The organism is Micromonospora sp. NPDC051300 (genome assembly GCF_044455315.1).
Taxonomy (GTDB): Bacteria; Actinomycetota; Actinomycetes; order Mycobacteriales; family Micromonosporaceae; genus Micromonospora; species Micromonospora robiginosa.
Map to the genome: position 1 here is coordinate 513,593 of NZ_JBITEP010000001.1, position 54,693 is coordinate 568,285.

Below are 54,693 nucleotides of genomic sequence, written 5' to 3' on the forward strand. Positions count from 1 at the left end.
CCGCGATCTTGCACTTTCTGCCCCGACACAAGGGGCATTCAGGGCGAATCACGGACCGAAAGTGCAAGATCGCGGGAGCGGCGCAGCGGGGGGCGGGGGCGCGAGGGGAGGTCAGGCTTCCCAGTTCAGGGTGCGTTGGACGGCCTTGTGCCACTGGTGCAGCTCGTGGTCGCGGTGGGTGGGGTCCATGTCGGGCTCCCACTGGGCGTCGGAGCGCCACTTGTCCCGCAGGGTGGCCAGGTCGGGCCAGAAGCCGACGGCCAGGCCGGCCGCGTACGCCGCGCCGAGGCAGGTGGTCTCGGTGATCCGGGACCGCACCACAGGCACGTCGAGCACGTCGGCCAGGAACTGCATCAGCAGCGCGTTGCCGGTCATCCCGCCGTCCACCCGCAGCCGGCGCAGCGCCACGTCGGAGTCGGCGTTCATCGCGTCGACCACCTCGCGGGTCTGGAAGGCGGACGCCTCCAGCACCGCCCGGGCCAGGTGCCCCTTGGTGATGTAGCCGGTCAGGCCGGCGATCACGCCCCGGGCGTCGCTGCGCCAGTGCGGGGCGAACAGGCCGGAGAAGGCCGGCACCACATAGCAGCCGCCGTTGTCGTCGACGGTCCGGGCCAGCTCCTCCACCTGCGCGGCGGTGGAGATCAGGCCCAGGTTGTCCCGCAGCCACTGCACCAGCGATCCGGTGACCGCGATCGCGCCCTCCAGCGCGTACGTGGCCGGCTGCCCCTCGATCCGGTATGACACGGTGGTGAGCAGGCCGTGCCGCGACGGCACCGGGCTGGCGCCGGTGTTGAGCAGCAGGAAGCTGCCGGTGCCGTAGGTGCACTTGGCCTCGCCGGGCTGGAAGCAGGTCTGCCCGAACAGCGCGGCCTGCTGGTCGCCGAGCGCGCTGGCCACCGGCACCCCGGCGAGGACGCCCTCGGCGGTGCCGTAGACCTCGGCCGAGCAGCGGATCTCGGGCAGCATCGCGGCCGGGACGCGCAGCGCGTCGAGCAGGTCCGGCGCCCAGTCGAGGGTCTCCAGGTCCATCAGCATGGTGCGGCTGGCGTTCGTCACGTCGGTGACGTGCCGCCCGGTCAGCTTCCAGATGAGCCAACTGTCCATGGTGCCGAACAGCACCTCGCCGCGCTCGGCGCGCTCGCGCAGCCCGTCGACGTGGTCGAGCAGCCAGCGCAGCTTCGGCCCGGCGAAGTAGGTGGCGAGCGTCAGGCCGGTGCGGGCCCGCAGCCGGTCGACGTCGTACGCCTCGGCCAGCTCGCCCAGCAGCGGACCGGTGCGGGTGTCCTGCCAGACGATCGCGTTGGCCACCGGCCGGCCGGTCGCCCGGTCCCAGACCACTGTGGTCTCGCGCTGGTTGGTGATGCCCACCGCGGCGAGCCGTTCCGGGCCGATGTCGGCGCTCGCCAGCGCCTCCCGCACCACGTGCTCGACGTTCGTCCAGATCTCCTCGGCGTCGTGCTCGACCCAGCCGGGTCGCGGGAAGATCTGCCGGTGTTCGCGGTGGGCCACCGCGACGATCTCGCCGGCGCGGTCGAAGACGAGGCACCGCGAGGAGGTGGTGCCCTGGTCGATGGCGGCGACGAACTCTCCGGTCACGCAGGCACCGTACCCGCCGGGCGCGTCTCCCGTCTCCCGCCGACCGGCCCGTACGATCATCAGACGTGCGTGACATTGCCGTGTTCAGCGGGACCGCCCACCCGGAGCTCGCCGCCGAGATCTGCGCCCACCTCGCCGTTCCGCTGCACCCCGTGCGGGTGTCCCGGTTCGCCAACGACTGCCTTGAGGTGCAGTTGCAGGCGAACTGTCGGGAGCGGGACGTCTTCCTCATCCAGCCGCTGGTGCCGCCGGTGCAGGAGCACCTGGTCGAGCTGCTGCTCATGATCGACGCCGCCCGGGGCGCGTCGGCCGCCCGGATCACCGTGGTGCTGCCGCACTACGCGTACGCCCGGTCGGACAAGAAGGACGCGCCCCGGATCTCCATCGGCGGCCGGCTCGTCGCCGACCTGCTCACCTCGGCCGGCGCGCACCGGGTGCTGGCCATGACGCTGCACTCGCCGCAGGTGCACGGCTTCTTCAGCGTCCCGGTCGACCACCTGCACGCGCTGCGGGAGCTGGCCGCCCACTTCCGGGGCCACGACCTGAGCAACGCGGTGGTCGTCTCGCCGGACCTGGGCAACGCCAAGGAGGCTGCGGCGTTCGCCCGGATGCTCGGCACCCCGGTGGCGGCCGGCGCGAAGTAGCGGTTCAGCGACGACCGGGTGCAGATCAGCACGATCATCGGCGACGTGGCGGACCGGGACGTGATCGTGCTGGACGACGAGATCGCCAAGGGCAGCACGGTGGTCGAGCTGATCTCGCACCTGCGTGAGCGGCAGGTCCGCTCGATCCGGCTGGCCTGCACGCACGGACTTTTCTCCAGCGGCGCGTTGGAGCGGCTGGGCGCGCAGGACGGCGTGCTGGAGATCGTCTGCACCAACACGGTGCCGATCCCGGCCGAGAAGCGGGTGCCGAAGCTGGAGGTGCTCTCGGTGGCGCCGGCGCTGGCCGAGGCGATGCGGCGGATCCACAACGGCGAGTCGGTGAGCGCGCTCTTCGGCTGAGGCGAGCGGCGGCCCGGCGGCCGGTCAGCCGTCCAGCGGGCGGGTGGCGGTCTGCCGGATGGTCAGCGCCGAGGTGATCCGGACGACCGTGCCGGCCTCGCCGGTCTCGACCTCCATGGTGTCGCTCAGCTCGCGGGCCAGCCACAGGCCCCAGCCGCCGGCGGTCTCCGGGGCCGGCCGGTCGCGGTCGCGCAGCCGCCGTTCGCTGATCCCGTGCCCGTGGTCGGCGACCTCGCAGACCAGGTCGCCGCCGCGCACCCAGAGCCGCAGCCAACCCTGCCCGCCGCCGTGCCGGACCGCGTTGGTGATCAGCTCGTTGATCGCCAGCACGAAGTCGTCCAGCCGCTGCCCGGCGAGCCCCGCCGCGTGCGCGCAGGAGGTGACCGAGTGCCGTAACTCGGTCACCTGGGCCTGGTCGAAGGCCTCGGCGATCAGAAGGGAAGGTTCGATGGGCACAACCGTACGCGGTGCGGGGAGTTCTGCGTTGGTCATGACCCCGTCCCGGCGCTGGCTCCTGGCGACTTTCGCGGCTTTTCCACCGTACGTCAGGATTTCTCGGGCCGCACCCGGCGGTCCGGGCGTGACCGGCTGTGGCAGGGTGACGCCCATGCCGTCGTCCTCCGGGCTGGAAGGTCCCCTCTGGCGGTCCATCGCGGTGTTCCGGTTCGCGTCGCTGGCGTACGTCGTGGTGCTCGTGCTGCGCGACGGCGGCGAGTACGCGCACCCGGTGGCCGCCGGCGGCGTACTCCTGGGCATGTTGGCCTGGAGCGGCGTGACGGCGGCCGGCTACCGGCGCCCGGCCGGCCGGCGCTGGCCGCTGCTCCTGGCCGACCTCGCCGTGGTGCTGGGGATCATCCTGGCCACACCGTGGGTGGTAGGCCGCCCGGCGCTCGCCGCCGGCGTGCCGGTCCTGACCTCGGCCTGGCTGGCCGGTCCGGTGCTGGCCTGGGCGGTCTCCGGCGGCCGGCGGCGGGGCACGGTGGCCGCGCTGGTGCTCGGCGGCGCCGACCTGGCCACCCGGGACCCGATCAACCCGTCGGCGTTCACCGGGGCGATCCTGCTGCTGCTCGCCGGCCTGGTGGTCGGGCACGTGGCCCGGCTGGCCGCCGAGGCGGAGGCCCGGTTGCAGCGGGCGGTGGAGTTGGAGGCCGCGACCCGGGAGCGGGAGCGGCTGGCCCGCGACATCCACGACTCGGTGCTCCAGGTGCTGGCGCTGGTCCGGCGGCGCGGCGCCGACCTGGACGGTGAGGCGGCCGAGCTGGCCCGGCTGGCGGGGGAGCAGGAGGCCGCCCTGCGGTCGCTGATCGGCCGGGTCGACGCCGGGCCGGAGCGGGCCGGCGAGGACCGTGACCTGCGTGACCTGCTCGACCGCTACGGCTCGGCGGAGGTCCAGGTGGCCGCGCCGGCCACCCCGGTGCCGCTGCCCGCGCGGGCCGCCGGTGAGCTGGCCGCGGCGGTCGGCGCGGCGCTGGACAACGTGACCCGGCACGCCGGCGGCCGGGCCTGGGTGTTGATCGAGGACGAGGAGGAGACGGTGACCGTCTCGGTACGCGACGAGGGGCCGGGCATCCCGGACGGGCGGCTGGCGGAGGCCGCGGCGCAGGGTCGGCTCGGGGTGTCCCAGTCCATCCGGGGTCGGGTGGCCGACCTGGGCGGCGAGGTGCGGATCGTCTCCGCCCCCGGCGCCGGGACCGAGATCGAGCTGACCGTGCCGAGGAGCCGGCGGCGGTGAGCATCCGGGTGATGGTGGTCGACGACCACCCGATGTGGCGCGAGGGGGTGGCCCGCGACCTCGCCGAGGCGGGCCTCGACGTGGTGGCGACGAGCGGCGAGGGGCGGCAGGCGGTCCGGGTGGCCGCGGCGGCCCGCCCCGACCTGGTCGTGCTCGACCTGCAACTGCCGGACGTCTCCGGGGTGGAGGTGGTCCGGGGGCTGCGCGCCGTGCTGCCCGAGGTGCGGGTGCTGATGCTCTCGGCCAGCGGCGAGCCGCAGAGCGTGCTGGACGCGGTCAAGGCCGGCGCCACCGGCTACCTGGTCAAGTCGGCCGCCCCGGCCGAGTTCCTCGACGCGGTGCGCCGCACCGCGGCGGGCGAGCCGGTGTTCACCCCGGGCCTGGCCGGGCTGGTGCTGGGCGAGTATCGCCGGCTGGCGGCCGCGCCGCCGGCCCCGCACGACGACGCGCCCCGGCTCACCGAGCGGGAGACCGAGGTGCTGCGGCTGGTCGCCAAGGGGCTGTCCTACAAGCAGATCGCCGAGCGGCTCCGGCTGTCCCACCGGACCGTGCAGAACCACGTGCAGAACACCCTGGGCAAGCTCCAGTTGCACAACCGGGTCGAGTTGACCCGGTACGCCATCGAGCGGGGCCTGGACGAGTGAGTCAGCGGGCCTCGGGCGGCAGCGTCTCGTGCACGGCCAGCTCCTCGGCGGTGGCGCCGCCACCGGCCGCGCCGGCGTCGTAGGCGACGTTGTCGGTCTCCTGGTCGGTGTGCGCGCCCTCGTCCGGTTCGACAAGCCGGCCCACCTCGTGGTCGGCGACGGTGCCGAGCTGGCCGTGGTCGTAGACGGAGACCGGGGAGTGCGGGTCGGAGACCGGGCCCGGGTCGATCACGTCCGCGTCGAGCTGGGCCTGCGCGGCGGCCTCCTCGCTGTCCGCCTCGGCGGCGATGGCCGGGTCGATCGTGCCGGCGAGCGGGTCGTCGGCGGGACGCTCGTACTGCTCGCGGTCGAGCTTGTAGTCCAGCGACTCGCCGTCGAGCTGCTCCTCGGCCGTGGTGCCGAACCGGTCGACGGCGACCGGGGTGCGGTCGCCGGGGATCTGGGCCGGCTCCGGGCCGTCCGCCTCGCGCCCGGTCAGCACGTCGTCGTTGGCGGTCGAGTCGTCGTCGGCGGTGTCGGGCAGGCCCTCCGCCTCGGGGTCGGACACGGGGGTGGGGTACTCGTCGTCGCGCATGCGGGTGAACTACCCACTGCCCTTGCCGCATTAACCGCGACCGGCGGGGCGGATCGGGAGCAACGGGGCGAAATCCCGCCTCAGTTGCGGAAGGCGGCCTCGTCCTCGGCGTACAGCACGCACCAGACCACCTTGCCGTCGGGCAGCGACGTGCTGCCCCAGCGCCGGGCCACCGTGTCGATGAGCAGCAGCCCACGCCCGCCGACCGAGTCCACCGGGGCCCGCCCGGCGTACGCGGGACGCCCGGCGGCGTGGTCCCGGACCGCGGCGTGCAGGGCGTCGCCACGCGGCGCGAGGCGGAGCGTCATCGGGGTCACCGCGTGCGCGACCACGTTGTTGACCATCTCGGTGACCGCGATGCAGGCGGGCTCGACCAACTCCGGCAGGCCCCAGCGGGCGCACCCGGCGGCGATCAGCGACCGGGCCTCGCGCGCGGACTCCGCCACCGGGGGCAGCTCGGCCTCGATCAGCTCGGGCGCCGGAGCCGCCGGCCGGGGCGCCGGCGAGCCGGCCGGGTCGAGCAGCAACTCGGCTGCCGGCCACTCGGCCACCTCGCGGCGGAGCGCGTCGAGCGCGTCGCGCACCGCCGGGTCGGGGAGCCGCGCCCCGGACAGGTCGAGCCGGGTCGGGCCCGGCCGTTGCCAGAGCCGGGCGAGCAGCGTGCCGCGTACGGTCTCCACGCCGACCCGGTCGAGCACGCCTGTCACCCGGACCGTCCCGGAGGATTCGTCGGTCTCGACCAGGCAACGCGCGTCCGTCGGCATGATCGTCCCATTGTGCACGTCGGCTCCCGCGCGCGCATCAGTCCGGTCGACGGGACTCATGATCGCGTCGCCCGGGAGCGCCTGTTGATGGCCGCGACGGTGCCCACCGCGGTGCCCGCGGCGGCCAGACCGAACGCGGCCGTCATCCGCAGCAACTGGCCCCGCCGGCCGGCCCAGCCGTCGGTCCGCTCGGCCGCCGCGTCGGGCGTGAAGACGGTGCCGGCGGCGTCCAGGCGGACCCCGGGGCCGAACTGGGTGCGCGCGGTGTACCAGCCGAGGGCCCGCTCGGCGAGCGCCGGGGCGAGCCGCCACTGGAGTCCCATCAGCCGCGCCGCGCCGCCCGCGTACGCCTCGCGTCGCGGCCGGCGCAGCAGCCGGACCATCGTCTCGGCCACCATCTCCGGCGGGTAGACCGGGGGTGGCGGGGTCAGCTCCCGTCCGGTGTGGTTGGCCGCGTGCCGGAAGAACGGGGTGTCGATGCTGGCCGGCAGCACGGTGCAGAGCGAGATGGTGCTCCGGCCGGTCACCCGCAGTTCCTGCCGCACCGTGTCGGTCAGCCCGCGGATGGCGTGCTTGGTGGCGTTGTACGCCGACTGGTAGGGCATGGCCACCTCGGCCAGCGCGGACGCGTTGTTGATCAGCACGCCGCCGCCGGCCGCGGTGAGCCACGGCAGCGCCGCCCGGGTCCCGTGCACGGTGCCGAGCAGGTTCACCTCGACCACCCGGCGGAACTCGGCCACCGGGATCTCGTCGAACAGCCCCACCGTGCCCACGGCCGCGTTGTTGATCCACGCGTCGATCCGGCCGAACTCCTCGGCGGCCCGGGCCGCCAGCAGTTCCACCGCGTCCGGATCGGTCACGTCGGTGGGTACCACGAGGGCCTGCCCGCCCAACTCCCGGCAGTGCTCGGCGACGCGTCGCAGCGCCGCCTCGCTCCGGGCGGCCAGCACCACCGCGACCCCGCGGTCGGCCAGCGCGTAGGCGGTGGCCGCACCGATGCCGCTGGAGGCGCCGGTGATGACGACTGTGGCGTCGGTGAGACTGCGGGTGAGGGGCATTCCCCGCCGGTACCCCGGTGCCGGCCGGTCATGCCGGTGAAGCCGCGCTGATCGGGTTCGGTCGGGCGCGATGTCCCGTCCACGCGACGCCGGACACCGTGCCGATCTGCCAGGTTTGGGGTCGCCGACCCCGGGTTAATGGGACGCTCTACCGGGAGACCCCGCTACCGAGAACGCATGGAGGTGCACCATGCGCGTCGGCCTTGTTTGCGCGCACGCCGGCTCGTCCACCGAGGGTCCCATCGTCGGGACTCAGGAGCACATTTTGCGCGTGGCGGCTGAGCTCGCCGCCCGGGGCCACGAGGTCCGCGTGTACGAACGTCGTGACGCGGCCGCCCAACCGGCCCTGTTGGAACTGGACGGCTACCGCGTGGAGCGGGTGCCGGTCGGCCCGGCCGACCCGCTGCCCACCGCCGAGCTGGTGCCGTACGTGGCCGACTTCGGCCGCTGGCTTGCCGACGAGTGGGCCGGCGACTGGGCGCCCGAGGTGGTGCACGGGCACTACTGGGTGGGCGGGCTGGCCGCCGCCAACGCGGTCCGCGCCACCGACATCCCGGTGGTGCAGACGTTCCACTCGCTCGGCGTCGAGCAGCTACGTCACCTCGGCCGCGCCTACGCCGGGCCGGGCCAGCGCATCCCGCTGGAACGGGCGCTGACCCGGGCCGTGGACGTCGCGATCGCCCAGTGCAACGACGAGGTCGACGAGCTGACCCGGATGGGCCTGCAACGGACCTCGGTGGCGATGGTGCCGACCGGCGTGGACACCCGTTACTTCCACCCCGACGGCGAGGCGGCCCCCCGCGACCAGCGGCCCCGGATCCTCTCCGTCGGCGGGCTCGCGCCCGGACACGGCCAGGACGACCTGATCCGGGCGATGCGCCTGGTCGGCGACGCGGAACTGGTGATCGCGGGTGGCCCGCCCGCCGAGCGACTGGCCGCGCACGCCGAGGCGCGCCGGCTGCGCGAGCTGGCCGAACGGGCCGGGGTCGCGGAACGCATCCACCTCGTCGGCGCGGTCCCGCACGACCAGATGGCCACCTGGTACCGCTCCGCCGACGTGGTGGCCTGCACCCCGCACTACTCCTCCGCCGGCCGGGTGTCACTGGAGGCGATGGCCTGCGGCGTGCCGGTGATCGGCTACGCCATGGGCGGCATCGCCGACGCGGTGGTCGACGAGGTGACCGGCAAGCTGGTGCCGCCCGGCGACGTGCGGACCCTCGGGGTCACCCTGCGCCGGATGCTCACCGACAACGCCGGCCGGTTCGCGTACGGGCACGCCGCGGTGGACCGGGTGCGGTGCAGCTACACCTGGGAACGGACCGCCGCCGCGCTGGAGCGGCTCTACGAGCGGGTGATCGGCCGTCGCCGGCCGGTGATGCCGGTGGAGCCGACACCCCCGGTCGAGGTGGTCGTCTCCGAACGGGGGCCGGTCGAGGCGGCCTGAGCCGGCACCATCGGCGCGCCGATCATGGCCGGGCCGCGGTCCCGGGCGGTCGAGTGGTGGTGCTGCGGTTCGGCGTACCGGGTCAGGCCCACCACAGCCGCGAGGGTGACCAGGAAGCCGAGCCCGGCCAGCCACTCCCGGCCCGGCCAGATCTTGTCGTTGAGCAGCAGCAGGCCGACCACCGCCGCGGGCACCGCGCCGGCCGCGTCCATCGCCGCCACCGCCGCCGTGGTCGAACCCCGCTGCATGGCCAGGCCGAGCAGCAACTGCCCGACCACCGAGTGCACGATCAACAGGTAGAGCAGCGGGTCCTGGACGAACGCCTCGGCCGAGCCGGCCGAGGCGAGCGGGCGGGCCGCCACCGCGGCGGCGGAGAACGCCATCCCGGCCAGCGATCCCAGCACCACCGAGCCGAGCGCGCCCCGCAACCGGGCGGCGAAGAACCCCGACCCGGCGATCAGACCGAGCGCCGCCACCAGACCGACCAGCCCGGCGGTGCCGAGCGGCCGGGACTGCGCCGGCTCGGCCGACAGCACCAGCGCGGTGATGCCGCCGAACAGCAGCACCAACAGCACCACCTCGGCGGCCGGCAGCCGCCACTTCAGCACCAGCACGCCCAGCACGGCGGTCACCCCGAGCCCGGCCGCCACGGACGCCTGGACCAGGAACAGCGGCAGGTCCCGGCGGGCCAGGAAGGCGAGCACGAAGCCGACCACCTGGCAGCCCAACCCGATCAGGTACGTCCGGTGTCCGGCCAGCCGCAGCAGCAGCCCCGGGTCGAAGGTGTGGTGCACGGTGGTCCGCGCGGCGGCCACCGACTGGAGGAGGTTGGCGAAGCCGTACGCGACGATCATCGCCGCGAGGAAGCACCAACCGGAGGAGACCACCTGGCGAGGATAGAGGCTCGGACCGGGTCAGCGCTCGGCCGGACGGCCGAGGCGACCGAGGATGTCGTCGTGCAGCGGGCCGTTGCTGGCCACGGCGCTGATGTCGGCCGAGTCGGCGCCGCCCGGCGCCGGCCGCCCGGCCAGGTCGGTGAACCGGCCGCCGGCCTCGGTGACGATCGGCACGAGCGCGGCGACGTCCCACAGCGACAGCTCCGGCTCCACCATCACGTCCAGCGCCCCCTCGGCCAACAGCATGTAGCCGTAGAAGTCCCCGTAGGCCCGGCTGCGCCAGGTGTCCCGCATGAGCTGGAGCATCGCGTCCAGCCGGCCGGCCTGTTCCCAACCGGTCAAAGACGAGTAGCAGACGCTCGCGTCGGCCAGCGCCGTGACGCCGGAGACCCGGATCGGCGCGCCGTCCGCCGGGCCGGTGCCCGCGAACGCCCCCGCGCCGAGCGCGCCCCACCAGCGGCGGCCCAGCGCCGGCGCGGAGACCAGACCGAGCACCGGGCGGTCGTGCTCCAGCAACGCGACGAGCGTCGCCCACACCGGTACGCCCCGGACGAAGTTCTTCGTCCCGTCGATCGGGTCGACCACCCACCGGCGGCCGTCCGGCCCGGCCGGGGGCTGCTCGCCGTACTCCTCGCCGAGCAGGCCGTCGGCGGGCCGGTGGGCGGCCAGCAACGCACGGATCTCCCGCTCCACCGCGGTGTCCGCGTCGGAGACCGGGGTCAGGTCCGGCTTCGACTCCACCCGCAGGTCGAGCGCGCGGAAACGGGCCGACGAGACCGCGTCCGCGGCGTCGGCGAGCAGGTGGGCGAGGGCGAGGTCGTCGGCGTACCCGGTCATGGTCGACACGCTAGCGCCGGCCCGGCGGCCGGCGGCGGCGGGTGCCCGGCGGTTCCGTCGGTCAGGAACCCGCGAGCGGATCGCCGGGGTTGCGCTCCGGCTCGCGCGCGTCGCCCTCGCCGGTGCGCGAGGCCAGCAACCGGCGGTACGAGGCGAGCCGGCGCGGGTCGGCCCGGCCGGCCGCCACCCAGGCGTCCAGCGCGCAGGTCGCCTCGTCGGCGGTGTGCGGGCAGTTGGCCGGGCAGTCGACCGTCGCCTCGACGAGATCGGGGAAGCCGTGCAACAGGCTCTCCGCCGAGACGTGCGCCAGCCCGAAGCTGCGCACGCCGGGGGTGTCCACGATCCAACCCGGGTCGCCGTCGGCCCCCGTGCCGGGCGTCGGGGGGAGGCGCAGCGCCACCGCGCTCGTCGACGTGTGCCGGCCCCGGCCGATCGCGCTGACCGTGCCGACCGCCCGCTCCGCCTCCGGGACCAGGCGGTTGACGAGCGTCGACTTGCCCACGCCCGAGTGGCCCACCATGACCGAGACGCGGCCGGCGAGCAGCGCGCGCAGCTCGGCCAGCTCGGAACCCGGCCGGATCAGCACGTACGGCAGCTCCAGCTCGGTGTAGTAGCCGAGCACCGCCTCCGGGCCGGCCAGGTCGGCCTTGGTGAGGCAGAGCAGCGGCTCGATGTCGGCGTCGTACGCGGCCACCAGGCAGCGGTCGATGAACCCGGTGCGCGGCGGCGGGTCGGCCAGCGCGCTGACGATCACCAGTTGGTCGGCGTTCGCCACCACCACGCGTTCCAGCCGGCCCTCGGCGGTGCTCTCGTCGTCGTCGGCGGTGCGCCGCAGCACCGAGGTGCGCTCGGCGATCCGCACGATGCGGGCCAGCGCGCCGGGCGCGCCGGAGACGTCGCCGACCAGCCCCACCCGGTCGCCCACCACCACCGACTTGCGACCCAGCTCGCGGGCGCGCATGGCGGTGACCACCGGGTCGTCCAGCCCGGCCCCGGGCCGCACGCAGGTGTAGCGCCCCCGGTCGACGGCGATCACGAAGCCGTCCACCGCGTCGGCGTGGCGGGGGCGGGTGCGGGTGCGGGGGCGCGACGACCGGCCGGGGCGCACCCGGACGTCGTCCTCGTCGTACTCCCGCCGCTTGGTCGCCAGGACGCCCCCCGCTCTCAGTTCTTGCCGGTCACCATGCCCGACCATAGTGCCGGGAACTCCGGCATGGTCTTCGAGGTGCACGCCACGTCGTCGACCTCGATGCCGGGGACGGCCAGCCCGGCCACCGCCGCGGCGTGCGCCATCCGGTGGTCGGCGTACGTCCGGAAGGTCCCGCCGCGCAGCGGGCGGGGACGGATCTCCAGGCCGTCGCGGGTCTCGGTGATGTCGGCGCCCAGCGCGGCGAACTCCGTGGCCAGCGCGGCGACCCGGTCGGTCTCGTGCCCCCGGATGTGGCCGACCCCGGTCAGGGTGGACGGCGTGTCGGCCAGCAGGGTGAGCGCGGTCAGGACCGGGGTCAGCTCGCCGACGTCGGAGAGGTCGGCGTCGAGACCGCGCACCGTGCCGGTGCCCCGCACCCGCAGCCCGTCGGTGCCCAGCGTCACCTCGCCGCCCATCCGGTGCAGCAGGTCGCGCAGCCGCTCGACCGGCTGGAGGCTGCTGCGCGGCCAGCCCTGGAGGGTGACCTCACCGCCGGTGACCAGGGCGGCGGCGAAGAACGGCGCGGCGCCGGAGAGGTCCGGCTCGATCGCCCAGCCGCGCCCGGTGAGCGGGCCGGGCTCGACCACCCAGACGTCGGGCGTGGTGTCGTCCACCGCCGCTCCGGCGGCCCGCAGCATCTGCACGGTCATCCGCACGTGCGGCGCGGAGGGCACCGGCGGACCCTGGTGCCGGACCACCACACCGCGGTCGAACCGGGGCGCGGCCAGCAGCAGCCCGGAGACCAACTGGCTGGACGCGGAGGCGTCGATCACGACCTCGCCGCCGGTCACCCGGCCGGCGCCCTGGACGACAAGCGGCAGGCTGCCGGTCGGCGGGGCGTCGACGCGGACGCCGAGCGACCGCAACGCGTCGATCAGCGGGCCGAGCGGCCGGGTGCGGGCGTGCGGGTCGCCGTCGAACGTCACCCGCCCGGCGGCCAGCCCGGCGACCGGGGGAAGGAAGCGCATCACGGTGCCGGCCAGGCCGACGTCGACGTGCGCCGGGCCGACCAGCGGATGCGGCCGGACCAGCCAGCGGTCGTCGTCGGACACCGACATGTGCGAGCCCAGCTCACGCAGGCCGCCGGCCATCAGCTCGGTGTCCCGGGCGCGCAGTGGCCGGTCGAGCGTCGACGGCCCGCTGGCCAGCGCGGCGAGCACCAGGGCCCGGGCGGTCATCGACTTGGAGCCGGGCAGGCGCAGCGTCGCGGCGACCGGGTCGCTCGCGGTCGGCGCGGTCCACGGCTGCGGCGGACGCGTAGCTGTCGGATTCCCCACGCTCACATTCTGCCAACCCGGTGGGGCCGGTGGGACCGGTCGTCGGGCCTGCTCCCGGTGGGCGGGACAGCCGGAACGGCCGGGTGGGGCTAGCGTGGGCGTCATGTGCGGGAGGTACGCGACGACCCGGAGCGCGGGCGACCTGAGCGCGCTGTTCGAGTCGGTCGACTCGACAGGCGAGGTCGAGCCCGACTTCAACGTCGCGCCGACCGATCCCGCCCCGCTGGTCCGGCTCGCGCCCGAGGGGCACCGGCTGCTGTCCCTCGGCCGCTGGGGGTTGCTCCCGCCCTGGTCCCGCAGCGCTGGTGGGGCCGCCCGGATGATCAACGCGCGGGCCGAGACGGTCGCCACCAGCCGGGCGTACGCGCCGTCGTTCGCCCGCCGCCGCTGCCTGGTCCCGGCCGACGGGTGGTACGAGTGGGTCCGTCGCCCCGACGGCGGCCGGCAGCCCTACTTCATGACCCCGCGCGACGGCTCGGTGCTGGCGCTCGCGGGCATCTGGTCGGTCTGGGAGTCGGCCGGGTCGGCCCGGCTCACCTTCAGCGTGCTGACCACCGCGGCGGTCGGCGAGCTGGCCGAGGTGCACGACCGGATGCCGGTGCTGGTGTCCCCGGAGCGCTGGGCGTGCTGGTTGGGCCCGACCGAGGAGCCGGCCGCGTTGCTCGTCCCGCCCGACCCCGGGCAGCTCGCCGGGTTGGAGATCCGGCCGGTCTCGACGGCGGTCGGCGACGTTCGCAACGACGGTCCGGAGCTGATCGCGCGGGTGGTCCCGGCGGGCCTGGCGGCCGACTCCGAACCGACGCTGTTCTGATCACACTCAGCACATTGTCGGGTGCTGATTTGCCGGGGTTGCGCCTGAAACGTCGCCCGGCCGTTTAGTCATGTTTACCGAAGACACTTGTCCCCGCGTGCGCGAGTGCGATAGAACACAGCGCCGGTGGTGGGCGTCTGTTCGCACGGGGCGGATGACACTCATCGATCTCTAGCACGATCTTTGCCGGTCCCACGGGGGAGGTGGGTGTATTGACACGGGCACGCATGCCGCGCCCGCACGAGGTGGCCGCCGCGCGGCGTGATCCGCGACTGCTGCGGGCCTTGCGCGAACGGCGCCAGGACGAGGCGTGGCGCACCAGGGGAACCTGCCAGAGCGTCGATCCGGAGACGTTCTTCCCGGCGCCCAACGAGCCGGCCGACGCGGCGGTGGCGCTCTGCCGCACCTGCGACGTCCAGGGTTCCTGCCTGGCCTGGGCGTTGGAGGTGGGCGACTGCCACGGCGTCTGGGGCGGCACCACGCCGCGAGAACGCCGGGCCATGCTGGTCGCCTGGCGCAGCGAGGTGCAGCCGGATCCGGACGCGCTCGACGAGCCGGGTCCGCCGGTCCGCGACCGCCTGCTCACCCTGGTGCCGTTGAGCTGACGCCGGCGTCGCCCGTGGTCCGCCTGCCGGGCCGTGGGCGACGACGTCTCCGCGTCGGCGCGGCGGCCTTCGCCGGGTCTGCCGTCGCCGGGCGATGCGCCGTGCGCAGAATGGGCCGGTGCGGCACGACGACGAGATCGACACCCCGCGGGGCCCGGCCCGCATCCGGCTCGACCCGCCTCCGGCGGCCGGCGGCACCGTGCTGGTGCTGGGCCACGGCGCGGGCGGCGACGTCGACGCGCCGGATCTCGTGGCGGTCCGTGACGCGGTGCACGGCGCCGGGGCGGGGGTGGTCCTGGTGACCCAGCCCTACCGGGTCGCCGGCCGCCGCGCGCCCGCACCGGCCGGGCACCTGGACGAGGCGTGGACCACGGTGCTTGCCGAGCTGCGCCGGCGTCTGCCGGAGGTCGGCCGCTGGGTGGTGGGCGGCCGCTCCAGCGGCGCGCGGGTGGCCTGCCGGACCGCAGGCGTGGTCGGGGCGGTGGGCGTGGTGGCGCTGGCGTTCCCGCTGCACCCGCCCGGTCGACCGGAACGTTCCCGGGCCGACGAGTTGGGCACCGGCCTGCCCACGCTTGTGGTCAACGGCGACCGGGACCCGTTCGGGGTGCCCGGTGCCGGGCCCGGGGTCGAGGTGGTGATCCGGCCGGGGGAGCGGCACGACCTGCGGCGGGACCCGGCCGGCACGGCAGAGGTGGTGCGACTGTGGCTCGCGACCCGGGGTTGGCTGCCGTGACCTCGGGGCGGTCGCGCCCCCGATGGCGGCCTGCGCGCGTGACCGTCCCTGGTGGGCGGTCGTTGCACCGGTTGGTGCCGTCCGCCCGGTTCGGGCGGGCCCGGGACCACCTCCCAGGCCCTTCCTGGTCCCAGCGTCGGTCGCGGCCGAGGCTGGGGCCGGGACGGGTGGCTCCACCGCGACGTCTTGGAGATCTTGGTGCGAAATGGCCCCTACGGGGGCCGCCATTTTCCAAGATCTCCTCGGTTCCTGATGGGTGGAACGCTGTTCCTGCACAATGGGAGCCTTTCCGGTTGCCTCGACGCCTCGGCCGATCAAGCGACGTTCCTGCTCGATGCGGTGCCGCGTGGATGGCCGGGGAGCGAGGGCGGATCGGCGACGACCGGCATCCCGACCGAGGTGACGACAGCGGTGAGCTGGAAGCCGTGGCGGGCGTGGCGGAATGCGGCGGCCCGTGGTCCGCGTTAACCCCTCTGGACGACATTGCCAGCGCGAGGGGGGTGACCGGTGCCGATCGAGACACGGAGCCGGGAGCGGGACGAACGGGACGAACGGCAGCTCCGACGGCTGCTCGACGCGCCGGAGTGGCCCGCGGTGGCGTCGGCCGTGAGCACCGGCACACACTCGGGAAGTGAATCTGCCGGCAGGCGGGTACGCGTATCCTCGGCGGGAAAGCATCCGACGCGAGGGGATGTGCGGTTGACCACCGAGAAGACGGACGAGCGCAGGGCCCGCTTCGAGCGGGACGCGATGCCCTTCGTCGACCAGCTCTACGCCGCCGGGCTGCGGATGACCCGTAACCCGGCGGATGCCGAGGACCTGGTCCAGGAGACCTACCTGAAGGCGTACGCGGCCTTCCACCAGTTCGAGCAGGGCACCAACCTGAAGGCCTGGCTCTACCGGATCCTCACCAACACCTACATCAACTCCTACCGGAAGCGGCAGCGGCAGCCGATCCAGGCGCCGACCGACGAGATCACCGACTGGCAGCTCGCCGAGGCCGAGTCGCACACGTCCAGCGGCCTGCGCTCGGCCGAGACCGAGGCGCTCGACCGGCTGCCGGACAGCGACGTCAAGGAGGCCCTCCAGCAGTTGCCGGAGGAGTTCCGGCTGGCGGTCTACCTGACCGACGTCGAGGGCTTCTCCTACAAGGAGGTCGCCGACATCATGGGCACGCCGATCGGCACCGTGATGTCCCGCCTGCACCGCGGTCGGCGCAACCTGCGCAAGCTCCTGGAGCGCTACGCGGCGGAGCGCGGCTTCAGCGCCGCGCCGTCGAAGGGTTCGACCGCCACCGCCGGCCGGGAGGTGTGACCGTGAGCTGTGGACAACCGCACGAGACGGACTGCCGTGAGGTGCTCGCCGAGGTCTACCTCTACCTCGACCTGGAGTGCGCCGAGGAGCGCCGGCTGCTGATCCGGCACCACCTGGACGAGTGCGGGCCGTGCCTGCGCGAGTACGGCGTCGAGCAGGAGGTCAAGGCGCTCGTGGCCCGCTGCTGCGGCAACGAGGCCGCGCCCGAGAAGCTGCGCGAGCGGCTGCGGCTGCGGCTGACCGAGCTGGTGGTCTTCGAGACCAGCGAGTCGCGCGAGCTGGCCGACTGAGGCAGGCGACCGATCACACACCGGTGGCCCGGGTCCGTGCGGACCCGGGCCACCGGTGTGTCCGGCCCCGGGGCCGGCGTGCTGATCGCTGATCAGGAGTTGGGGCGCTTGCCGTGGTTGGCGCCGCTCTTCTTCCGGGCCTTCTTCTTCCGGGCCTTCTTCGCCATGCTCTGCCTCCTTGTGCTGGTCACGGTCCGGCCGCGGGCGAGCGCGGCGGAGGTCGCGTGCGGCCGGCGGATCGCCGGGCGCCGACCCGCACGATGCTAGTGCCGCCGGTTCCGCGCCGGGCGCGGTGGGGCGCGATCGCCGGCCGGTGGTCAGCGGTCCGGCGTGACCGGCGTCATGGTTGGATACGTTCGCAGGACCGTCGGACTTGAGGGAGGGCCGGAGATGGCCGAGGAGATCCGCGCCGAGATGGTGGCGAACGTCTGGAAGGTCGTCGCGTCGGCCGGGGACACCGTCTCCGAGGGCGACACGCTGGTGATCCTGGAGTCCATGAAGATGGAGATCCCGGTGGTCGCCGAGTCCGACGGCGTGGTGCAGCAGTTGGCGGTGAACGAGGGTGACGTGGTGCAGGACGGTGACCTGATCGCGGTGATCGGTTGACCGGCCCGCTCGTCCGCCGCGCCGAGCCGGCGGACTACCCGGCGGTGGCGCGCCTGACGGTGGCCGCGTACGAGGCGGACGGCCAGCTCAAGGCCGAGAACGGGTACGCGGCGGTGCTCGCCGACGTGGCCGGCCGGGCGGGCACCGGCGAGGTGCTGGTCGCGGTGGACGAGGCGGTCGGTGACGTGCTCGGCTCGGTGACGTTCGTGCTGGCCGGCACGCCGTACGCGGAACTCGCCGGGCCGGGTGAGGCCGAGTTCCGGATGCTGGCGGTCGATCCGGCCGCGCAGGGCCGGGGCGCGAGCGCGGCGCTGGCCCGGGCGTGCGTGGCGCGCGCCGCCGAGCTGGGGTGCGCGGCGGTGGTGATCTGCGTACGGGCCGGCATGTCGGCGAGCGCGCGACGCCTCTACGACCGGCTCGGGTTCGTCCGCGCGCCGGAGAAGGACTGGACGCCGGCGCCCGGAGTCGATCTGCTCGGCCTGCGGCTGGACCTGACCGCCGCCCGCTGAGCGGTGCGGATCAGTCGCCCTCGCCGATCTTCGCGAGCAACTCGTCGGCGACCTCCAGCGCGATCTTCTTGCGCTCCTCGTCGGTGATGCCCGGCGCGCGCACCGCGAACCAGCTGCTGTGCACCGCGAACAGGGTCAGCGCGGCGCGCAGTTGCGCGGCGGGCGACTCGTCGCCACGGCTCAGCTCGCCGGCCAGCCGCATCATCCGGTCGCGCATCTGCTGGCCGACGACGAGGCTCTTGAGCACGGTCTGGTTCTGCTCGAAGAAGCGCATCACCTTGGGCAGCTCGCCGGCGAACATGCTGTCCGCGTAGCGGCCGATGAGGGTGCGTCGGGTGGCCAGCGTGGCCGGTTGCTCGGCGGCCCAGGCGATCAGCTCGTCCATCTGCCTCAGCCGGTCGTCGGCGAAGCTGGCGACGATCTCGTCCTTGCTCTTGAAGTGGTAGTAGAGCGCGGCCTTGGTGACGTTGAGTCGTTCGGCGATCTCCCGCAGCGAGGTCTTCTCGTAGCCCTGCTCGGTGAAGAGCTCCAGCGCGACGGCCTGGATCCGGTGCCGCGTGCCGCCTGTGCTCTCGCTCACCCTACCGACACCTTCCAATCCGCTTGACGTTGTCCTCGCCACGAGCTTACCGTGCGGCTGGTAAGTCAACTAGCCGGGCGGCAAGTAAGTCGATCACCGATCTGCGGGGGAGCCTACCCATGAGTCAACCAGCCCCGGTCATCGCGAGACCCAACGTCCGCGTCGTCCTGTTCGGCCTGATGATCGCGATGATGCTCGCGATGCTCGACAACATGATCGTCAGCACCGCGCTGCCGCGCATCGTCTTCGAGTTCGGCGGCGCCGACCACTTCACCTGGGTGGTCATCGCCTACGTGCTGGGCACCACGGTCTCCACCCCGATCTGGGGCAAGCTCGGCGACCTCTACGGCCGCAAGGCGGTCTTCCTCACCGCCGTGGTCATCTTCCTCGTCGGCTCCGCGCTCTGCGGCATGTCCGGCTCCGGCGTCTTCGGCGGCGCCGACAACGGCATGATCGAGCTGATCGCGTTCCGGGCCGTCCAGGGCCTCGGCGCGGGCGGCCTGATGGTCGGCGTCATGGCGATCATCGGGGACCTGGTCCCGCCCCGCGAGCGGGGTCGCTACCAGGGCATGATCGCCGGCATCATGGCCATCGCCATGGTGGCCGGACCGCTGGCCGGCGGCTTCATCACCGACCACCTCTCCTGGCGCTGGGCGTTCTACGTCAACCTGCCGCTCGGCGGCGTGGCGCTGCTGGTCCTCGCCACCACCATGCACCTGCCCAAGTACCGCACCGAGCACAAGATCGACTGGCTGGGAGCCGGTCTGCTCTCCGTCGGCATCACCGCGATCGTGCTGGTCACCACGTGGGGCGGCAACGAGTACGCGTGGGCCTCGCCGCAGATCCTCGGCCTGGTCGCGCTGGCGGCGGTCACCCTTGTCGCGTTCGCGCTCGTGGAGCGGCGGGTGCCCGAGCCGATCCTGCCGCTGGGCCTGTTCGCCAACCGCAACTTCGCGCTCATCTCGGTGATCGGCTTCCTGCTCGGCTTCGCCATGTTCGGCGCGATGAACTTCCTGCCGCTCTACCAGCAGACCGTGCAGGGCGCCTCGGCAACCAACAGCGGCCTGCTGCTGCTCCCGCTGATGTTCGGCATGCTCGTGGTCTCGCTGGTGGTCGGCCGGACGATCACCAAGACCGGCCGCTACCGCGCCTTCCCGATCGTCGGTGGCGTGGTGATGGCGCTCGGCATGGGCCTGCTCAGCCTGCTCGACCTGGACACCAGCAAGGCACAGTCCTCGCTCTACATGGTGGTGCTCGGCGTCGGCATGGGCTTCCTCATGCAGACCTCGATGCTGATCGCGCAGAACAGCGTCGAGCAGAAGGACCTGGGCGCGGCGAGCGGCGCGGCGACCTTCTTCCGGTCCATCGGTGGCTCGTTCGGCGTCTCGCTGTTCGGCGCCATCTTCGCCAACCGGCTGGCCGACTCGGCGGCCGGCCCGGCGCTCGCCGGCAAGGGCGGCGGCGAGGGCGGGGCGCTGGACCTGGAGGCCCTCCGGAAGCTCACCGGTCCGGCCCGGGAGCTGGTGCTCGGCGCGCTGTCCGACGCCATCTCGCACGTGTTCCTCTGGGCCGTCTTCTTCACCGTGGCGGTCCCGGTGCTCGCCTGGTTCATCAAGGAGGTGCCGCTGCGCGCGACGAACGACGTCCCGCCGGCCGGCACCACGCCGGAGGACGAGGCCGAGATCGCCCTCGGCAAGGCCCCGGTCTGAGGTTGAGGAGGGGCCCCCGCTTAACGCCTGGCGTTGTAAAGGGGCCCTTCTTGACGCCGCCGCGGGGTGCCGACGCCGCCGCGAGACGCCGAGCGGCGGGTGCCGCCGACGCCGCGCTCAGGCGCGGCGGAACAGGCCGGTGAGGCGTCGCCACAGGCGGCGCAGCGGGCCGGTGCCGGCGTCCGCCACCAGCGCCTCGGCGGTGGCGCGGGCGGCCGGGTCGAGCGCCGGGGTGGCCCGGGCCAGGTGCGCCAGCGACACCGCCTCGGGGGTGCGCCGGGCCGGGCCGGACGCCACCCCGGCGAGCCGCCCGGCCACCACCGAGGCGGTGTCGGCGCGTACCGCCGGGTCCACCCAGGCGGCGGTGACCAGGGCGAACAGGGCCGCCTCGGCGACCGGGCCGGGCTCGCCGGCGGCCAGGTCCCGCAGCACCCGGCGGCGGGTCGACTCCGTCCACGGCTCGTCGGTGCGGTGGTGCAGCAGGCCGAGGCAGGCCCAGACCTGCGCGCACCGCGCCCAGAGCGCGGGGTCCTGGTCACCGAGCACCCGGCCCAGCGCGGTCGACGGCGCGTCCGGCGGGTACGCCAGCAGGCCGAGCAGGTCGGCCAGGTCCAGCGTGGCCAGTCCGACCGCGGCGTCGTAGGCGGCCGGCGGGTGCGGCCAGGCCGGGTGGGCCAGCTGCTGGAGCCGCCGCACCGCGCTCGCGGACGGGCGGACGGCGTCGGCGGGCGGCGCGGGAACCGGGTCCGGGCCGGCCGGGGTGACCTGCCCGAGCCACGGGCGACCCCGGCAGCACTCGGCGAGGTCCCCGTGCTCGTGCGAGTCGTCCGGGTGGTCGCGGACGAAGTCGGCGAGCGCCACCAGGTGGTCCACGTCGCCGTCGCGCTGGAAGCGCAGCCGGTGCCCGGTGTGCACGGCGCAGTCGAACGTGGCGTCCCGGGCCAGTGCCCGGTCGACCCACGCCAGCGCCTCGTCGAGCCGGCCGTGGTCGGCGAGCGTGCCGGCGATGTCCGCGTAGACCGCGAGGTCGTCCGGGTCGAGCGCGACCGCGCGTTCCAGCGCGGCGAGCGCGTCGGTGGTGCGGCCGGCGCTGCGGTACGCGTACCCGAGCCACACCTCACCGAGTTTGGTGGGCTCCGCGCGTACCCCCCGGGTGGCCCAGCCGACGGCGAGGGCGACCTCGCCGAGGCGCCGGGCCAGCGCGGACGCCGCGCCCAGCAGCAGCGGGTGGGCCGGGTGCACGGTGATCGCGTTGCGGGCCAGGGTGAGGTAGGGCAGCAACGGCTCGCGCAGCCGGCGCGGGACGGGGTCGGGCGTGGCCGCGCAGACCTGCATGAGGATCCGGGCGGTGCGCTCCGGGTCGAGGCGTTCGGGCAGGTCGGTGGCGGTCACCCAGGGCACGGCGGCCCACGGCGCGCCGGGGGCGTAGCCGGTGGCGGCGGCCAGCAGGTCGAGCCCTTCGGCGGGGCGGCCGGCGGCGGCGAGCAGGTGCGCCCGCGCCACCACCGCGCCGACGAAGGCGTGCTGGCCGAGCGGGAAGAGGTCCAGGTCGCCGCCGCTCGCCGCGGCGAGCCGGGCGAGCGTCTCGTGCGCCTCGGGCAACGTGGGGGAGCGCACCAGCGCGGCGGCGACGTGGTCGGCGGCGTGCCGGAGGTCGCCCTCGCCCAGTGCCAGCCGGGCCAGCGCGAGTTCCTCCTCCGCGGAGAGCGCGGCGTCGTCGTCGGGCACGTCGTCCTTCCGTCACGGCGGGTCTGTCGGTCAGCCGGGCCAGCGTAGGGGATCTTGCCAACCAATGGTGATCCACTGCGCATTAGTGCTCGTTGCTTTGCTCGCCCCGGCCGAAACGTGCAAGACTGAGCATCGAACGCGCGGGAACCGCGCAGAAGGAGGTGCTGGGTGACGCGTCCAGGGTCCGGAATGGCCGCCGACATCGACGAGCAGCCGGCCGGCTACGAGCGCCTGCTCTCCACCGAGCACGCCACCGCGATCGCCCAGGTGGCGGCGGCCGTCGCACGGCGGCGACCCCGCCACGTGGTCTTCACCGCCCGGGGCACCTCCGACCACGCCGCGCTCTACGCCGCGTACCTCACCGAGATCCGCCTCGGCCTTCCGGCCGGGCTCGCCTCGCCCAGCGCGGTCACCCTCTTCGGCGCCCGCCCCGACCTCTCCGACGCGCTCGTCGTCGGCGTCAGCCAGAGCGGCGGCTCGCCCGACCTCGCCGAGGTGCTCCGGGCGGCCCGCGCCTCCGGCGCCCTCACCCTCGCGGTCACCAACAACCCCGACTCGCCGCTGGTGGAGACCGCCGAGCTGAGCGTGGACATCGCCGCCGGCCACGAGCGCGCGGTAGCCGCCACCAAGACCTACTCCGCCGAGCTGCTCGCGCTGCTCATGCTCGTCGAGGGGGTACGCGCCGGCGACGGCACGCTGCCCGCCGAGGAGCGGGACGCGCTGGCCCGGCTGCCCGAGTTGGCCGCCCGCACGCTCGCCGACGACACCCCGGCCCGGCTCGCCCCGCGCTACCGGTTCGCCGGCCAGCTCGTCACCACCGGGCGCGGCTACGCGTACCCGACCGCCCGGGAGGCGGCGCTGAAGCTGATGGAGACGTCCTACCTCCCGGCGCTGGCCTTCTCCGGCGCCGACCTGCTGCACGGCCCGCTCGCCATGACCGACCCGGACGTGCCGGTGCTCGCCGTGGTCGGCTCCGGCCCCGGCGGCACGTCGATGCGCGAGGTGCTGCCCCGGCTCGGTGAGCGCCGCGCCGACGTGGTGGTGGTCGGCTCCGCCGACGTCGGCGAGACCCGGATGGCCGTGCCGGACGTCGACGAGCGCTACGCGCCGCTGCTCGACATCCTGCCGCTGCAACGGCTCGCCCTGTCCCTGGCGCTGGCCCGGGGCGAGGACCCGGACGCACCACGCGGTTTGAAGAAGGTCACGGCGACGATGTGAGCCCGGCGTGGCACGCTGTGGGGCGTGTCCACCCTCCGTGACCTCGCCGAGGAGCACACCGCGCTCCGACCGGCGGACATCGACCACCTGCACCGGATCGCCGGCGACTGGCAACTGCTGTCCGACCTGTCCTTCGCCGACCTGCTGCTCTGGGTGCCGGTGGACGGCGACGGCACCTTCCTCTGCGTGGCCCAGGTGCGCCCGACCACCGCCCCGACCGCCTACCTGGACGACCAGGTCGGCCGGATCGTCGGCGGCCCCGAGGTGGCGCACCTGGAGGTCGCCCACCGGCAGGGGCGGATCTGGCGGGAGGGCGACCCGGTCTGGTACGGCGACGTGCCGGCCCGGCACGAGGCCATCCCGGTGCGGCTGCGCACCGGCGACGGCGAGAACGGCGAGGTGATCGCCGTGGTCGGCCGGGACACCAACCTCTCCACCGCGCGCACCCCGAGCCAGCTCGAACTGAACTACCTGACCACCGCTGACGACCTCGCCCAGATGATCGCCGACGGCACGTTCCCGCCGCCCCGGCACCCGGGCGAGACCACCTCCGCGCCCCGGGTCGGCGACGGTCTGGTGCGGCTGGACGCCAACGGCAAGGTCACCTACGCCAGCCCGAACGCGCAGTCCGCGTACCGCCGGCTGGGCTACGCCTCCCACCTCGTCGGGGAGGACCTGGCCAAGCTGCACCGCCGGCTGGCCGGCGACCCCCTCGACGGCACCGAGGCGGGCAACGCGGTGCTCGCCGCGCTGCGCGGCGAGGCCCCGCCCCGCCGGGAGATCGACGCCCGGGGGGCCACCATGCTGACCCGGGCGCTGCCGCTGATGCCCGCCGGAGTGCCGATCGGCGCGCTGGTGCTGGTCCGCGACATCACCGAGGTACGCCGCCGCGACCGCGCCCTGATCACCAAGGACGCCACCATCCGGGAGATCCACCACCGGGTGAAGAACAACCTGCAGACCGTCGCCGCGCTGCTGCGCCTGCAGGCCCGCCGGGTGGCCATGCCGGAGGCCCGGGTCGCGCTGGAGGAGTCGGTGCGCCGGGTCGCCTCCATCGCGCTGGTCCACGAGACGCTCTCCATGTCCAGCGACGAGGCGGTCGAGTTCGACGGCATCGTGGACCGGGTGGCAAGCGCCGCGACCGAGGTGGCCGCCACCGAGGTGACCGTCGGCATGCGTCGTAAGGGCAGTTTCGGCGTGCTGCCCGCCGAGATCGCTACCTCGCTGGTGATGGTGCTCAACGAGTTGCTGCTCAACGCCGTGGAGCACGGCTTCCCACCGGCCGACGAGGAGGCCGCCCCGGCCGCGCCGGGCGCGCCCCGCCCGGAGGTGGTCGTCTCGGTGCACCGGCTGCGCAAGGAACTGCACGTCTCGGTCACCGACAACGGCCGGGGACTGCCCGGGCAGTTCGACGCCGAACGCGGCGGCAACCTCGGTCTCCAGATCGTCCGGGCGCTCGTCACCGGCGAGCTGCGCGGCACCATCGCGCTCCGCGACGGCGCGGCGGGCGGCACCGAGGCGATCCTCGTCGTCCCGCTGGCCCGGGGCACCACCGACCGCCTCACCGGGCGAGCAGGGCCACCGTGAGACCCGGGCGGGGCCAGACCTGGCGGACCGTGAAACCGTCGCGCAGCGCCTCGCCCTTGGCGCCGGGCACCGCCGCCGACGGATCCGCGCGTCGACCGGTGACCACCAGCCAGACCCGGTCCACGCCGGCCAGGCAGCGGGCCGGGTCGGCGCACTCGACCGCCCAGAGGCTCGCGTCCGCCCGCTGGTCGCGGACCACCAGCACGTCGCGCGGCTGCCGCGCCCCGAGGTGGTACGCCAGGCCCAGGTCGGGGAAGAGCCACCCGTCCCGGGGGGAGTAGACGATCGCGTCCCCCGGTCGCCGGCCGTCGGCGACGATCCGGGCCGCGCCCGCGTAGTCGACCGGGGCGCTGCGCGGCCACTCGTGGGTGCGGCGCAGCGCCGCCTGGTCGGGCAGGCCGAGCAGCCCGGCCAGGGCGATCACGGCCACCGCCGCCCCGAGCGCTCCGGTCGCCGCTGCCGTTCGGGCGGGCCCGGGTCCGGTTCTCGCCGGTTCGGTCCCGGTTCCGGGCGGCGCCGTTCGGGGCGGCCCCGCTCCGGCCAGGGCGGCCCCGGCGAGCAGGCAGGCGAACGGCACGGTGAAGACCAGGTAGCGGGTCACCCAGAGCGGCACCACCGTGCCGGCAGCGAAGAGCAGCAGCACCGGCAGCAGCACCGCCGCCCCGGGCAGCAGCGCCCGCCGGCCGAGCCGCACCGCGCCGAGCGCGGCGAGTCCCAGCAGGAACCCGCCCACCACGCCGCTCTGCGCCAGCCCGCCGGGCAGTGCCGCCAGGTCCGGCAGCCGGGCCGGGTCGACCCAGTCGAGCTGCCGGCCGCGTTGCCCCCGGGCGACGAGCGCCGGCGGGGTGACCAGGACGACGGCCGGCACCAGCGCCAGCAGCCACCGCCCGAGCACCCGCCGACCCGGTGCCCCGCGGCCGCCCCGATCCCCGCCGGCCACCTCTCTCGGCTCCGTGCCGGGGCCGCCGGCCAGGTGCGCGTCGTCCTCGCCGCCCGCGACCTGCCGTGACACCCGTGCCGTTCCACTCGCGGTCGATGTCGCCGGTGGGTGGAACGCCTTGGGTGTCTCCGGGGCGCTGTGACACCCATGGCGTTCCACTCGCGGTCGATGTGCGGCGGTCAGCAGCACCGCCACGGCGTGCGCGGCGAGCAGGGTGAGCGCGATCAGGTGGAGCAGGCCGAGCGCGGCGACGGCGACCGCGTACCCGGCCCAGCGGCGCCACGTCGGCCGGCGCAGCGCGTCGAGAAGCAGCAGCGTGGCGAGCACGGCGAGCAGCGTGGCGAGCGCGTACGGGCGCGCCTCCTGACCGTAGCGGGAGGTGGCCGGCAGCACGGCGAACAGCAGTCCGGCCAGCAGCCCGGTCCGGTCGCCGGCGAGCCGCGCGCCGAGCCGGGCGGTCAGCGCGGCGGCGGCGGCCATGGCGAGCGCGGACGGCAGCCGCAGCGCGGTCGGCGAGGTGCCGGCCAGCGCGGTCCACGCGTGCATGAGCAGGTAGTACGGCCCGGTGGCGGCGTCGATCGTGCGGGTCAGGCGGACCAGGTCGGGGACGGGGCGGGTGGCGGCGCTCCAGGTGGCCAACTCGTCCCGCCAGAGCTGCGCGTGGCCGATCCCGACCAGCGTGACCGCGAGCGTGAGCAGGCCGGGAACCGCCCACACCGGCCAGCCGAGGCGGACTCGGGACGGCGCGGGCTCGGCGTAACCGCTCACACCCCGCAGCGTCACACGCCCACCCGCCCCCACCACCCCGCTCCGCCGATTCCACCCCCGCACGGTTGCCCCGACGGAGTCGACCGAGGAGTTCGCGTCCCGGGGAGCGCCCTCCGCCGACGCGAACTCCTTGATCACCTCGAAGGAGGGAGGGGTGGGGGAGTGACGCTGGTCACGGGGGGTGGGGGGTGGACGGGTGTCGATCTGCGCGGGGGTGGCCCGTGATGTGGGATCGGCGGGCCTGGCGGTGGTCGGGCCTGCCGCGGTGTGGCAGCATGGGGCACATGACCGCCGCTGTCGTCCGCCGCTTCGTGGCCCGTCGCCACGTCGACTACGGCCGCGTGCGCAGCGCGATCTGTCCGGCCCACTGACGACGCCCGACCCATCCGTCTCGGGCGCGTATCCGCGCCGGCCGTCACCGACACTGCCGTCCACGGCCCCCTGAAGGGCCGGCCGTCGCGTCCGCGCTCCCAGGCACCGCAGCAGACAAACGGAGGACGCCGCGATGGCGGTCAGCAGCACCCCCACCCGCCCGGACCAGCCGGCTCCCGCCGCCCGGGCGCCCCGTCGACCGCGCGGTGAGGGCCAGTGGGCACTCGGGCACCGCGAGCCGCTCAACCCCAACGAGCGGATCAAGAAGGACGACGACCCGCTGAACGTGCGGGACCGGATCGAGAACATCTACGCCCACCGGGGCTTCGCCTCGATCGACCCGCAGGACCTGCGCGGCCGGTTCCGCTGGTGGGGCCTCTACACCCAGCGCAAGGCCGGCATCGACGGCGGGCGCACCGCCGTGCTGGAGCCGCACGAGCTGGAGGACGAGTTCTTCATGCTCCGGGTCCGGGTGGACGGCGGCCAGCTCAGCCTGGCGCAGCTCCGGGTGGTCGCGGAGATCTCCCGGGAGTTCGCCCGGGACACCGCCGACATCACCGACCGGCAGAACATCCAGTACCACTGGATCCGGGTCGAGGACATGCCGGAGATCTGGCGCCGGCTGGAGGCGGTCGGCCTGCAGACCACCGAGGCGTGCGGCGACTGCCCCCGCATCGTGCTCGGCAGCCCGGTCGCCGGGGTGGCCCGTGACGAGCTGCTCGACCCGACCCCGGCGATCGACGAGATCGTCCGCCGGTACGTCGGCGACAAGCAGTTCTCCAACCTGCCCCGCAAGTTCAAGACCTCGATCTCGTGGCTGGTCGACACCCCGTACGAGGCGAACGACATCGCGCTGCTCGGCGTGGACCACCCGGAGCACGGGCCGGGCTTCGACGTCTGGGTGGGCGGCGGGCTCTCCACCAACCCGATGCTGGCCAAGCGGCTCGGCGTCTGGGTGCCGCTGCACGAGGTGCCGGACGTGTGGGCCGGCGTGGTCGGCATCTTCCGCGACTACGGCTACCGCCGCCTGCGCAACCGGGCCCGGCTGAAGTTCCTGGTCGCCGACTGGGGCGTGGAGCGCTTCCGCGAGGTGCTGGAGAAGGAATACCTGGGCCGCGCGCTGCTTGACGGTCCGGCCGCGGAGCTGCCGGCGAAGCCGGTGGACCACATCGGCGTGCACCCGCAGCGCGACGGCGCCAACTACGTGGGCGCGGCCCCGGTGGTGGGCCGGGTCTCCGGGACCCAGCTCGCCGCGCTGGCCGAGGTGGTCGAGGCGCACGGCAGCGACCGGGTGCGGCTCACCCCGTACCAGAAGCTGCTCGTGCTGGACGTGGCGCCGGAGCGGACCGAGTCGCTGGTGACCGCGTTGCGCGGGGTCGGCCTGGAGGCCCGGCCGTCGGCCTGGCGGCGCGGCACCATGGCCTGCACCGGCATCGAGTTCTGCAAGCTGGCCATCGTGGAGACGAAGCGGCGCGGCGAGGAGCTGGTGGCCCGGCTGGAGGAGCGGTTGCGCGACTTCGACGCGGACATCTCCATCCACCTCAACGGCTGCCCGAACGCCTGCGCCCGCACCCAGGTCGCGGACATCGGGCTCAAGGGCCAGCTCGTGGTCGGCCCGGACGGCCGGCAGGTGGAGGGTTTCCAGGTGCACCTCGGCGGCGGCCTCGGCATGGCCGCCGGGCAGACCGCCGGTTTCGGCCGCAAGCTGCGCGGCCTGAAGACCACCGCCGACGAGCTTCCGGAGTACGTGGAACGGCTGGCCCGCCGCTACCTGGCCGGCCGGACCGACGGCGAGAGCTTCGCCAACTGGGTGATCAGAGTCGACGAGGAGGAACTCCGGTGAGTGATGCCCGATCTGCGCCTCTCTACTGCCCGTACTGCGGCGAGGAGGACCTGCGACCGCACGAGGCCGGCCACGGCGCCTGGGAGTGCCACGCCTGCGCGCGGGTCTTCTCGGTGAAGTTCACCGGCCTGCTGAGCCGGGCGGTGAACAGGTGACCGGGCTGCTCTCCGCCGCCGGCCTGGGCCTGGTCGGCGCGGGCGCGCCGGCCCCGGCGGACGAGGCCCGGCGGGACCTGGAGGAGTTGCGCGCGCTGGCCGAGGAGGCCGGGCGGGAGCTGGCCGACGCGCCCGCGCTGGAGATCGCCCGCTGGGCGGCGCAGACGTTCGGCGACCGGTTCTGCGTGACCAGCTCGATGGCCGACGGCGTGGTGGCGCACCTGGTCTCCCGGGTCGCCCCCGGCGTCGACGTGGTGTTCCTGGACACCGGGCTGCACTTCCCGGAGACGCTGCGGGTCCGCGACGAGGTGGCCCGGCGGATGCCGGTTCGGGTCCGCTCGATCCGGCCCCGGATGACCGTCGGCCAGCAGGACGGCCAGTACGGCCCCCGCCTGTTCAACAGGTCCCCGGACGAGTGCTGCCAGCTACGCAAGGTGGAGCCGTTGGAGCGGGCCCTGGCCGGGTACGACGCCTGGGCGGCCGGGCTGCGCCGGGACGAGTCGCCGACCCGGGCCAACACGCCTGTGGTCGGGTTCGACCCGCGACGCGGCAAGGTCAAGGTGAACCCGATCGCGGCCTGGACGCAGCGCGAGGTGGACGCGTACGTGGCCCGCCACGACATCCCGGTCAACGAGTTGTTCGCCCGGGGCTACGGCTCGATCGGCTGCTGGCCGTGCACCCGCCGGACCAAGGCGGGGGAGGACCCCCGGGCCGGCCGGTGGGCGATGTTCGAGAAGACCGAGTGCGGCCTGCACACCTGACGGGCGGACCGCCCGTGGTGCTGGTGGCGCACGGCAGTCGCGACCCGCGCGCGGCGGAGGCGACCCGGGCGCTGGCGCGGGCGGTGGCGACCGTCTGCCCGGGCCGGCCGGTGCTGCCGAGCTGGCTCGACCACACCGATCCCGGGCCGGCCGACGTGCTGCGGCAGCTTGCCGGCGCGGGGCACTCCCGGGTGGTCCTGGTGCCGCTGCTGCTGACCGCCGCGTACCACCGGAAGGTGGACGTCCCGGCGGCGGTGGCGGCGGCCGGCGCGGGCCTGGACGTGCGGGTCACGGAGGTGCTGGGGCCGACCGGCGGGGTCGTCGACGGCCGGCTGCTGGCCGCGCTGCGACGCCGGCTGGTCGAGGCGGCCGGAGCGGACGCGGACGCGGTGGTGCTGGCCGCGGCCGGCACCCGCGATCCCGGGGCGCGGGCCTCGGTGGGGCGGGTGGCCGCGGCGCTCGGCGCCGGCCTGGGTGTGCCCTGCCGCGTCTCGTACGCCTCGGCGGCGCCCCCGGAGGTCGGCGGCGCGGTGGCGCGGCTGCGCGCGGCGGGTGCCCGCCGGGTCGCGGTGGCGGCCTACTTCCTGGCCCCGGGCCGGTTCCACGACGGGGTCCGCGCGGCGGCCCGCTCGGCCGGGGCGGTGGCGGTCGCGGACCCGCTCACCGACCTGCCGGAACTGGCCGACCTGGTGCGGCGGCGGGTGACGGCGGCGGGCTGACCGACCCGGACAGCAGAGCGCCCCGGCCGGAGACCCGGCCGGGGCGTTCGCGTGTGATGTGGGTCAGGCGGAGTGAGCGCGCAGCACCCGGAGACCGCCGCGGCGCTTGACCGCGCGGCGCTCCTCCTCGCTCATCCCGCCCCAGACGCCGGCGTCCTGACCGGACTCCAGCGCCCACTGCAGGCACTGGTCGGTCACGGGGCAGCGCCGGCAGACGGCCTTCGCCTGCTCCACCTGCAGGAGAGCCGGACCGGACGTCCCGATCGGGAAGAACAGCTCCGGGTCCTCGTCGCGGCAGACCGAATCGTGGCGCCAGTCCATGGCGGCAACACTCCTCATTCTTAGTGGATGGCCAGATAACGCTTCGTTGCTATTCCTATATGCATCCGCATTGCCGATCGGTGACAGTCAGCATCCGTCAATTCGGCGTTGCGTGAGCAGGCTGCGGGCCCCTGGACCTGCTGGAACAGCTCAACCTGACGAGCATATCCAGGCAATGTCCCGGTAACACGAGTTCGCTTGTGAATACTTTCACGAACTACAGCGATGTCAAGGGTGACGCTCGGAAAAACTCCGAACAGTGAGCGGGCTCACCACCCATTTGTCCCGGTTTACGAAGGCTCTCGTTACCCGGCGTGCCACAGTCGAGGATCAATATAGTACGGTCTGCGTGACGTTGCTGACATTTCCGGCACCCTTCCTCGGCGTGGCGGCCACCTCACCCCTGCGCGGTGGGGGCCCGCGTCAACCGACGGGGATACCCGAGACCTAGCAGATTACTCTCAGTGCGGCCGGCACGGAGGTGAATCTGACTTTTTCCCGCTCGCCCAGATAGTCGCCGTCGAGCTGGAACGGCAGCGGACGCGTCGCGACCAGCGTGAACTCCGACAGGTCGTGCAATCGGAGCACCTGCTTGCCGTGCGGATCGGGCTGCCGGGAGAAGAACTGGGTCACCGTGCGTGCGGTGCTCGCCACCTTGAGCTGTCGGATCGCCAGCACGTCGAGCCCGAGGTCGAACGACGCCTCCGGATTCGGGTTGATCTCCCGGTCGCCCAGGTAGGTCCACGGCGCGGTGTTCTGGATGATGGCGGTCGCCAACTCGGTCGCCGGCGCCTCGCCCGGACGCTCCAGCGTGATCGGCGGGTGCCGGCGGTCCGAGCCGACGAAGTACTGGCTGGCCGTGGACCGGAAGTAGAGCGCCGGGGTGGAGACCCGCCCCCGCTTGCGGGCCTGCTCCACCCGCCGGATCACCGCCGCGTCGAGCCCGAAGCCGGCGCAGAACGTGAAGTAGCGGTCGTCCGCCCGGCCCAGCCCGATCGTGCGGGACCGGCCCAGCCGCAGCCCTTCCAGGATCATGCTGGTGCCGTCCGGCCACTCCCGGGGTAGGCCGAGGGCGCGCGCGAAGACGTTCGTCGAGCCACCCGGCACGGTGGCCAGCGCCGGCAGCCGCTCGGCCGAGGTCCCCCCGGTGCGGAACGTCGGCGGCTCCGCCGCCATCAGCCCGTTGACCACCTCGTTGACCGTGCCGTCGCCGCCCAGCGTGACCACCAGGTCGACGCCCTCCTGGGCGGCCTCCCGGGCCAGGTCCATGGCGTGGCCCCGTCGGCGGGTGTAGCGCACCGACAGGTCGACTTCACTGCGCAGAGCCCGGACCAGCACGTCCCGGCTGCGCTCGCTTGTGGTGGTGGCTTTCGGATTGACCACCAGGACGGCCCGCATGGGCGGCACATTACCGCGCCTACCCACCGGTATCGTGGCGCCCGTGACGATCGACTCCGGCCCGGTCCCCGGCCCGCTCCGCGCGGCGGTGCTCGTGCTGCGCGCCGAGGCGGTGGCGCTCGCTCTGGTCGCGGTGTGGCTGATCTGGTCCGACCTCACCGCCCGCACCACCGACCTCACCTCGGCGTTGCTGGTGACCGCCTTCGCCGTCGCCGGGGCGGTCGCGCTCTGGGCGCTCGGCGGCGCGTTGTCCCGACGACGGGCCGGCGCCCGCGCGCCGGCCATCGTGCTCCAGCTCATGCTGCTGCCCATCGGGTGGTACATGCTCCAGGGCGGGATGGGCTGGCTCGGGCTGCCGTTGATGGCGCTCGGGCTCGGCGTCGTCGGGCTGCTGGTCAGCGGACCGACCAACCGGGCGCTCGGCTTCGGCGAGCCGGCCGGCCGCTAGCCCTCCGACCGTTCCGTCGGCACCGCGCCCGGCCCGGCTGGTCAGAAGCCGCCGGAGCGGCGGGTGAGCAGCGAGATGGTGGCCCGGCCGTCGGCCGCCCGGGCGCCGGCCGCCGTGGTCAACGCGGTCAGCACCTTCCAGGCGAAGGACGACTCGGACGGCAGCGTTGCCCCCCGCACGGTCGGCACTGTCACCTCGACGGTGAGCGCGTCCTCGGTGACCGCGAAGCGGCACTCCAGCTCGGCGTCGCGGGTGGCGATGGCGAGCAGCATGGCGCACGCCTCGTCGACGGCGATCCGCAGATCCTCGATCTCGTCGAGGGCGAACTGGAGCCGGGCCGCGAGCCCGGCCGTGGCGGTGCGGAGCACGCCGAGGTAACCACCGTCGGCGGGCACGGTGAGGTGCACGACGTCGTCGTCCGTCGTCGGCTGCCCGGTCAGTTGAGTCACGCCTCATCCCCCCGGTGCGGGACTCTACCCGGTCAGGCGGCCGGACGTGTGGGTGCGGGCGTCGCCTGCGCGGCGAGGTCACGCAACGCGGCCCCGGCCAGCCGATACGGCGTCCACTCGTCCATCGGCGTGGCGCCGATCGCGGCGTAGAAGCGGGCCGCCGGGTTCCAGTTGATCATCCACCAGTCGAGCCGCTGGTAGCCGCGCTCGACGCAGATCGCGGCAAGCGTGGCGAGCAGCCGCCGGCCGGCGCCGGTGCCCCGGGCGTCCGGCCGGACGTAGAGATCCTCCAGGTAGATGCCGTGCACGCCGGCCCAGGTGGAGAAGTTGAGGAACCAGAGGGCGAAGCCCACCGGCTCGTCCGAGGCGTCCACCGCGACGTGCCCGAACAGGGCCGGGGCGGGGCCGAACAGGGCCGCGTGGAGCTGTTCGGCGGTGAGGTGGCACTGCTCCGGGGCCCGCTCGTAGTCGGCGAGTTCGTGCACCATGGCGACGACGGCCGGCACGTCCTCGGGACGTACCGGCCGGATCGTCGGTGCCGTGGCGGGCGACGTCACGCCTGCTTGGTCTCCCAGAAGATCTTGGAGATCTCGTCGATCTTCGAGAGCAGCTCGTCGGCCTTGGCCGGGTCGGTGCCGCCCTTGGCGCCGGCCGCGCCGGCCAGCTTGGTGGCCTCGTTGAAGAGCTGGTGCAGGTGCGGGTACTTCTCGAAGTGCTGCGGCTTGAAGTAGTCGGTCCAGAGCACCCACAGGTGGTGCTTGACCAGGTCGGCCCGCTGCTCCTTGATCAGGATGGCGCGGGTGCGGAACTCCGGGTCGGTGTTCGCCTGGTACTTCTCGCAGATCATTTTGACCGACTCGGCCTCGATCCGGGCCTGGGCCGGGTCGTAGACGCCGCAGGGCAGGTCACAGTGGGCGCTGGCGATCGTACGGGGCATGAGGATGCGAGGAAGGCGCATCAGGGTCCTCCACGGGATGTTTGCGATGATCCAAGACGACACTACTCCTGGAGATGCTTTCCAGCGGGCAGGAGGTGAAACCGGTGCTGCCCGTCCTGATCACCGGCCCGTCCATGTCACCGACGCTGCGCCACGGCGACGCGGTGCTGGTCCGCACCGGTGGCCGGCCGGTCCGCCCCGGCGACGTGGTGATCGCGGTCTTCCGCAGCCGCCCCGACCTCCTGGTGGTGAAGCGCGCGGTCGAGCCCCGCGACGGCGGCTGGTGGCTGCGCGGCGACAACGACCTGGTCACCGACGACTCCCGGGCGTACGGGGTGGCCGACGTCCGTGGCCGGGTGGTGGCCCGCTGGTGGCCGCGTCCAGGCCGAATCCGGGGTGGACGGGGGTAGCCCGTGAATATGACCCCGCTCACATCGTGGGAGTCGGTGCGTGACTATGCTCGGAAGTGCCCGGGTGACCCCCCGCACCGCCGCCCCGCCGGTCGCTGACCACCGCTGACCGTGCCGGCCGGTCCGTCTGCTCGACAGATCTGGAGTCACCATGTCTGCGTCCACCCCGGACCCCGCCGATCCCGTCTTCCGACTGCACGTCGGCGGCAAGATGGCCGTCGCCTCCACCGTGCCGCTGACCAGCCGGGAGGACCTCTCCCTCGCGTACACCCCGGGGGTCGCCCGGGTCTGCGAGGCGATCGCCGCCGATCCCGACCTCGCCGACACCTACACCTGGGTGTCGCACACCGTTGCCGTGGTCACCGACGGCTCCGCCGTCCTCGGCCTGGGCAACATCGGCCCGCGCGCCGCACTGCCCGTGATGGAGGGCAAGGCGGTGCTGTTCAAGCAGTTCGCCGGCGTGGACGCGGTGCCGGTCTGCCTGGACACCCAGGACGTCGACGAGATCGTCGCGACGGTCAAGGCGCTCGCGCCCTCGTTCGGCGGGATCAACCTGGAGGACATCAGCGCCCCGCGCTGCTTCGAGGTGGAACGCCGGCTGGACGAGGCGCTGGACATCCCGGTCTTCCACGACGACCAGCACGGCACCGCGATCGTGGTGCTGGCCGCCCTGCGCAACGCGGCGGCGCTGCTCAACCGCAAGCTCGGCGACCTGCGGGTCGCGGTCAGCGGCGCCGGCGCGGCCGGCGTGGCGGTCACCAAGATGCTGATCGCCGGCGGCGTCGACCCGGCCCGGGTGGTGGTGTGCGACTCGCGCGGCATCATCGGCCGGCACCGCGAGCTGACCGGCACCAAGGCCGAGCTGGCCGACCTCACCAACGCCGAGGGCCGCCAGGGCGACGTCACCGAGGCGCTGCGCGACGCGGACGTGCTGATCGGTGTCTCCGGCGGCCAGATCCCCGAGGCGGCGGTCGCCGGCATGGCTCCCGGCGGCATCGTCTTCGCGCTGGCCAACCCCACCCCCGAGGTGCACCCCGAGGTGGCCGCCCGGCACGTCGCGGTGGTCGCCACCGGGCGCAGCGACTATCCCAACCAGATCAACAACGTGCTCGCGTTCCCGGGCGTGTTCCGGGGCGCGCTGGACGCCGGGGCCACCCGGATCACCGACGCGATGAAGGTGGCCGCCGCCGACGCCATCGCCGGCGTGGTGGCCGAGTCGCTCACCCCGGACGCGATCGTGCCGTCCCCGCTCGACCCGCGGGTCGCCCCCGCCGTCGCCGAGGCGGTCGCCGAGGCCGCCCGCCGCGACGGCGTCGCCCGCCGCTGAGGTGTAAGGAGGGGCCCCTTCTTATCGCATTTCGCAGAGGAAGGGGCCCTTCTTAACGCCCGCTCAGCTTGTTACCGTGCCGATCATGCGTGCTGCCTATGCCTCGGCCTTCGACGCCGACAACCCGCTCGCCGCGCTCACCGTCGGCGACCGTCCCGAGCCGACCCCACCGCAGGACGACTGGGTCACCGTGCGGGTGCGGGCCAGCTCGCTGAACCACCACGACCTCTGGTCGCTGCGCGGCGTGGGCCTGACCCCCGGCCAGCTCCCGATGATCCTGGGCTGCGACGCGGTCGGCACCGACCCGGACGGCAACGAGATGGTCATCTACCCGGTGGTGCCCACCCCGGGCGACCCGCGCGGGGTCTCCATCCTCTCCGAGCACTACCAGGGCACGTTCGCCGAGCTGGTCGCCGTACCCCGGATGAACCTGCTGCCGCTGCCCGACGGCCTGTCGGCCACCGACGCGGCGTGCCTGCCCACGGCCTGGCTCACCGCGTGGCGGATGCTCACCACCAAGGGCCGCGTCGCCGACGGCGAGTCGGTGCTGGTCCAGGGCGCCGGGGGCGGCGTGGCCACCGCGGCCGTCGCGCTCGCCGTCGCGCTCGGCAAGCGGGTGTACGCGACCAGCCGCGACGCCGCCAAGCGGGAGCGGATCGCCGAGCTGGGCGCCACCGCGCTGGAGCCCGGCGCCCGGCTGCCCGAGCGGGTGGACGTGGTGGTCGAGACGGTCGGCGCGGCCACCTTCGACCACTCGCTGAAGTCGGCCGCCCCGATGGCCCGGATCGTGGTCTCCGGCGCCACCGCCGGGCACGAGCCCAAGGTCAACCTGCGTCGCGTCTTCGCCATGCAACTGGAGATCCTCGGCACCTCCATGGGCACCCCGGACGAGCTGGCCGAACTGCTCGCGTTCTGCGCCGAGCACGGCGTCCGGCCGGTGGTGGACCGGGTGGTGCCGTTCAGCCGGATCGACGAGGCGTTCGCGCGGCTGCACTCCGGCGAGGTCTTCGGCAAGGTGGTCGTCGACCACACGGCGTGAGGCAGGCGTGTTAAGCGGGGCCCCCTCCTCTACCGCAGGCGTTAAGAAGGGGCCCCGCCCTACAACCGGTCGTCGAGGGTGGCCAGGCCGCCACGGGTGGCGTCGGCCGGGAGGCGGCTCTTCGCGGTGGGGTCGCCGTAGAGCGTCCAGCGGAGGAACTCGACAGTGGTGTCCGCGACCACCCGCAGCGCCTTCCCGTCACCGAGCAACGCCCGGCCGTGGTCGCCCTTCGGCAGGCTGAGCATCGCCTTCGGCCACGGCACCGCGTCGAAGACCGCCTTGCCGGCGGCGTACGACACCACCTCGTCCGCCTCGCCGTGCACGAACAACTGCGGCGCGGCGGCGCCGGCGAACGCGGTGCCCACGCCGAGCGCCGTGCCGGCGAACACGATCCCCGCGTCCAGCCGCTCGTCCCGCCCGGTGGTGAACAACCCGATCGTGGTCACCCCGCCGGCGCTGTGCCCGGTCGCCGCCACCCGCTCCGGATCCAGCCGGCCGCGCAGCGGGTCACCAGCCGTCTCGCCGAGCGCGAGCACCCTGGTCAACACGTACGACACGTCGGCCGGCTGGTTGAGCACGTCCAGCGGGTTGCCGTCGCCGCCCCGGCCGGTGTGCGGGAAACGCGGCGCGGCGACCACGAACCCGGCCGCCGCCCAGCGGGTCAGCAACACCTGGTAGTCCTCCGGGCGCGCGCCGAGGCCGTGGCTGAACAACACCACCGGGAACCGCCCGCCGGCCGCCGGGGCGGACCGCTGGGCCGGGCCGCCGGTCGCGCCCGTCGCCGGGTACCAGAGCGTCACCGGCAAGGGGCGGTCGCCGCCGCGGTTCAGCTTCACCTGGCGTACGCCGACCGCGAAGCTCTTCGTGGGCGCCCTGCCGGCGGCCACTCGCGGCGCGGGTGTGCCGGCCTGCGGCGAGGCGTCCGGACCGGGCCGCCCGGCCGGGGCGGCCGGCGGCTCCGAGCAGCCGGCCAGACCGGCGCCGAGCAGCGCGGCGGCAACCAGGGCAACGGGACGACGACGCATGCCCCCGATTGTGCCTCGCGTGAAGGAGGGGCCCCTTATTAACGCCTCCGGTAGAGGCGGGGACCCCTCTCAACACCTCGTGGGCGGTGCGGCGGTCAGGCCGGGCGGTCGCCGGCCGACGCCCGGAGGCGGGCCAGGTCGTCGGCGTCCTTGGCGCGTCGGGGGCGCTCCGGCATCCAGACCGGGAACATCTCCTTGAACTCGATCTGCGCGGTGACACTGATCACCGGCGCCACGAGCGACCCGACCCGGCCGGGCGGGGCGGCCAGCATCCCGTCCGGCAGGGCGGTGCCCGCCCACGGCCCGGCGCCGACGACCACCCGGCCGGCCGGATCCCGGTCCAGGTAGGCGAAGCTCACCTCCACGTCGCCCCGGAGCAGGTCGAGCTGGGTGGTGGCCGGCATCCGCGGGTCGGGACGCCAGCCCTGGCCACCGAGCCGGTCGGCCAGGCGGCCGGCGTCGTGCCGCCAGCAGTACCAGTCGACGTCGACGTGCGGGCGGCTCACCGCGCCGAGGTGGAAGTCCATCGCCCAGCCACCGCGCAACCAGACCTCGATCCCGGTCGCTTCGGCCAGCTCGACGACCTCCCGGATCGCGTCCAGTTGCCGCTGCTCCAGCCCGTCCATCGCGCCACGCTACCGCCGACGGGCCCCCTGCTTGACGCCTGCGGTGGCGGAGAGGGCCCCGCCTGACACCCGAGGCGCCCGGCGGGATCAGCCGGGGAAGGCGCGGGTGGTGAAGGTGGTGACGCCGGGCGCGGTGGCGTCGGCGGGGAGGCGGCGCAGCGCTGCCCGGTCGCCGTAGAGCGTCCACCGGAGGAAGTCGGTGGTGGTGGCGAGCACCTGCGGGAAGCCCGCTCGGCCCGGGCCCAGGTACTCGCCGTGGCCCTGGCCGCGCAGGCTGAGGAAGGCGGCCGGTCCGAGACAGCGGGCGTACGCGGCCCGGCCGATCGACTGCGGAACGATCCGGTCGGCGGTGCCGTGCACGAACAGCACCGGCGCCATCGGCCGGACCGGGCCGACGACCGGCCGGCCGCCGGCGATCACGATGCCCGCCCGCAACGGGACCGGTGGCGCGGACGCGAACATGCCGAGGGTGGTGTGGCCGCCCGCCGAGTGCCCGGCGGCGGCGAGCCGGTCCATGGCGAGGTGCGTGCCGAGCGGATCACCGGGGCGGGTGCTCAGCCGGACGAGGTGGCGGACCAGCCGCCAGGCGTCGGCGGGTTGGTTACGGACGTCCTCGCGGCTGAAGTTCCGGGCCCACCGGTTGGTACGCGGATAGGCGGGCGCGACCACCACCAGCCCGGCGGCCGCCCAGCGGCTGGTCAGCGGCGCGTGCAGCGCGGGCAGGCTGCGCAGCCCGTGGCTGTAGAGGACCACCGGAAACCGCCCGGCGGCCACGGGCGCCCCGGCCCACACCCTCGGCCCGGTCCCGGTGCGGGGCGCGACGGCCGGCCGATCCGACCCGGCCCGGCCGGGGGAGGGCGACGTGCCGGCGGGGACGTCGGCGGCCGGGGACGACGTGTCGGGGGACCCGTCGACGGCCGGGCCGTGGGAGGGCGGGACGTTGACGGTCGGGCCGGCAGAGGGCGGATCCACCGGGTACCAGACGGTGACCGGCAGCGGCCGGGGGCCGTCCGGGTCGACGGTGAACTGCCGCATGCCCACCGCGTACGGGCGCTCGGGCGCGGGCCGGACGGCGGCCGGGACGGGGTCGGAGGTGGCGACGGCCGGCCCGCAGCCGGCCAGCAGCGCCGTCGTCAGCGCGGCCACCAGCCGCTGCCCCCTCACCCCTGCACGGTAGGCAGCCGAGAGGGCCGCCCGCGCCCGCCGTCCGGGCCGGCTGCCCCCGCCGGCCGGCCGGGCGGAGCCTCCACCGACCGGGCGGGTTCGGCGGCGACGGTCGCCCGGGTCCTCGGGTGACGGCCCGGCGGGGCCCTCGGGCCGGGCCGGCTTCGCTAGGGTCACGCGCATGACTGAGAACTACACCGACCCGAGCGGCAACACGGCGCAGTTCCGTGCCTTCGTCGACGCGCCCGAGTCGGCCGCGGCGGCGCCCACCCCGTCCCGGCTGCCGCTGATCGTCGGCGCCGGCGTGGCCGCCGTGGTCGTCGTCGCCCTGGTCGCCTGGCTCGCGCTGGGCTGAGCTGTTCCGCGCGGCGCCGGGCCGGGATTCAGGCGAGCACCTCACGGGTCTCGCGGGCGATCTCCCGCTCCTCGTCGGTGCCGATCACCAGCACCGTGACCTCCGTGCCGTCGGGGGAGACGACCCGGTCGCCCGTACCGTCGTTGCGGGCCGGGTCGACGGCGATGCCGAGCCGTTCCAGCCCGGCCAGCGACGCGGCCCGGACCGCCGGGGCGTGCTCACCGACCCCGGCGGTGAACGCGACCGCGTCGACCCGCCCGAGCAGCGCGTAGTACGCGCCGACGTAGCCGGTGATCCGGCGGCAGTAGACGTCGAACGCCAGCGCCGCCGCCGGGTCGCCGGCGTCGCGCCGGGCCAGCACCTCCCGCATGTCGTTGACGCCGGTGAGCCCGAGCAGGCCGCTGCGGTGGTTGAGCAGGTCGTCGATCTCGTCCACGCCCATCCTGCCCGCACGGCGCAGGTGGAAGATGACTGTCGGGTCGAGGTCGCCGCTGCGGGTGCCCATGACCAGGCCCTCCAGCGGGGACATGCCCATCGAGGTGGCGACGCTGCGACCGCCCTGGACCGCGCACGCGCTGGCCCCGTTGCCCAGGTGCAGCGTGATGGTGTTCAGCTCCGGGTACGGCCGGTCCAGCAGTTCGGCGGCCCGCCGCGAGACGTACGCGTGCGAGGTGCCGTGGAAGCCGTACCGGCGCACGTCGTACCGTTCGGCGGTGGCCCGGTCGATCGCGTAGGTGGCGGCGGCCTCGGGCAGTGTGTGGTGGAACGCGGTGTCGAAGACCGCGACCTGCGGGGTGTCCGGCAGCGCCTCCCGGGCGACCCGGATCCCGGCCAGGTTGGCCGGGTTGTGCAGCGGGGCGAGCGGGACCAGCTCCTCGATCGCGGCGACCACCGCGTCGTCGATCAGCACCGGCGCGCTGAACCGCCGCCCGCCGTGCACCACCCGGTGCCCGACGCCGGCCAGCCCGCTGAGGTCGAGCCGGTCGATGATCTCCCGGACCGCGCTCTCGTGGTCGGCCGGCCCGCCGCCCGGCTCGCCGACCCGCTCCACGGTGCCCTTGTCGAGGACGTCGTCGCCGTCGTAGAGCCGGTACTTGACCGACGAGGATCCGGTGTTGAGGACCAGGATGCGGCTCATCTACGACGCCTCCGTGGCGGCCTGGATGGCGGTGATCGCCACCGTGTTGACGATGTCCGGCACGGTGGCGCCCCTCGACAGGTCGTTGACCGGCCGACGCAGGCCCTGCATGACCGGGCCGACCGCGACCGCGCGGGCCGAGCGCTGCACCGCCTTGTAGGTGTTGTTGCCGGTGTTCAGGTCCGGGAAGATGAACACGGTGGCCCGTCCCGCCACCGGGCTGTCCGGCAGCTTGGTGGCCGCGACCTGCGGGTCGATCGCCGCGTCGTACTGGATCGGGCCCTCGACCAGCAGGTCGGGCCGGCGGTCCCGGACCAGCTTGGTGGCCGCCGCGACCTTCTCCACGTCCGCGCCGGCGCCGGAGCTGCCGGTGGAGTAGGACAACATCGCCACCCGGGGTTCGATGCCGAACCGGGCCGCGGTGTCGGCCGACGAGATGGCGATGTCGGCGAGCTGGGCGGCGTCCGGGTCCGGGTTGACCGCGCAGTCGCCGTAGACCAGCACCCGGTCGGCGAGCAGCATGAAGAAGACGCTGGAGGCGACCGAGACGCCCGGCACGGTGCGGATGATCTCGAAGGCCGGGCGGATGGTGGCCGCCGTGGTGTGGGTGGCCCCGGAGACCATCCCGTCGGCGCGTCCGGCCTGCACCATCAGGGTGCCGAAGTAGTTGGGCTGGGCCACCACGTCGTACGCCAGCTCCGGCGTCACGCCGCGGTGGGCGCGCAGCTTCGCGTACGCCTCGGCGAACTCGTCCCGCCACTCGCTCGTCGCCGGGTCGACCACCTGCGCGTCAGCCAGGTCGACGCCCAGCTCCCGGGTGCGGCGGGCGACCTCGTCGGGGCGGCCGAGCAGGGTGAGGTCGGCGACGCCCCGGCGCAGCAGCACCTCCGCCGCGCGCAGGATCCGCTCCTCGGTGCCCTCGGGCAGCACCAGCCGGCGACGTCGGGCCCGGGCCCGGTCGATCAGGTCGTTCTCGAACATCAGCGGGGTGACCCGCGCGGACCGGGTGACCCGTAGCCGGCGGGCCAGGTCGTCGGTGTCCACGCACCGCTCGAACGCGCCGAGCGCGGCCTCCACCTTGCGCGGGTTGGCGGTGCTCGGGCGACCCTCGATCCGGCTGGACGCCTCGACCGTGTCGTAGCTGTCGCTGGCCACCGAGAGCACGGCCAGCCCGGTGTTCATCCGCTCCACCAGCCGCATCGCCCGGGGGTCGGGCTGCTCGCCGAGCGTGAGCACCAGCCCGGCCAGCGAGACCTGCCCGGCCACGTGCGCGGCGCCGGCGGCCACCAGCAGGTCGGCCCGGTCACCCGGGGTGATCACCAGCGCCCCGTCGGTGAGGTGGCCGAGCAGGGTCGGCACGTGCGCGGCGCCGACCACGTAGTCGAGCACGTCGCGGTCGAGCGCGGCCCGGTCGCCGGCGAGCCGGGTGGCGCCGAGCGCCGCCGCCACCTCGGCCACCGTCGGCGCCGACACGGTCGGCACCTCCGGGATGGCGTACGCGGGGACCGGCAGCTCGGGCAGCGCCGTCGGCTCGGGCACCCGGTTGGCGACCACCGCCACCACCGTCGCGCCCAGGTCGGCGAGATCGTGGTACGCGCCGCGCGCCGCCGCCGCGATCGCCTCCGGCGACTGCCCGAACCCGTCCACCACGGGCACCACGACGCTGCCGAACTCGGTCGCGAGGCGGGCGTTGAAGGCAAGCTCGCGGGGGCCGGCGCCGTCGCCGTCGGCGAAGTCGCTGCCGACCACCACGACCGCCGGGCAACGCCGTTCCACCTCCCGGTAGCGGGTGACGATCCGCGAGATCAGCTCCTCCCGCCGGCCGTTCGCGACCAGCTCGGTGGCCTCGGCGTAGGTCACGCCGTGCAACTCGTCGACCGGCAGCTCCACCCGGTAGCGCTCGGTGAGCAGGGCCAGGATCGGGTCGGTGCCGTCGCCGGCGACCAGCGGCCGGAACGCGGCGATCCGCCCGACCTGTCGGGACAGCAGCTCGGCCAGCCCGAGCGCCACCGTGGACTTTCCCCCGCCCGACCCCACGCTGGTCAGGTACACGCTGCGCGCCACGCCCTCACGCTACAAGATCGCCGGTACCCCCGCTCAGGTCCTCGGACCCGCCCCCGTGCCCCCGCTCCTCGCACAGATCTTGCAGTTTCGGCCCTCGTCATGCGTGGTTCGCACCGTTCGTCGGGGCGACAAGTGCAAGATCGCGAGGGCCAGGCGGGGGGTCGGCGGCGCGGAGCAGGGCGTCGGACTTCGCCACCCAGGCGGCGCCGAACGCGAACACGGCGAGCGTCTCGCACCACAGCACCGGTTTGACGGTGTGCCGGACGTCCTCCGGGAGCAGCGTGCTGGCCAGCGCGAGCACGATCGCCAGCACGATGAGCCCGCCGCAGGTCCGGTAGAAGACCACCGCCGAGCGGCGCGGCGGCACGCCTGCGGTGTCCGGGCGGACGAACAGCACCAGGCAGAAGACCGCGAGCACTGCGAAGAGGCCGGCGGCGGCGACCTGGTGCACCACGCCGACGGTACGGTCGAGCTGGTCGACGGTGGTGACCGGCGCCCCGGTGGTGGTGGGGAACAGCGCCACGGTGACCGCCAGGACGCCGGCCACGGTGCCGAGCACGTCCTCCGGCCGGCGGTAGCGGTAGCCGATCAGGAAGACGCCGACGGCGCACATCGAGCCGACGAAGACGTCCCGCATCTCGGAGTGGTAGTAGCCGCTGAGCGAGTCCAGCAGGGTGAGTCGCCGGGTGGCGGCCATGTGGCCGACCACCAGCACGACGGGCAGCGCGAGGCCTACCGATCCGACACCGAGGCGCAGGTGGCGTACCGTCACCGCGTCCTGCGGCGGTTTGTGGCTCCCGGGGTTCATACCTCAACAGTGGACGTCACGCAGCGGAACTAGTCAAATGCGAACTGTCACTCGTCATCGGGGTCGTCGAGGCGCGCCAGCCAGGTGGCGAACCGCTCGATCGGAGTCTCGAACTCCGGGTTCAGGTCGACGAAGTCGCGCAGGCGCTCGCCCAGCCACTCCAGGCTGACCTGCTCGTCGCCCCGGCGCTCGACCAGTTCCTCGATGCCACGGTCGGTGAAGTACACGGTCGTCCTCTCGTCGTACGGCAGCGGCCCGCCCCGGTGCCGGGACGGGCCGCTGCCGGCGGTGGGTCACGGGCGGGGGAGAGCCGCCTCGATCAGCGCGTTCTGCTCGACCTCGTGCATCTTGGCCGAGCCGACCGCCGGGGCGGCGGCGGACGGGCGGGAGATGCGACGCAGCCGGACCTCGGGCAGGTGCTCCAGGAGGTTGAGCGCGACGAACGACCAGGCGCCCTGGTTGGCCGGCTCCTCCTGGACCCAGGCGAAGTCCTCGGCGTTCGGGTACTGGGCGAGCGCGGCCCGCACCTCCTCCACCGGGAGCGGGTAGAGCTGCTCCATCCGGAGGATCACGGTGTCGGTGACGCCGCGCTCCTGCCGGGCCTGGAACAGGTCGTAGTAGACCTTGCCCGAGCAGAGCAGCACCCGCTTCACCTGCTCCGGCGCCGGGGCGCCGGTGTCGGCCAGCACCGGCTGGAACGTGCCCGTGGTGAAGTCCTCCACCGGCGACACGCACAGCTTGTGCCGCAGCAGCGACTTCGGCGTGAAGACCACGAGCGGCTTGCGCTTGGGCGACAGCGCCTGGCGGCGCAGCAGGTGGAAGTAGCTCGCCGGGGTGGTCGGGATGGCCACCCGCATGTTGTCCTCGGCGCAGAGCTGGAGGAACCGCTCCGGGCGGCCGGAGGTGTGGTCCGGCCCCTGACCCTCGTGGCCGTGCGGCAGCAGCAGGGTGACCGCGGAGCGCTGGCCCCACTTCACCTCGCCGGACGAGATGAACTCGTCGATCACCGACTGGGCGCCGTTGACGAAGTCACCGAACTGGGCCTCCCAGGCCACCAGCGCGTTGACGTTCTCCACCGAGTAGCCGTACTCGAAGCCCATGGCGGCGTACTCCGAGAGCAGCGAGTCGTGGACGAAGAAGCGGGACCGCTCGCCGTCGGCGGTGAACGTCTTCAGCGGCAGGTAGTCGTCGCCGGTGCGGGCGTCGACGACCGAGGCGTGCCGCTGGACGAACGTGCCGCGGCGCGAGTCCTGCCCGGCGAGCCGGACGGTGACGCCGTCGTGCAGCAGCGAGCCGAACGCGATGATCTCGCCGAAGCCCCAGTCGATGTTGCCCTCGACGGACATCTTCCGGCGGCGCTCCAGCAGTTGCTGGATGCGCTTGTGCGGGGTGAAGCCCTCGGGCAGGTTGACGTGCGCCTCGCCGATCGCCTTCACCACGGAGGCGTCGGTGGCGGTGTCGACCTGCGGCTCCGGCTCCTCCTCGCGCTTCGGGCGGCCGAGCTGGCGCGGCGTGGTCGCCGCGTCGCGGGTGGCCTTGAAGACGCGTTCGAGCTGGGCCTGGTAGTCGCGCAGCAACTCCTCGGCGTCCTCCACGGTGATGTCACCGCGCCCGATCAGCTCCTCGGTGTAGAGCTTGCGGACCGACCGCTTCGAGTCGATGATCTTGTACATCTGGGGGTTGGACATCGACGGGTCGTCGCCCTCGTTGTGCCCGCGCCGCCGGTAGCAGACCAGGTCGATGACGACGTCCTTGTTGAACGCCTGGCGGTATTCGAACGCGAGCCGGGCGACCCGGACGACCGCCTCCGGGTCGTCGCCGTTGACGTGGAAGATCGGCGCCTGGATCATCCGGGCCACGTCGGTGCTGTAGAGGCTGGACCGGCTGTATTCCGGGGCGGTGGTGAAGCCGACCTGGTTGTTGACCACCACGTGCACGGTGCCGCCGGTGCGGTAGCCGCGGAGCTGGGACAGGTTGAGCGTCTCGGCGACCACGCCCTGCCCGGCGAAGGCGGCGTCACCGTGCACCGCCAGCGGCAGCACGGTGTAGCCCTCCAGCTTGAGGTCGATCCGGTCCTGCTTGGCCCGGACGATGCCCTCCAGCACCGGGTCGACGGCCTCCAGGTGCGACGGGTTCGCCACCACCGACACCTTGACCGCGTGCTCGCCGTCCGGGGTGCTGAACTTGCCGTTCTGGCCGAGGTGGTACTTCACGTCGCCCGAGCCCTGCGTGGACCGCGGGTCGAGGTGCCCCTCGAACTCGGAGAAGATCTTCTCGTACGGCTTGCCGACGATGTTGGCCAGCACGTTGAGCCGGCCCCGGTGGGCCATGCCGATGACGACCTCGTCCAGCCCGGCCTCGGCGGAGGACTCCAGCACCTCGCCGAGCAGCGGGATCAGCGACTCGCCGCCCTCCAGCGAGAAGCGCTTCTGGCCCACGTACTTCGTCTGCAGGAACGTCTCGAACGCCTCGGCGGCGTTGAGCCGGTTGAGCACGTGCTTCTGCTCGTCGGAGCCGGGCTTCTCATATTTCCGCTCGACCCGCTCCTGGATCCAGCGCCGCTCCTCCGGGTCCTGGATGTGCATGTACTCGATGCCGACCCGGCGGCAGTAGGAGTCGCGCAGCACGCCGAGGATCGAGCGCAGCTTCATCCGCTGCTGGCCGGCGAAGCCGTTGACCGGGAAGACCCGGTCCAGGTCCCACAGGGTCAGCCCGTGCTGGAGCACGTCCAGGTCGGGGTGCTTGCGGATCTCGAACTCGAGCGGGTCGGTGTCGGCCATCAGGTGGCCGCGCACCCGGTACGCGTGGATCAGCTCGTGCACCCGCGCGGTCTTGTTGATCTGGCCCTCGCTGTCGACGGCCACGTCCCGCATCCAGCGCACCGGCTCGTACGGGATGCGCAGCGAGGTGAAGATCTCGTCGTAGAAGCCGCGTTCGCCGAGCATCAGCTCGTGCATGACCTTGAGGAACTCGCCGGACTGCGCGCCCTGGATGATCCGGTGGTCGTACGTGCTGGTCAGCGTGATCACCTTGCTGACCGCGAGGTCGGCCAGGGTGGCCTCGCTCATGCCCTGGTAGGGCGCCGGGTATTCCATCGCGCCGACGCCGATGATGGCGCTCTGCCCCTGCATGAGGCGCGGGATCGAGTGCACCGTGCCGATGCCGCCCGGGTTGGTCAGCGAGATGGTGGTGCCGGAGTAGTCCTCCATGGTCAGCTCGTTGCGGCGGGCGCGCCGGACCACGTCCTCGTACGCCTGCCAGAACTGCCGGAAGTCCATCTGCTCGCAGGCCTTGATGGACGGCACGACCAGGTTGCGGGAGCCGTCCGGCTTGGCCAGGTCGATGGCGATGCCGAGGTTGACGTGCTCGGGGCGGAGCATCGCGGGCTTGCCGTCGACCTCGGCGAAGGAGTTGTTCATCTCCGGGTGCTCGACGAGCGCCCGGACCATCGCGTAGCCGACGAGGTGGGTGAAGCTCACCTTGCCGCCCCGGCCCCGGGCCAGGTGGTTGTTGATCACGATGCGGTTGTCGACGAGCAGCTTCGCCGGGACCGCGCGCACGCTGGTGGCGGTCGGCACGGCGAGCGAGGCGTCCATGTTCTGGACGATCTTCGCGGCCACGCCGCGCAGCGGGGTGGTGCCGGCGGCGCTCGCGGCCGGCGCCTTGGCGGCCGGCTTGGCCGGGGCCGCCTTCTTGGCCGGGGCCGGCTCGGCGGTCTTCGCCGCCGGCTTGGCGGCGGGCTTCTCGGCCGGCTTGGCCGGCGCGGCCTTGGCGGCCGGCTTCTCGGTGACCGTGGCCACCGCCTCCTGCTGCTCGGCGGGCTCCGGCTTCGCGGCCGGGGCGGCCGGCTTCTCCGGGCGCGGGGTGGCGGCGCCGGGCGCCGGCCGGTAGTCGGCGAAGAAGTCGTGCCATGCCGAGTCGACGCTCGACGGGTCGGCGAGGTAGCGCTGGTACATCTCCTCGACGATCCACTCGTTCGGGCCGAAACCCGCCAGTGGGTTCTCCTGCGATGTCTGCTGGGTCGACACGGCCGCTAATCGCCTCTTTCACGCGGTTGTGAATGTCACGCGGTGGGCTCCCGCGCCCGATTCGCCGGGCACAGGAGACGGATCCCAGGCTACGCCGTGCGATTGCCGCGGGCATTCTCGCCTCCGGCTGGTGGCCCGTTTCACAGAAGATGCCAGAAGTTCGGCAAACGCTGCGTGGTCCGCCGACTCCTGCTAGACGACGACGGGCCCCGCCCGGTGACGCAGGGTCACCGGCCGGGGCCCGGGTCACGCCAGGCTCAGGAGATGTCGCGCCGCCGGATGGTCAGCACGCCGATCACGCCGGTCACCACCGCGTAGCCGATCAGCACCGCGGCGCCGGCCCACTGCGGCGGGTTGCCTGGGATGTCGGTGTCGCCGCCCACCATCAGGCTGGAAGCCAGCGACGGCACCAGGAGCTGGAGCTTGCTGATCCAGTCGCCGAACCGCTGCGCCAGCAGCCCGATGGCGATGGCCGCGCCGATGGTGCCGCCCAGGTAGAGCAGGATGCCGGTCACGGTCGCGCCGATCTGGCTCCGGATCAGCACGCCGAGCCCGACGCCGAGCACCGACCACAGCAGGTAGGCCAGCCCGTTGAGCGCGATTGCGCGCCAGACCACGCCGCTGCCGAGTTGCGGGTCGACGTCCACCGCGTTCAGGATCAACGGCGCGAAGATCAGGTTGAGCGCCGTGGTGACGATCCAGAACAGCAGCGCCAGCACGCCGGCGGCGGCCAACTTCGCCAGCATCACCGCGGTGCGGTGCGGCGCGGTGAGGAACGTGGTGGTCACCGTCTGGTGGAAGAACTCGCTGGTCACCACCACGATGCCGAGCAGCATCACGATGAGCAGCCCGAAGAACTGCCCGTTGGTGTAGAGGTTGGCGGCCAGGTTGTCAGCCGCGCCGGCGGCCTGGATCTGATCGGCCTGCTCGCCGGCCGCCTCGCCCACGTTTCCGCTGGCCAAGGCGTCGGTCTGCAGGTAGTTGAAGAACAGCGCGAGCCCCCACAGCGGGAGGGTGATCAGACCGAAGATCCACCAGGTGCTGGTGGTACGGATCTTGAGCAGTTCGGATCGGACCAGCGTCATCGGATCTCCGCCTTTCCGGCCGTCAGCTCCAGGAAGACCCCTTCGAGGTCGGGACGTTCGGTGGTCAGCTCGTGCAGCTCGACCTTCGCGGCCAGCGCGATCCGACCCACGGTCGGCGCGTCCACGCCGCTGACCAGCAGTGCGCCGTGCGGGTCGGCGTCCACCGTGGCGGACTGCTCGCGCAGCGCCGCGGTCAGCTCGTCGGCCTGCGGGGTGCGCACCCGCACCCGGGCGCCGTGCGTCATCGAGCCCATCACCTGCTCGACCGGACCCTGCCGGACCAGCTTGCCGGCCGCGATGATCACCACGTCGTCGGCGAGGAGCTGCATCTCGGAGAGCAGGTGGCTGGAGACCAGCACCGTCCGGCCCTCGGCGGCCAGCCCCTTGAGGAAGCCCCGCATCCAGCGGATGCCCTCCGGGTCCAGGCCGTTGGCCGGTTCGTCCAGGATCAGCACCTGCGGGTTGCCGAGCATCGCGGCGGCGATCCCGAGGCGCTGCTTCATGCCCAGCGAGTAGCCCTTGAACTTGCGCTTCGCCGCCGGGGAGAGCCCGACCAGGGCGAGCGCCTCGTCCGCCCGCTCCTTCGGCAGCCCGGCCGCCGCGCAGATCACCCGCAGGTGGTTGATCCCGGTGCGGCCCTTGTGCGCGCTCGACGCCTCCAGCACCGCGCCCACCGTGCGCAGCGGGTCGGTCAGGTCGGCGTACCGGTGGCCGCCGATGGTCGCCGTGCCGGCGGTCGGCGTGACCAGGTTGAGCAACATGCGCAGCGTGGTCGTCTTACCCGCGCCGTTCGGGCCGAGGAAGCCGGTGACCCGGCCCGGCTCGACGGTGAACGACAGGTTGTCGACCGCGCGGACGTTCTTGTACTGCTTGGTCAAGCCGGACACGATGATCTGGCCGGTCGCGGCGTTGGGGCGTGGCTGCCCGTCGGACATCATTCTCCTCTCCTGCCCCGGCGTGCTCGACGCACGCCGGTGGGGGCGCCGTTGCGGGGGCGCCCCGCACAGCCTTCCAACCCGCCGCAAGGGGGTCAATCAGGCGGGATGTGTACGCGCCGTCCTCCTCAGGGAGGAGATCACCCGGTCGGCAGCGCGACCCAGGTGGCGCGGGCCCGGCCCAGCAGCGCGCCGTCCGGCCCGTACAGGCTGGTGTGCACCTCGGCCCGCCGCCCCTCGCCACCCACCGCGAGACCTGTCACCACGCACGCGTCGCCGGGCCGTGGCAGCGCCGTGACCTGCGCGGCGATCCGGCCCAGCACGTACGGGCGGCCGGCGGAGAGCACCGCCCACCCGCCCGGGCAGTCCAGCGCCGCCCAGACCGTCGCGGGCACCACCTCGGCGGGCGCGCGGAACGGCGCGGCGGTCCGCCCGTCCGGCAGTCGGCCGGGAAAGATCCGCAGTCCGTCCGGGTGGTCCGGGCCGCAGACGTAGCAGCGGGGGAACGGGTGGTCCACCAACCCTGGGTACGCCCGCGCGGCCTCCTCGGCGGTGGCCGGGTCCACCGGCGGCACCACCGCGTCGACCGGCCCGACCCGGCGTACCTCGGCGACCAGCCGGCCCTGCGGGTCGCGCACCTCGCCGTCGGCGGCGGTCAGCGGGGTGTCCAGCGGCGGCGGCCGGCGCAGCGTGACCTCCACCGGCCCCCGGTCGCCGAGCGACGCGGCGAAGATGCCGGCGCTCCAGCCGCCGTTGCCGGAGCCGTCCGGTCCGTGGAAACGGGCCTCGACCAGCACGTGCACCTCCGGGGTCACCTCCGCCGGCGTCGTCGCGGCGGTCGCCCGGCAGCCTCGCACACCCGCCGGCCCGGTGCCGCACGCCGCCGCCGACCGGCGTTCACCGGATCGACACCCCTCACCCCGGGCACGGCAACCCGTGGCCCTTACACAGGACCCATGGCCGTTCTGCACGCCGCTGGCGCACCCATCACGACCAGCGGTTACACCCTGCTGATCGCCGACGACCCGACACTGGTCGCGGCCGCGCAACGCCTGCGCCACGAGGTGTTCGCCGGGGAACTCGGCGCTACCCTGCCGCCCGGCGCCGCCGGGCTCGACACCGACGAGTTCGACACGCACTGCGACCACCTGGTGGTGCTCCGCGAGGACACCGGCGAGGTGGTCGGCACCTACCGGCTGCTGCCCCCGGGCCGCACCGACCGGCGCTACGCCGACGGCGAGTTCGACCTGGGCCCGCTGGCCCCGCTCCGCGGCGACCTGGTCGAGGCCGGCCGCTCCTGCGTGCACCCGGACCACCGCACCGGCGCGGTGATCAACCTGATGTGGGCCGGCATCTGCCGCTACCTGCACCTGCGCGGCTCGCGTTGGCTCGGCGGCTGCGCCTCGGTGTCGGTCGCCGACGGCGGTGTCGCCGCGGCCGAGGTGTGGGCGCAGGTCACCGACCGGCACCTCGCCCCGCCGCCGCTGCGGGTCACCCCGCACCGGCCGTGGTTCGCCGAGGCGCCGGCCGTCGACCCGGCCCCGCTCACCCCGGCCGAACGGCGGGCGCTCGTGCCGCCGCTGCTCCGCGGCTACCTGCGGCTCGGCGCCTGGGTGGCCGGCGAGCCGGCGTACGACAGGGACTTCGGCTGCGCCGACTTCTACGTGCTGTTCTCGCTGGACCGGATGAACCCGCGCCACCTGCGGCACTTCCTCGGCGAGGTGGGACCGTGACGCTGCTGGTGGGCGCCGTTCGCCCGAGCCCGGCCGGCGACGGCCTGTGGCGGCCCGCCTCCGGGTGCGGGCCGGAGTGCCTGCCGCCGCCCGCCGCACCGGACGTGTCCGCGACGCGCCGCGTCGGCCGGCTGCTCGGCGTACTCGGAATGCTCCTGGCCGGGGTCGGCCTGGCCGCGCTGCTGCCGGTGCTGCCGGCCGCCGACCGGCGGGCCGCGCTGCGCGGCTGGGCCCGCGGCACGCTCCGCGCGCTCGGCGTGCGGCTGGTGGTCCGGGGCCGGCCGCCGCGTCGCCGCGCGCTGCTTGTCGCCAACCACGTCTCCTGGCTGGACGTGCTCGCGGTGCTGGCGGTGTCGCCGGCCCGGATGCTGGCCAAGCGGGAGGTCCGGGGCTGGCCGCTGGTGGGCGCGCTGGCCGCGGCGGCGGGCACCGTCTTCGTGGACCGGTCCCGGCCGCGTGCGCTGCCGGCCACCGTCGCCCGGGTGGCGGACGCGCTGCGCGCCGGGCAACCGGTGGCGGTGTTCCCGGAGGGTACGACCTGGTGCGGCGTGGCGGCCGGCTGCCGTCCCGGCGGTGGCTTCCGCCCGGCGATGTTCGAGGCGGCGGTCGTGACCGGCGCGCCGGTGGTGCCGCTGACCGTCGCCTACCGGTACGCGGGCGACCCGAGCACGCTGCCCGCGTTCCTCGGTGCGGAGACGCTCTGGGCGTCGGTCCGCCGGGTGCTGGCCGCCCGGGACCTGACCGTGGCGGTGACCGTGTCCGCCGCGCTGCATCCCGCGGACGGGGCGGACCGGCGGCTGCTGGCCCGCACCGCCGAGTCCTCGATCCACCGCCTCCCCCCGTCCCCTACTGCCCTCCACCCCAGCTCCAGCCCCGGCCTCGCCCTGGCCGCCTGACACCCCTCCCACCCCGCCTCCCACCCACCCCGCCTCCCGCGCTCCCCAGCCGGCCAACTTCATGATCACCGCGCCCGTCCCGCCCGGCGCCGCGTGTACCCCGGGCCGGGATGATCAAGGGGTTTGTGTCGAGTGTGGGGCGTCGGCGTGACGTGGAACTCCTTGATCACCGGCGGTTGCGGGTGGGGCAGAGACGCGACACAGTCTTGTTCAGTCGCGATGTATCGCGTTATGCTGCTCTCGTTGCGCGGCGGGTCGTGGGACGCGTCGGGGGTGAGGGGAGGACGCGATGGCCAGGTGGACTGTCGACGGGCCGAAGCGGATCACGCTGGACGAGCCGGTCACCCGGCTGGACGTCCGGCTGGTCAGCGGTCGGCTCAACGTGGTCGGCACCGACGGCCCGGCCCGGGTCGACGTCACCCGGATCAGCCGCCGGCCGCTCGTTGTCGAGCTGCGCGACGGGCGCCTCAGCATCCGGCACGAGCCGTTCCCCCGCTGGCCGGGCGTGCTCTGGTGGCTGGGCCAGCTCCGCCGCCGGTTCCGCGCCGAGGTGTCGGTCGCCGTGCCGGCCCAGGCGCTGGCCGACCTGCACCTGGTCGACGGCGCGCTGGTCGCCTCCGGGCTGCGGCGCGACACCCGGGTCGACGTCACCTCCGGCCAGGTCACCCTGATGGGGCTGCGCGGGCGCACCAGCGCCAAGGTGGTCTCCGGCCCGGTGGAGGCGCTCGGCATCGGCGGCGACCTCGACCTGGAGACGGTCTCCGGCGAGCTGATCCTGGCCGACAGCGCGCCCGACCGGGTCCGCGCCCACGCGGTCTCCGGCTCGATCACCTGCGACCTGGACAATCCCCGGGGCAGCGAGATCAAGCTCAGCGCCATCTCCGGCAGCATCACCGTCCGGGTCCGCGAGGACAGCGACCTGAGCGTCCACCTGCACACCACCTCCGGCCGCATCACCAGCGGCTTCCCGCAGATCTGCGGCGGCCAGCACGGCTTCGGCGCGGTCAAGGACAGCCACGGGGTGCTCGGCGCGGGCGCGGGTAAGCTCTGGGCGTCCGCGACGTCCGGCAGCATCGCGCTACTGGCCCGCCCGGTCGCGGACGCCGACGACCGGGAGGACCTGCCGTGACCGCCGTGTTCAGCCACGGGCGGCTCCGGCTCTATCTGCTCAAGCTCCTCGACGACGGACCGAAGCACGGCTACGAGTTGATCCGCCTGCTGGAGGAGCGCTTCCTCGGGCTCTACGCGCCCAGCGCCGGCACCATCTACCCCCGCCTGCAACGGCTGGAGGTGGAGCAGTTGGTCACGCACACCGCGGCGGGCGGGCGCAAGGTCTACGAGATCACCGAGGCCGGGCGGGCCGAGCTGCGGCAGCGCGCCGACGAGCTGAGCACGCTGGAGGCCGACATCAGCGCCTCCGTCGAGGACCTCTCCGCGCTGGCCGGCGAGATCCGCACCGAGGTGCGCGGCTCCACCCGCGACCTGAAACGGGAACTGCGCGAGGTGACCCGGCAGACCCGCCAGGGCCGCTGGACGCCGCCGCCGACCGTCCGGGCCGGGAGCAACGGGGGCGGGGCCCGCGCCGCCGAGTCGCCGCTGCTGGCCGAGTTCGACAATCGGCTGGCCGCGTTCACCGTCGAGGTCGGCGCGCTGGTGCGGGCCGGACGGCTCAGCGACAACCAGCTCCGGACCGCGATCCGGCTGCTCGACGGCGCGCTCGACGGGCTGCGCCGACTGCTCCGCTGATCTCACAGGTTGTTTCCAGCTTCCGCCCAGCGCGACCGCAGCCGGAGCACGGATGATGGGGCCATGGCGGCTACCCAGACCGAGGCCCGACTGCTCGTCGTCGAGGACGACCCGAACATCCTCGAACTGCTCTCCGCGAGCCTGCGCTTCGCGGGGTTCGACGTGGCCACCGCGACCAGCGGCAGCGCGGCGCTGCACGCCGCCAAGGACCACCGGCCCGACCTGGTCGTGCTCGACGTGATGCTGCCCGACCTCGACGGCTTCGAGGTCATCCGGATGCTCCGCGAGGGCGGTACGCGTACCCCGGTGGTGTTCCTGACCGCGCGGGACGCCACCGACGACAAGATCCGAGGGCTGACCCTGGGCGGCGACGACTACGTCACCAAGCCGTTCAGCCTGGAGGAGCTGACCGCCCGGATCCGGGCCGTGCTGCGGCGCACCGCGACCGGCGAGCAGACCCCGTCCCGGCTCACGTTCGCCGACCTGGAGCTGGACGAG

General features: G+C 74.1%; 56 protein-coding genes and 1 pseudogene (1 of these 57 running past the window's edge). 28 read left to right on the plus strand and 29 right to left on the minus strand.

The annotated features are described in order from the left end of the window. Positions 1 to 111: 111 nt before the first annotated feature. Positions 112 to 1,596 carry a glycerol kinase GlpK gene (gene glpK / locus ACIA5A_RS02515; protein WP_396755620.1) on the minus strand — a complete coding sequence of 495 codons (1,485 nt, stop codon included), beginning with the start codon at positions 1,594 to 1,596 and terminating at the stop codon, positions 112 to 114. Between the two features lie 65 nt (positions 1,597 to 1,661). Here glpK and ACIA5A_RS02520 point away from each other — a divergent pair. Beyond that, positions 1,662 to 2,600, plus strand: a pseudogene (locus ACIA5A_RS02520) (ribose-phosphate diphosphokinase). 24 nt (positions 2,601 to 2,624) lie between these two features. On the opposite strand, the gene ACIA5A_RS02525 reads toward ACIA5A_RS02520, so the two are convergent. Continuing rightward, entirely contained in the window at positions 2,625 to 3,092 is a 468-nt protein-coding gene (locus tag ACIA5A_RS02525) for an ATP-binding protein (RefSeq protein ID WP_396755622.1), read from the minus strand. Between the two features lie 115 nt (positions 3,093 to 3,207). Here ACIA5A_RS02525 and macS point away from each other — a divergent pair, with 115 nt between their 5' ends. Next, the gene (gene macS / locus ACIA5A_RS02530) at positions 3,208 to 4,332 is read left to right on the plus strand and encodes a MacS family sensor histidine kinase (protein WP_396755624.1); all 1,125 of its coding nucleotides are present in this window, start codon (positions 3,208 to 3,210) and stop codon (positions 4,330 to 4,332) included. A gap of 11 nt (positions 4,333 to 4,343) precedes the next feature. Next, positions 4,344 to 4,976 carry a response regulator gene (locus tag ACIA5A_RS02535; protein ID WP_396755845.1) on the plus strand — a complete coding sequence of 211 codons (633 nt, stop codon included), beginning with the start codon at positions 4,344 to 4,346 and terminating at the stop codon, positions 4,974 to 4,976. Position 4,977: 1 nt separating this feature from the next. Here the strand turns inward: ACIA5A_RS02535 and ACIA5A_RS02540 are convergent, their stop codons facing one another. From ACIA5A_RS02540 to ACIA5A_RS02550, 3 genes are all read right to left on the minus strand, one after another. Next, the gene (locus tag ACIA5A_RS02540) at positions 4,978 to 5,550 is read right to left on the minus strand and encodes a DUF5709 domain-containing protein (RefSeq protein ID WP_396755626.1); all 573 of its coding nucleotides are present in this window, start codon (positions 5,548 to 5,550) and stop codon (positions 4,978 to 4,980) included. An 80-nt stretch (positions 5,551 to 5,630) separates the two neighbouring features. Beyond that, positions 5,631 to 6,314 (minus strand): ATP-binding protein, encoded by a 684-nt coding sequence (locus ACIA5A_RS02545; RefSeq protein WP_396755628.1) that lies wholly within the window; start codon positions 6,312 to 6,314, stop codon positions 5,631 to 5,633. Between the two features lie 56 nt (positions 6,315 to 6,370). Then, the gene (locus ACIA5A_RS02550) at positions 6,371 to 7,372 is read right to left on the minus strand and encodes an SDR family oxidoreductase (RefSeq protein WP_396755630.1); all 1,002 of its coding nucleotides are present in this window, start codon (positions 7,370 to 7,372) and stop codon (positions 6,371 to 6,373) included. 190 nt (positions 7,373 to 7,562) lie between these two features. Here ACIA5A_RS02550 and ACIA5A_RS02555 point away from each other — a divergent pair, with 190 nt between their 5' ends. Next, positions 7,563 to 8,816, plus strand: coding sequence for a glycosyltransferase (locus ACIA5A_RS02555; protein ID WP_396755632.1), 1,254 nt, complete (start codon positions 7,563 to 7,565; stop codon positions 8,814 to 8,816). Here ACIA5A_RS02555 and ACIA5A_RS02560 read toward each other — a convergent pair. From ACIA5A_RS02560 to aroA, 4 genes are all read right to left on the minus strand, one after another. Beyond that, the gene (locus ACIA5A_RS02560) at positions 8,714 to 9,670 is read right to left on the minus strand and encodes a hypothetical protein (protein ID WP_396755847.1); all 957 of its coding nucleotides are present in this window, start codon (positions 9,668 to 9,670) and stop codon (positions 8,714 to 8,716) included. The genes ACIA5A_RS02555 and ACIA5A_RS02560 overlap by 103 nt on opposite strands. Positions 9,671 to 9,730: 60 nt before the next feature. Beyond that, positions 9,731 to 10,549, minus strand: a complete 819-nt coding sequence (hisN, locus tag ACIA5A_RS02565; RefSeq protein WP_396755634.1) for a histidinol-phosphatase — start codon at positions 10,547 to 10,549, stop codon at positions 9,731 to 9,733. 61 nt (positions 10,550 to 10,610) lie between these two features. Then, on the minus strand, positions 10,611 to 11,744 hold the full coding sequence (rsgA, locus tag ACIA5A_RS02570; protein WP_396755636.1) for a ribosome small subunit-dependent GTPase A: 1,134 nt from the start codon (positions 11,742 to 11,744) through the stop codon (positions 10,611 to 10,613). Further along, positions 11,714 to 13,015, minus strand: a complete 1,302-nt coding sequence (aroA, locus tag ACIA5A_RS02575; RefSeq protein WP_396755638.1) for a 3-phosphoshikimate 1-carboxyvinyltransferase — start codon at positions 13,013 to 13,015, stop codon at positions 11,714 to 11,716. Before aroA ends, rsgA begins: the two co-directional genes overlap by 31 nt. A gap of 103 nt (positions 13,016 to 13,118) precedes the next feature. Here aroA and ACIA5A_RS02580 point away from each other — a divergent pair, with 103 nt between their 5' ends. The 5 genes from ACIA5A_RS02580 (at position 13,119) to rsrA (ending at position 16,768) form a co-directional block, all read left to right on the plus strand. Beyond that, the gene (locus ACIA5A_RS02580) at positions 13,119 to 13,826 is read left to right on the plus strand and encodes an SOS response-associated peptidase (RefSeq protein WP_396755640.1); all 708 of its coding nucleotides are present in this window, start codon (positions 13,119 to 13,121) and stop codon (positions 13,824 to 13,826) included. A 212-nt stretch (positions 13,827 to 14,038) separates the two neighbouring features. Beyond that, positions 14,039 to 14,431 (plus strand): WhiB family transcriptional regulator, encoded by a 393-nt coding sequence (locus ACIA5A_RS02585; protein WP_396755642.1) that lies wholly within the window; start codon positions 14,039 to 14,041, stop codon positions 14,429 to 14,431. A gap of 94 nt (positions 14,432 to 14,525) precedes the next feature. Beyond that, positions 14,526 to 15,164 (plus strand): alpha/beta family hydrolase, encoded by a 639-nt coding sequence (locus tag ACIA5A_RS02590; RefSeq protein WP_396755644.1) that lies wholly within the window; start codon positions 14,526 to 14,528, stop codon positions 15,162 to 15,164. A gap of 507 nt (positions 15,165 to 15,671) precedes the next feature. Continuing rightward, complete coding sequence (locus ACIA5A_RS02595) at positions 15,672 to 16,478, plus strand: sigma-70 family RNA polymerase sigma factor (protein WP_396755646.1); 807 nt, start codon at positions 15,672 to 15,674, stop codon at positions 16,476 to 16,478. A 2-nt stretch (positions 16,479 to 16,480) separates the two neighbouring features. Continuing rightward, positions 16,481 to 16,768: a mycothiol system anti-sigma-R factor gene (rsrA, locus tag ACIA5A_RS02600; protein WP_396755648.1), complete on the plus strand. Its 288-nt coding sequence runs from the start codon at positions 16,481 to 16,483 to the stop codon at positions 16,766 to 16,768. A 92-nt stretch (positions 16,769 to 16,860) separates the two neighbouring features. On the opposite strand, the gene ACIA5A_RS02605 is transcribed toward rsrA, so the two are convergent. Further along, positions 16,861 to 16,935: a 50S ribosomal protein bL37 gene (locus tag ACIA5A_RS02605; RefSeq protein ID WP_369700219.1), complete on the minus strand. Its 75-nt coding sequence runs from the start codon at positions 16,933 to 16,935 to the stop codon at positions 16,861 to 16,863. A gap of 223 nt (positions 16,936 to 17,158) precedes the next feature. Here ACIA5A_RS02605 and ACIA5A_RS02610 point away from each other — a divergent pair, with 223 nt between their 5' ends. Beyond that, complete coding sequence (locus ACIA5A_RS02610) at positions 17,159 to 17,374, plus strand: biotin/lipoyl-binding carrier protein (protein WP_091068708.1); 216 nt, start codon at positions 17,159 to 17,161, stop codon at positions 17,372 to 17,374. After that, positions 17,371 to 17,883 carry a GNAT family N-acetyltransferase gene (locus ACIA5A_RS02615; protein ID WP_396755651.1) on the plus strand — a complete coding sequence of 171 codons (513 nt, stop codon included), beginning with the start codon at positions 17,371 to 17,373 and terminating at the stop codon, positions 17,881 to 17,883. Before ACIA5A_RS02610 ends, ACIA5A_RS02615 begins: the two co-directional genes overlap by 4 nt. Positions 17,884 to 17,893: 10 nt before the next feature. On the opposite strand, the gene ACIA5A_RS02620 is transcribed toward ACIA5A_RS02615, so the two are convergent. Beyond that, positions 17,894 to 18,463, minus strand: coding sequence for a TetR/AcrR family transcriptional regulator (locus ACIA5A_RS02620; protein WP_396755653.1), 570 nt, complete (start codon positions 18,461 to 18,463; stop codon positions 17,894 to 17,896). A gap of 119 nt (positions 18,464 to 18,582) precedes the next feature. Here ACIA5A_RS02620 and ACIA5A_RS02625 point away from each other — a divergent pair, with 119 nt between their 5' ends. After that, the gene (locus tag ACIA5A_RS02625) at positions 18,583 to 20,172 is read left to right on the plus strand and encodes an MDR family MFS transporter (protein ID WP_396755655.1); all 1,590 of its coding nucleotides are present in this window, start codon (positions 18,583 to 18,585) and stop codon (positions 20,170 to 20,172) included. Positions 20,173 to 20,289: 117 nt separating this feature from the next. Here ACIA5A_RS02625 and ACIA5A_RS02630 read toward each other — a convergent pair whose 3' ends face one another. Continuing rightward, positions 20,290 to 21,900 carry a tetratricopeptide repeat protein gene (locus ACIA5A_RS02630; RefSeq protein ID WP_396755657.1) on the minus strand — a complete coding sequence of 537 codons (1,611 nt, stop codon included), beginning with the start codon at positions 21,898 to 21,900 and terminating at the stop codon, positions 20,290 to 20,292. Between the two features lie 189 nt (positions 21,901 to 22,089). Here ACIA5A_RS02630 and ACIA5A_RS02635 point away from each other — a divergent pair, with 189 nt between their 5' ends. After that, on the plus strand, positions 22,090 to 23,118 hold the full coding sequence (locus ACIA5A_RS02635) for an SIS domain-containing protein (protein WP_396755849.1): 1,029 nt from the start codon (positions 22,090 to 22,092) through the stop codon (positions 23,116 to 23,118). Positions 23,119 to 23,142: 24 nt separating this feature from the next. Further along, a complete protein-coding gene (locus tag ACIA5A_RS02640; protein ID WP_396755659.1) occupies positions 23,143 to 24,705 on the plus strand; it encodes a histidine kinase N-terminal domain-containing protein in 1,563 nt (520 codons plus the stop codon). Here the strand turns inward: ACIA5A_RS02640 and ACIA5A_RS02645 are convergent. Then, the gene (locus ACIA5A_RS02645; protein ID WP_396755661.1) at positions 24,680 to 26,413 is read right to left on the minus strand and encodes a glycosyltransferase family 39 protein; all 1,734 of its coding nucleotides are present in this window, start codon (positions 26,411 to 26,413) and stop codon (positions 24,680 to 24,682) included. The genes ACIA5A_RS02640 and ACIA5A_RS02645 overlap by 26 nt on opposite strands. A 505-nt stretch (positions 26,414 to 26,918) precedes the next feature. On the opposite strand from ACIA5A_RS02645, the gene ACIA5A_RS02650 reads away from it, so the two are divergent. Genes ACIA5A_RS02650 through ACIA5A_RS02665 form a run of 4 tightly spaced genes read left to right on the plus strand, consistent with a single transcriptional unit; the run spans position 26,919 to position 30,263 of the window. Beyond that, positions 26,919 to 28,628, plus strand: a complete 1,710-nt coding sequence (locus ACIA5A_RS02650; RefSeq protein ID WP_396755663.1) for a nitrite/sulfite reductase — start codon at positions 26,919 to 26,921, stop codon at positions 28,626 to 28,628. Continuing rightward, positions 28,625 to 28,783, plus strand: a complete 159-nt coding sequence (locus ACIA5A_RS02655; RefSeq protein WP_139128717.1) for an IS1 family transposase — start codon at positions 28,625 to 28,627, stop codon at positions 28,781 to 28,783. The genes ACIA5A_RS02650 and ACIA5A_RS02655 overlap by 4 nt, the downstream gene beginning before the upstream one ends. Further along, the gene (locus ACIA5A_RS02660) at positions 28,780 to 29,544 is read left to right on the plus strand and encodes a phosphoadenylyl-sulfate reductase (protein WP_396755665.1); all 765 of its coding nucleotides are present in this window, start codon (positions 28,780 to 28,782) and stop codon (positions 29,542 to 29,544) included. The genes ACIA5A_RS02655 and ACIA5A_RS02660 overlap by 4 nt, the downstream gene beginning before the upstream one ends. Beyond that, the gene (locus tag ACIA5A_RS02665; protein WP_396755667.1) at positions 29,526 to 30,263 is read left to right on the plus strand and encodes a sirohydrochlorin chelatase; all 738 of its coding nucleotides are present in this window, start codon (positions 29,526 to 29,528) and stop codon (positions 30,261 to 30,263) included. The genes ACIA5A_RS02660 and ACIA5A_RS02665 overlap by 19 nt, the downstream gene beginning before the upstream one ends. Positions 30,264 to 30,326: 63 nt before the next feature. Here the strand turns inward: ACIA5A_RS02665 and ACIA5A_RS02670 are convergent, their stop codons facing one another. Both ACIA5A_RS02670 and ACIA5A_RS02675 read right to left on the minus strand, forming a co-directional pair. Then, entirely contained in the window at positions 30,327 to 30,584 is a 258-nt protein-coding gene (locus ACIA5A_RS02670) for a WhiB family transcriptional regulator (protein WP_013288358.1), read from the minus strand. Between the two features lie 447 nt (positions 30,585 to 31,031). Beyond that, complete coding sequence (locus tag ACIA5A_RS02675) at positions 31,032 to 31,982, minus strand: diacylglycerol kinase family protein (protein ID WP_181570116.1); 951 nt, start codon at positions 31,980 to 31,982, stop codon at positions 31,032 to 31,034. A gap of 43 nt (positions 31,983 to 32,025) precedes the next feature. Here ACIA5A_RS02675 and ACIA5A_RS02680 point away from each other — a divergent pair, with 43 nt between their 5' ends. Next, on the plus strand, positions 32,026 to 32,430 hold the full coding sequence (locus ACIA5A_RS02680) for a hypothetical protein (RefSeq protein WP_396755670.1): 405 nt from the start codon (positions 32,026 to 32,028) through the stop codon (positions 32,428 to 32,430). Between the two features lie 41 nt (positions 32,431 to 32,471). Here the strand turns inward: ACIA5A_RS02680 and ACIA5A_RS02685 are convergent, their stop codons facing one another. From ACIA5A_RS02685 to sodN, 3 genes are read right to left on the minus strand one after another with little or no spacing between them, the layout of a single operon-like run. Then, positions 32,472 to 32,879: an ATP-binding protein gene (locus tag ACIA5A_RS02685; RefSeq protein ID WP_396755672.1), complete on the minus strand. Its 408-nt coding sequence runs from the start codon at positions 32,877 to 32,879 to the stop codon at positions 32,472 to 32,474. Positions 32,880 to 32,911: 32 nt separating this feature from the next. Continuing rightward, entirely contained in the window at positions 32,912 to 33,436 is a 525-nt protein-coding gene (locus ACIA5A_RS02690) for a GNAT family N-acetyltransferase (RefSeq protein ID WP_396755674.1), read from the minus strand. Then, entirely contained in the window at positions 33,433 to 33,837 is a 405-nt protein-coding gene (gene sodN, locus ACIA5A_RS02695) for a superoxide dismutase, Ni (protein ID WP_181570112.1), read from the minus strand. Before sodN ends, ACIA5A_RS02690 begins: the two co-directional genes overlap by 4 nt. 53 nt (positions 33,838 to 33,890) lie before the next feature. On the opposite strand from sodN, the gene ACIA5A_RS02700 reads away from it, so the two are divergent. The 3 genes from ACIA5A_RS02700 (at position 33,891) to ACIA5A_RS02710 (ending at position 36,592) form a co-directional block, all read left to right on the plus strand. Further along, the gene (locus ACIA5A_RS02700) at positions 33,891 to 34,226 is read left to right on the plus strand and encodes a S26 family signal peptidase (RefSeq protein ID WP_396755676.1); all 336 of its coding nucleotides are present in this window, start codon (positions 33,891 to 33,893) and stop codon (positions 34,224 to 34,226) included. A gap of 151 nt (positions 34,227 to 34,377) precedes the next feature. After that, positions 34,378 to 35,553 (plus strand): NADP-dependent malic enzyme, encoded by a 1,176-nt coding sequence (locus ACIA5A_RS02705; protein ID WP_396755678.1) that lies wholly within the window; start codon positions 34,378 to 34,380, stop codon positions 35,551 to 35,553. Between the two features lie 85 nt (positions 35,554 to 35,638). Continuing rightward, positions 35,639 to 36,592: a zinc-binding dehydrogenase gene (locus tag ACIA5A_RS02710; RefSeq protein ID WP_396755680.1), complete on the plus strand. Its 954-nt coding sequence runs from the start codon at positions 35,639 to 35,641 to the stop codon at positions 36,590 to 36,592. Between the two features lie 59 nt (positions 36,593 to 36,651). On the opposite strand, the gene ACIA5A_RS02715 is transcribed toward ACIA5A_RS02710, so the two are convergent. The 3 genes from ACIA5A_RS02715 to ACIA5A_RS02725 all read right to left on the minus strand — a co-directional run bounded on the left by ACIA5A_RS02715 (position 36,652) and on the right by ACIA5A_RS02725 (position 39,407). Further along, positions 36,652 to 37,617 (minus strand): alpha/beta hydrolase family protein, encoded by a 966-nt coding sequence (locus ACIA5A_RS02715; protein WP_396755682.1) that lies wholly within the window; start codon positions 37,615 to 37,617, stop codon positions 36,652 to 36,654. Between the two features lie 95 nt (positions 37,618 to 37,712). Next, positions 37,713 to 38,243, minus strand: coding sequence for a nucleotidyltransferase domain-containing protein (locus tag ACIA5A_RS02720; RefSeq protein ID WP_396755684.1), 531 nt, complete (start codon positions 38,241 to 38,243; stop codon positions 37,713 to 37,715). Between the two features lie 87 nt (positions 38,244 to 38,330). Next, the gene (locus ACIA5A_RS02725) at positions 38,331 to 39,407 is read right to left on the minus strand and encodes an alpha/beta hydrolase (protein WP_396755686.1); all 1,077 of its coding nucleotides are present in this window, start codon (positions 39,405 to 39,407) and stop codon (positions 38,331 to 38,333) included. Between the two features lie 181 nt (positions 39,408 to 39,588). On the opposite strand from ACIA5A_RS02725, the gene ACIA5A_RS02730 reads away from it, so the two are divergent. Beyond that, positions 39,589 to 39,762, plus strand: a complete 174-nt coding sequence (locus ACIA5A_RS02730) for a hypothetical protein (RefSeq protein WP_396755688.1) — start codon at positions 39,589 to 39,591, stop codon at positions 39,760 to 39,762. A gap of 28 nt (positions 39,763 to 39,790) precedes the next feature. On the opposite strand, the gene ACIA5A_RS02735 is transcribed toward ACIA5A_RS02730, so the two are convergent. From ACIA5A_RS02735 to ACIA5A_RS02770, 8 genes are all read right to left on the minus strand, one after another. Continuing rightward, on the minus strand, positions 39,791 to 40,900 hold the full coding sequence (locus ACIA5A_RS02735) for an acetate/propionate family kinase (RefSeq protein ID WP_396755690.1): 1,110 nt from the start codon (positions 40,898 to 40,900) through the stop codon (positions 39,791 to 39,793). Then, complete coding sequence (gene pta / locus ACIA5A_RS02740) at positions 40,901 to 42,964, minus strand: phosphate acetyltransferase (RefSeq protein ID WP_396755692.1); 2,064 nt, start codon at positions 42,962 to 42,964, stop codon at positions 40,901 to 40,903. Between the two features lie 97 nt (positions 42,965 to 43,061). Then, positions 43,062 to 43,772, minus strand: coding sequence for a DUF998 domain-containing protein (locus ACIA5A_RS02745; protein ID WP_396755694.1), 711 nt, complete (start codon positions 43,770 to 43,772; stop codon positions 43,062 to 43,064). 47 nt (positions 43,773 to 43,819) lie between these two features. Further along, positions 43,820 to 43,999, minus strand: coding sequence for a DUF6104 family protein (locus tag ACIA5A_RS02750; RefSeq protein WP_181570103.1), 180 nt, complete (start codon positions 43,997 to 43,999; stop codon positions 43,820 to 43,822). A gap of 66 nt (positions 44,000 to 44,065) precedes the next feature. Then, positions 44,066 to 47,800, minus strand: a complete 3,735-nt coding sequence (locus ACIA5A_RS02755) for a multifunctional oxoglutarate decarboxylase/oxoglutarate dehydrogenase thiamine pyrophosphate-binding subunit/dihydrolipoyllysine-residue succinyltransferase subunit (RefSeq protein ID WP_396755696.1) — start codon at positions 47,798 to 47,800, stop codon at positions 44,066 to 44,068. 257 nt (positions 47,801 to 48,057) lie between these two features. Further along, on the minus strand, positions 48,058 to 48,885 hold the full coding sequence (locus tag ACIA5A_RS02760; RefSeq protein WP_396755698.1) for an ABC transporter permease: 828 nt from the start codon (positions 48,883 to 48,885) through the stop codon (positions 48,058 to 48,060). After that, positions 48,882 to 49,823 carry an ABC transporter ATP-binding protein gene (locus tag ACIA5A_RS02765; RefSeq protein ID WP_396755700.1) on the minus strand — a complete coding sequence of 314 codons (942 nt, stop codon included), beginning with the start codon at positions 49,821 to 49,823 and terminating at the stop codon, positions 48,882 to 48,884. The genes ACIA5A_RS02760 and ACIA5A_RS02765 overlap by 4 nt, the downstream gene beginning before the upstream one ends. A 137-nt stretch (positions 49,824 to 49,960) precedes the next feature. Then, positions 49,961 to 50,635 carry a hypothetical protein gene (locus tag ACIA5A_RS02770; RefSeq protein WP_396755702.1) on the minus strand — a complete coding sequence of 225 codons (675 nt, stop codon included), beginning with the start codon at positions 50,633 to 50,635 and terminating at the stop codon, positions 49,961 to 49,963. Positions 50,636 to 50,776: 141 nt separating this feature from the next. On the opposite strand from ACIA5A_RS02770, the gene ACIA5A_RS02775 reads away from it, so the two are divergent. The 5 genes from ACIA5A_RS02775 to ACIA5A_RS02795 all read left to right on the plus strand — a co-directional run. After that, positions 50,777 to 51,553: a GNAT family N-acetyltransferase gene (locus ACIA5A_RS02775; RefSeq protein ID WP_396755704.1), complete on the plus strand. Its 777-nt coding sequence runs from the start codon at positions 50,777 to 50,779 to the stop codon at positions 51,551 to 51,553. Continuing rightward, positions 51,550 to 52,449, plus strand: a complete 900-nt coding sequence (locus tag ACIA5A_RS02780) for a lysophospholipid acyltransferase family protein (RefSeq protein ID WP_396755706.1) — start codon at positions 51,550 to 51,552, stop codon at positions 52,447 to 52,449. Before ACIA5A_RS02775 ends, ACIA5A_RS02780 begins: the two co-directional genes overlap by 4 nt. 289 nt (positions 52,450 to 52,738) lie before the next feature. Beyond that, positions 52,739 to 53,578, plus strand: a complete 840-nt coding sequence (locus ACIA5A_RS02785) for a DUF4097 family beta strand repeat-containing protein (RefSeq protein ID WP_396755708.1) — start codon at positions 52,739 to 52,741, stop codon at positions 53,576 to 53,578. After that, positions 53,575 to 54,195 (plus strand): PadR family transcriptional regulator, encoded by a 621-nt coding sequence (locus ACIA5A_RS02790; protein ID WP_396755710.1) that lies wholly within the window; start codon positions 53,575 to 53,577, stop codon positions 54,193 to 54,195. The genes ACIA5A_RS02785 and ACIA5A_RS02790 overlap by 4 nt, the downstream gene beginning before the upstream one ends. Positions 54,196 to 54,258: 63 nt before the next feature. Next, a protein-coding gene (locus tag ACIA5A_RS02795) for a response regulator transcription factor (protein ID WP_396755712.1) crosses the window boundary here: on the plus strand, positions 54,259 to 54,693 show its 5' portion. The gene runs 267 nt beyond the window's last position; only the first 435 of its 702 coding nucleotides appear in the window; its start codon is at positions 54,259 to 54,261; the stop codon falls past the right edge of the window.

Bases quoted from the DNA above. Each gene is read 5' to 3' on its own strand.
- ACIA5A_RS02525 (WP_396755622.1), bottom strand. From the start codon at position 3,092: ATGACCAACGCAGAACTCCCCGCACCGCGTACGGTTGTGCCCATCGAA.
- macS (WP_396755624.1), top strand. From the start codon at position 3,208: ATGCCGTCGTCCTCCGGGCTGGAAGGTCCCCTCTGGCGGTCCATCGCG.
- ACIA5A_RS02535 (WP_396755845.1), top strand. From the start codon at position 4,344: ATGGTGGTCGACGACCACCCGATGTGGCGCGAGGGGGTGGCCCGCGAC.
- ACIA5A_RS02540 (WP_396755626.1), bottom strand. From the start codon at position 5,550: ATGCGCGACGACGAGTACCCCACCCCCGTGTCCGACCCCGAGGCGGAG.
- ACIA5A_RS02545 (WP_396755628.1), bottom strand. From the start codon at position 6,314: ATGCCGACGGACGCGCGTTGCCTGGTCGAGACCGACGAATCCTCCGGG.
- ACIA5A_RS02550 (WP_396755630.1), bottom strand. From the start codon at position 7,372: ATGCCCCTCACCCGCAGTCTCACCGACGCCACAGTCGTCATCACCGGC.
- ACIA5A_RS02555 (WP_396755632.1), top strand. From the start codon at position 7,563: ATGCGCGTCGGCCTTGTTTGCGCGCACGCCGGCTCGTCCACCGAGGGT.
- ACIA5A_RS02560 (WP_396755847.1), bottom strand. From the start codon at position 9,670: ATGATCGTCGCGTACGGCTTCGCCAACCTCCTCCAGTCGGTGGCCGCC.
- hisN (WP_396755634.1), bottom strand. From the start codon at position 10,549: ATGACCGGGTACGCCGACGACCTCGCCCTCGCCCACCTGCTCGCCGAC.
- rsgA (WP_396755636.1), bottom strand. From the start codon at position 11,744: ATGGTCGGGCATGGTGACCGGCAAGAACTGAGAGCGGGGGGCGTCCTG.
- ACIA5A_RS02580 (WP_396755640.1), top strand. From the start codon at position 13,119: ATGTGCGGGAGGTACGCGACGACCCGGAGCGCGGGCGACCTGAGCGCG.
- ACIA5A_RS02590 (WP_396755644.1), top strand. From the start codon at position 14,526: ATGCGCCGTGCGCAGAATGGGCCGGTGCGGCACGACGACGAGATCGAC.
- ACIA5A_RS02610 (WP_091068708.1), top strand. From the start codon at position 17,159: ATGGCCGAGGAGATCCGCGCCGAGATGGTGGCGAACGTCTGGAAGGTC.
- ACIA5A_RS02625 (WP_396755655.1), top strand. From the start codon at position 18,583: ATGAGTCAACCAGCCCCGGTCATCGCGAGACCCAACGTCCGCGTCGTC.
- ACIA5A_RS02635 (WP_396755849.1), top strand. From the start codon at position 22,090: ATGGCCGCCGACATCGACGAGCAGCCGGCCGGCTACGAGCGCCTGCTC.
- ACIA5A_RS02650 (WP_396755663.1), top strand. From the start codon at position 26,919: ATGGCGGTCAGCAGCACCCCCACCCGCCCGGACCAGCCGGCTCCCGCC.
- ACIA5A_RS02670 (WP_013288358.1), bottom strand. From the start codon at position 30,584: ATGGACTGGCGCCACGATTCGGTCTGCCGCGACGAGGACCCGGAGCTG.
- ACIA5A_RS02675 (WP_181570116.1), bottom strand. From the start codon at position 31,982: ATGCGGGCCGTCCTGGTGGTCAATCCGAAAGCCACCACCACAAGCGAG.
- sodN (WP_181570112.1), bottom strand. From the start codon at position 33,837: ATGCGCCTTCCTCGCATCCTCATGCCCCGTACGATCGCCAGCGCCCAC.
- ACIA5A_RS02700 (WP_396755676.1), top strand. From the start codon at position 33,891: ATGCTTTCCAGCGGGCAGGAGGTGAAACCGGTGCTGCCCGTCCTGATC.
- ACIA5A_RS02705 (WP_396755678.1), top strand. From the start codon at position 34,378: ATGTCTGCGTCCACCCCGGACCCCGCCGATCCCGTCTTCCGACTGCAC.
- ACIA5A_RS02710 (WP_396755680.1), top strand. From the start codon at position 35,639: ATGCGTGCTGCCTATGCCTCGGCCTTCGACGCCGACAACCCGCTCGCC.
- ACIA5A_RS02715 (WP_396755682.1), bottom strand. From the start codon at position 37,617: ATGCGTCGTCGTCCCGTTGCCCTGGTTGCCGCCGCGCTGCTCGGCGCC.
- ACIA5A_RS02720 (WP_396755684.1), bottom strand. From the start codon at position 38,243: ATGGACGGGCTGGAGCAGCGGCAACTGGACGCGATCCGGGAGGTCGTC.
- ACIA5A_RS02730 (WP_396755688.1), top strand. From the start codon at position 39,589: ATGACTGAGAACTACACCGACCCGAGCGGCAACACGGCGCAGTTCCGT.
- ACIA5A_RS02735 (WP_396755690.1), bottom strand. From the start codon at position 40,900: ATGAGCCGCATCCTGGTCCTCAACACCGGATCCTCGTCGGTCAAGTAC.
- ACIA5A_RS02745 (WP_396755694.1), bottom strand. From the start codon at position 43,772: ATGAACCCCGGGAGCCACAAACCGCCGCAGGACGCGGTGACGGTACGC.
- ACIA5A_RS02760 (WP_396755698.1), bottom strand. From the start codon at position 48,885: ATGACGCTGGTCCGATCCGAACTGCTCAAGATCCGTACCACCAGCACC.
- ACIA5A_RS02765 (WP_396755700.1), bottom strand. From the start codon at position 49,823: ATGATGTCCGACGGGCAGCCACGCCCCAACGCCGCGACCGGCCAGATC.
- ACIA5A_RS02775 (WP_396755704.1), top strand. From the start codon at position 50,777: ATGGCCGTTCTGCACGCCGCTGGCGCACCCATCACGACCAGCGGTTAC.
- ACIA5A_RS02785 (WP_396755708.1), top strand. From the start codon at position 52,739: ATGGCCAGGTGGACTGTCGACGGGCCGAAGCGGATCACGCTGGACGAG.